The sequence below is a fragment of the Enterobacter sp. EC_64 genome, from assembly GCF_019584165.1.
GTDB lineage: Bacteria > Pseudomonadota > Gammaproteobacteria > Enterobacterales > Enterobacteriaceae > Enterobacter > Enterobacter roggenkampii.
Genome location: NZ_VDAS01000013.1, coordinates 56,462 through 112,833, shown reverse-complemented (window position 1 = coordinate 112,833; position 56,372 = coordinate 56,462). Strand labels below are relative to the sequence as shown.

General features: G+C 56.1%; 56 protein-coding genes and 3 tRNA genes (2 of these 59 running past the window's edge). 36 read left to right on the top strand and 23 right to left on the bottom strand.

Features of this window, described 5'->3' with window-relative positions; translation table 11 throughout:
* Positions 1–710 carry the start of an aspartate ammonia-lyase gene (gene aspA, locus FHC52_RS12775; protein WP_003855923.1) on the bottom strand. The gene continues 727 nt to the left of window position 1, outside the view, so the window shows 710 of its 1,437 coding nt (coding positions 1–710); its start codon is at positions 708–710; its stop codon lies off the left edge, out of view.
* 334 nt (positions 711–1,044) lie between these two features.
* Between aspA and FHC52_RS12770 the strand changes: the two genes are divergently transcribed.
* The gene (locus FHC52_RS12770) at positions 1,045–1,509 is read left to right on the top strand and encodes an FxsA family protein (protein WP_023616652.1); all 465 of its coding nucleotides are present in this window, start codon (positions 1,045–1,047) and stop codon (positions 1,507–1,509) included.
* Positions 1,510–1,545: 36 nt separating this feature from the next.
* On the opposite strand, the gene yjeH is transcribed toward FHC52_RS12770, so the two are convergent.
* On the bottom strand, positions 1,546–2,766 hold the full coding sequence (gene yjeH, locus FHC52_RS12765) for an L-methionine/branched-chain amino acid transporter (protein WP_025911862.1): 1,221 nt from the start codon (positions 2,764–2,766) through the stop codon (positions 1,546–1,548).
* A 179-nt stretch (positions 2,767–2,945) separates the two neighbouring features.
* Between yjeH and FHC52_RS12760 the strand changes: the two genes are divergently transcribed.
* Together FHC52_RS12760 and groL are read left to right on the top strand one after the other, a co-directional pair.
* The gene (locus tag FHC52_RS12760; protein ID WP_003855929.1) at positions 2,946–3,239 is read left to right on the top strand and encodes a co-chaperone GroES; all 294 of its coding nucleotides are present in this window, start codon (positions 2,946–2,948) and stop codon (positions 3,237–3,239) included.
* A 31-nt stretch (positions 3,240–3,270) separates the two neighbouring features.
* A complete protein-coding gene (gene groL / locus FHC52_RS12755) occupies positions 3,271–4,914 on the top strand; it encodes a chaperonin GroEL (RefSeq protein ID WP_008502946.1) in 1,644 nt (547 codons plus the stop codon).
* Between the two features lie 65 nt (positions 4,915–4,979).
* On the opposite strand, the gene iadA is transcribed toward groL, so the two are convergent.
* From iadA to FHC52_RS12740, 3 genes are read right to left on the bottom strand one after another with little or no spacing between them, the layout of a single operon-like run.
* Positions 4,980–6,143 carry a beta-aspartyl-peptidase gene (iadA, locus tag FHC52_RS12750; RefSeq protein WP_045354588.1) on the bottom strand — a complete coding sequence of 388 codons (1,164 nt, stop codon included), beginning with the start codon at positions 6,141–6,143 and terminating at the stop codon, positions 4,980–4,982.
* Positions 6,144–6,153: 10 nt separating this feature from the next.
* Positions 6,154–6,615 (bottom strand): YjiG family protein, encoded by a 462-nt coding sequence (locus FHC52_RS12745; protein ID WP_023293466.1) that lies wholly within the window; start codon positions 6,613–6,615, stop codon positions 6,154–6,156.
* Entirely contained in the window at positions 6,596–7,261 is a 666-nt protein-coding gene (locus FHC52_RS12740; RefSeq protein ID WP_063418048.1) for a nucleoside recognition domain-containing protein, read from the bottom strand. The genes FHC52_RS12745 and FHC52_RS12740 overlap by 20 nt, the downstream gene beginning before the upstream one ends.
* 234 nt (positions 7,262–7,495) lie before the next feature.
* Between FHC52_RS12740 and FHC52_RS12735 the strand changes: the two genes are divergently transcribed.
* Entirely contained in the window at positions 7,496–7,849 is a 354-nt protein-coding gene (locus tag FHC52_RS12735) for a DUF4156 domain-containing protein (protein WP_008502942.1), read from the top strand.
* 65 nt (positions 7,850–7,914) lie between these two features.
* Here the strand turns inward: FHC52_RS12735 and epmB are convergent, their stop codons facing one another.
* Positions 7,915–8,943, bottom strand: coding sequence for an EF-P beta-lysylation protein EpmB (gene epmB / locus FHC52_RS12730; RefSeq protein ID WP_008502941.1), 1,029 nt, complete (start codon positions 8,941–8,943; stop codon positions 7,915–7,917).
* 40 nt (positions 8,944–8,983) lie between these two features.
* Between epmB and efp the strand changes: the two genes are divergently transcribed.
* From efp to ecnB, 3 genes are all read left to right on the top strand, one after another.
* Entirely contained in the window at positions 8,984–9,550 is a 567-nt protein-coding gene (gene efp, locus FHC52_RS12725; protein ID WP_008502940.1) for an elongation factor P, read from the top strand.
* 58 nt (positions 9,551–9,608) lie between these two features.
* Complete coding sequence (locus tag FHC52_RS12720; protein WP_024907352.1) at positions 9,609–9,740, top strand: entericidin A/B family lipoprotein; 132 nt, start codon at positions 9,609–9,611, stop codon at positions 9,738–9,740.
* A gap of 108 nt (positions 9,741–9,848) precedes the next feature.
* Entirely contained in the window at positions 9,849–9,995 is a 147-nt protein-coding gene (gene ecnB / locus FHC52_RS12715) for a lipoprotein toxin entericidin B (RefSeq protein WP_003025482.1), read from the top strand.
* A 37-nt stretch (positions 9,996–10,032) separates the two neighbouring features.
* On the opposite strand, the gene FHC52_RS12710 is transcribed toward ecnB, so the two are convergent.
* On the bottom strand, positions 10,033–10,632 hold the full coding sequence (locus tag FHC52_RS12710) for a LuxR C-terminal-related transcriptional regulator (protein WP_021240725.1): 600 nt from the start codon (positions 10,630–10,632) through the stop codon (positions 10,033–10,035).
* A gap of 261 nt (positions 10,633–10,893) precedes the next feature.
* Between FHC52_RS12710 and sugE the strand changes: the two genes are divergently transcribed.
* Positions 10,894–11,211, top strand: a complete 318-nt coding sequence (sugE, locus tag FHC52_RS12705) for a quaternary ammonium compound efflux SMR transporter SugE (protein WP_008502938.1) — start codon at positions 10,894–10,896, stop codon at positions 11,209–11,211.
* On the opposite strand, the gene FHC52_RS12700 is transcribed toward sugE, so the two are convergent.
* Positions 11,208–11,738 carry a lipocalin family protein gene (locus FHC52_RS12700; RefSeq protein ID WP_023326541.1) on the bottom strand — a complete coding sequence of 177 codons (531 nt, stop codon included), beginning with the start codon at positions 11,736–11,738 and terminating at the stop codon, positions 11,208–11,210. The genes sugE and FHC52_RS12700 overlap by 4 nt on opposite strands.
* A gap of 130 nt (positions 11,739–11,868) precedes the next feature.
* Positions 11,869–13,014, bottom strand: a complete 1,146-nt coding sequence (gene blaMIR / locus FHC52_RS12695) for an MIR family cephalosporin-hydrolyzing class C beta-lactamase (RefSeq protein WP_220420103.1) — start codon at positions 13,012–13,014, stop codon at positions 11,869–11,871.
* Positions 13,015–13,146: 132 nt separating this feature from the next.
* Here blaMIR and ampR point away from each other — a divergent pair, with 132 nt between their 5' ends.
* Entirely contained in the window at positions 13,147–14,022 is an 876-nt protein-coding gene (gene ampR / locus FHC52_RS12690; RefSeq protein WP_023293463.1) for a LysR family transcriptional regulator AmpR, read from the top strand.
* Between the two features lie 29 nt (positions 14,023–14,051).
* On the opposite strand, the gene frdD is transcribed toward ampR, so the two are convergent.
* Genes frdD through frdA form a run of 4 tightly spaced genes read right to left on the bottom strand, consistent with a single transcriptional unit; the run spans position 14,052 to position 17,345 of the window.
* A complete protein-coding gene (gene frdD, locus FHC52_RS12685) occupies positions 14,052–14,411 on the bottom strand; it encodes a fumarate reductase subunit FrdD (protein WP_008502934.1) in 360 nt (119 codons plus the stop codon).
* 10 nt (positions 14,412–14,421) lie between these two features.
* Entirely contained in the window at positions 14,422–14,817 is a 396-nt protein-coding gene (gene frdC / locus FHC52_RS12680) for a fumarate reductase subunit FrdC (RefSeq protein WP_008502933.1), read from the bottom strand.
* A gap of 10 nt (positions 14,818–14,827) precedes the next feature.
* The gene (locus tag FHC52_RS12675; RefSeq protein WP_003855955.1) at positions 14,828–15,562 is read right to left on the bottom strand and encodes a succinate dehydrogenase/fumarate reductase iron-sulfur subunit; all 735 of its coding nucleotides are present in this window, start codon (positions 15,560–15,562) and stop codon (positions 14,828–14,830) included.
* Positions 15,555–17,345, bottom strand: a complete 1,791-nt coding sequence (gene frdA, locus FHC52_RS12670; protein WP_008502932.1) for a fumarate reductase (quinol) flavoprotein subunit — start codon at positions 17,343–17,345, stop codon at positions 15,555–15,557. The genes FHC52_RS12675 and frdA overlap by 8 nt, the downstream gene beginning before the upstream one ends.
* A 310-nt stretch (positions 17,346–17,655) precedes the next feature.
* Here frdA and epmA point away from each other — a divergent pair, with 310 nt between their 5' ends.
* Positions 17,656–18,633 carry an elongation factor P--(R)-beta-lysine ligase gene (gene epmA / locus FHC52_RS12665; protein ID WP_220420102.1) on the top strand — a complete coding sequence of 326 codons (978 nt, stop codon included), beginning with the start codon at positions 17,656–17,658 and terminating at the stop codon, positions 18,631–18,633.
* 178 nt (positions 18,634–18,811) lie between these two features.
* On the top strand, positions 18,812–20,311 hold the full coding sequence (gene yjeM, locus FHC52_RS12660) for a glutamate/gamma-aminobutyrate family transporter YjeM (RefSeq protein WP_220420101.1): 1,500 nt from the start codon (positions 18,812–18,814) through the stop codon (positions 20,309–20,311).
* Positions 20,312–20,348: 37 nt separating this feature from the next.
* On the opposite strand, the gene mscM is transcribed toward yjeM, so the two are convergent.
* The 3 genes from mscM to rsgA form a co-directional block, all read right to left on the bottom strand.
* Positions 20,349–23,672, bottom strand: a complete 3,324-nt coding sequence (mscM, locus tag FHC52_RS12655) for a miniconductance mechanosensitive channel MscM (RefSeq protein WP_008502929.1) — start codon at positions 23,670–23,672, stop codon at positions 20,349–20,351.
* A gap of 19 nt (positions 23,673–23,691) precedes the next feature.
* A complete protein-coding gene (asd, locus tag FHC52_RS12650) occupies positions 23,692–24,660 on the bottom strand; it encodes an archaetidylserine decarboxylase (protein ID WP_220420100.1) in 969 nt (322 codons plus the stop codon).
* 97 nt (positions 24,661–24,757) lie between these two features.
* Positions 24,758–25,810 (bottom strand): small ribosomal subunit biogenesis GTPase RsgA, encoded by a 1,053-nt coding sequence (rsgA, locus tag FHC52_RS12645; RefSeq protein ID WP_008502927.1) that lies wholly within the window; start codon positions 25,808–25,810, stop codon positions 24,758–24,760.
* A gap of 107 nt (positions 25,811–25,917) precedes the next feature.
* Between rsgA and orn the strand changes: the two genes are divergently transcribed.
* The 4 genes from orn (at position 25,918) to FHC52_RS12625 (ending at position 26,959) form a co-directional block, all read left to right on the top strand.
* Entirely contained in the window at positions 25,918–26,463 is a 546-nt protein-coding gene (orn, locus tag FHC52_RS12640; protein WP_032664548.1) for an oligoribonuclease, read from the top strand.
* 196 nt (positions 26,464–26,659) lie between these two features.
* Positions 26,660–26,735 (top strand) — tRNA-Gly (locus FHC52_RS12635).
* Positions 26,736–26,771: 36 nt separating this feature from the next.
* A tRNA-Gly gene (locus FHC52_RS12630) sits at positions 26,772–26,847 on the top strand.
* Between the two features lie 36 nt (positions 26,848–26,883).
* Positions 26,884–26,959 (top strand) — tRNA-Gly (locus FHC52_RS12625).
* 270 nt (positions 26,960–27,229) lie between these two features.
* On the opposite strand, the gene queG is transcribed toward FHC52_RS12625, so the two are convergent.
* On the bottom strand, positions 27,230–28,369 hold the full coding sequence (queG, locus tag FHC52_RS12620; protein ID WP_023345299.1) for a tRNA epoxyqueuosine(34) reductase QueG: 1,140 nt from the start codon (positions 28,367–28,369) through the stop codon (positions 27,230–27,232).
* Here queG and nnr point away from each other — a divergent pair.
* The 14 genes from nnr (at position 28,368) to rlmB (ending at position 44,142) form a co-directional block, all read left to right on the top strand.
* Positions 28,368–29,891, top strand: a complete 1,524-nt coding sequence (nnr, locus tag FHC52_RS12615; protein ID WP_220420099.1) for a bifunctional ADP-dependent NAD(P)H-hydrate dehydratase/NAD(P)H-hydrate epimerase — start codon at positions 28,368–28,370, stop codon at positions 29,889–29,891. The two genes, queG and nnr, sit on opposite strands and share 2 nt — an antisense overlap.
* Positions 29,884–30,345, top strand: coding sequence for a tRNA (adenosine(37)-N6)-threonylcarbamoyltransferase complex ATPase subunit type 1 TsaE (tsaE, locus tag FHC52_RS12610; RefSeq protein WP_008502923.1), 462 nt, complete (start codon positions 29,884–29,886; stop codon positions 30,343–30,345). Before nnr ends, tsaE begins: the two co-directional genes overlap by 8 nt.
* 16 nt (positions 30,346–30,361) lie before the next feature.
* Complete coding sequence (amiB, locus tag FHC52_RS12605) at positions 30,362–31,702, top strand: N-acetylmuramoyl-L-alanine amidase AmiB (protein WP_047748216.1); 1,341 nt, start codon at positions 30,362–30,364, stop codon at positions 31,700–31,702.
* Positions 31,703–31,711: 9 nt separating this feature from the next.
* Positions 31,712–33,556 carry a DNA mismatch repair endonuclease MutL gene (mutL, locus tag FHC52_RS12600; protein ID WP_220420098.1) on the top strand — a complete coding sequence of 615 codons (1,845 nt, stop codon included), beginning with the start codon at positions 31,712–31,714 and terminating at the stop codon, positions 33,554–33,556.
* A complete protein-coding gene (gene miaA, locus FHC52_RS12595) occupies positions 33,549–34,499 on the top strand; it encodes a tRNA (adenosine(37)-N6)-dimethylallyltransferase MiaA (RefSeq protein ID WP_008502920.1) in 951 nt (316 codons plus the stop codon). The genes mutL and miaA overlap by 8 nt, the downstream gene beginning before the upstream one ends.
* Before the next feature lie 85 nt (positions 34,500–34,584).
* Positions 34,585–34,896, top strand: coding sequence for an RNA chaperone Hfq (hfq, locus tag FHC52_RS12590; RefSeq protein ID WP_220420097.1), 312 nt, complete (start codon positions 34,585–34,587; stop codon positions 34,894–34,896).
* Positions 34,897–34,970: 74 nt separating this feature from the next.
* Positions 34,971–36,251: a ribosome rescue GTPase HflX gene (gene hflX / locus FHC52_RS12585; RefSeq protein WP_008502918.1), complete on the top strand. Its 1,281-nt coding sequence runs from the start codon at positions 34,971–34,973 to the stop codon at positions 36,249–36,251.
* Between the two features lie 56 nt (positions 36,252–36,307).
* Positions 36,308–37,567 carry an FtsH protease activity modulator HflK gene (hflK, locus tag FHC52_RS12580; RefSeq protein WP_045907965.1) on the top strand — a complete coding sequence of 420 codons (1,260 nt, stop codon included), beginning with the start codon at positions 36,308–36,310 and terminating at the stop codon, positions 37,565–37,567.
* A gap of 2 nt (positions 37,568–37,569) precedes the next feature.
* On the top strand, positions 37,570–38,574 hold the full coding sequence (gene hflC, locus FHC52_RS12575) for a protease modulator HflC (protein WP_008502916.1): 1,005 nt from the start codon (positions 37,570–37,572) through the stop codon (positions 38,572–38,574).
* A gap of 71 nt (positions 38,575–38,645) precedes the next feature.
* Entirely contained in the window at positions 38,646–38,843 is a 198-nt protein-coding gene (locus tag FHC52_RS12570) for a DUF2065 domain-containing protein (protein WP_003855996.1), read from the top strand.
* Between the two features lie 104 nt (positions 38,844–38,947).
* The gene (locus FHC52_RS12565) at positions 38,948–40,246 is read left to right on the top strand and encodes an adenylosuccinate synthase (RefSeq protein ID WP_006178975.1); all 1,299 of its coding nucleotides are present in this window, start codon (positions 38,948–38,950) and stop codon (positions 40,244–40,246) included.
* A 192-nt stretch (positions 40,247–40,438) separates the two neighbouring features.
* On the top strand, positions 40,439–40,864 hold the full coding sequence (nsrR, locus tag FHC52_RS12560; RefSeq protein WP_023293453.1) for a nitric oxide-sensing transcriptional repressor NsrR: 426 nt from the start codon (positions 40,439–40,441) through the stop codon (positions 40,862–40,864).
* A 38-nt stretch (positions 40,865–40,902) separates the two neighbouring features.
* Positions 40,903–43,344 (top strand): ribonuclease R, encoded by a 2,442-nt coding sequence (gene rnr, locus FHC52_RS12555; RefSeq protein WP_220420096.1) that lies wholly within the window; start codon positions 40,903–40,905, stop codon positions 43,342–43,344.
* 66 nt (positions 43,345–43,410) lie between these two features.
* Positions 43,411–44,142 carry a 23S rRNA (guanosine(2251)-2'-O)-methyltransferase RlmB gene (gene rlmB / locus FHC52_RS12550; protein ID WP_021240712.1) on the top strand — a complete coding sequence of 244 codons (732 nt, stop codon included), beginning with the start codon at positions 43,411–43,413 and terminating at the stop codon, positions 44,140–44,142.
* Positions 44,143–44,233: 91 nt separating this feature from the next.
* On the opposite strand, the gene FHC52_RS12545 is transcribed toward rlmB, so the two are convergent.
* Entirely contained in the window at positions 44,234–45,508 is a 1,275-nt protein-coding gene (locus FHC52_RS12545; RefSeq protein WP_220420095.1) for an MFS transporter, read from the bottom strand.
* Positions 45,509–45,702: 194 nt separating this feature from the next.
* Between FHC52_RS12545 and FHC52_RS12540 the strand changes: the two genes are divergently transcribed.
* The gene (locus FHC52_RS12540) at positions 45,703–47,325 is read left to right on the top strand and encodes an isovaleryl-CoA dehydrogenase (RefSeq protein WP_126287534.1); all 1,623 of its coding nucleotides are present in this window, start codon (positions 45,703–45,705) and stop codon (positions 47,323–47,325) included.
* On the opposite strand, the gene FHC52_RS12535 is transcribed toward FHC52_RS12540, so the two are convergent.
* The 3 genes from FHC52_RS12535 to bsmA all read right to left on the bottom strand — a co-directional run bounded on the left by FHC52_RS12535 (position 47,322) and on the right by bsmA (position 50,179).
* Positions 47,322–49,253, bottom strand: a complete 1,932-nt coding sequence (locus tag FHC52_RS12535) for a methyl-accepting chemotaxis protein (protein WP_126287535.1) — start codon at positions 49,251–49,253, stop codon at positions 47,322–47,324. The two genes, FHC52_RS12540 and FHC52_RS12535, sit on opposite strands and share 4 nt — an antisense overlap.
* Positions 49,254–49,425: 172 nt before the next feature.
* Complete coding sequence (yjfN, locus tag FHC52_RS12530; protein WP_021240708.1) at positions 49,426–49,713, bottom strand: DUF1471 family protease activator YjfN; 288 nt, start codon at positions 49,711–49,713, stop codon at positions 49,426–49,428.
* Positions 49,714–49,849: 136 nt separating this feature from the next.
* A complete protein-coding gene (gene bsmA, locus FHC52_RS12525; RefSeq protein WP_023616161.1) occupies positions 49,850–50,179 on the bottom strand; it encodes a biofilm peroxide resistance protein BsmA in 330 nt (109 codons plus the stop codon).
* A 137-nt stretch (positions 50,180–50,316) separates the two neighbouring features.
* Here bsmA and yjfP point away from each other — a divergent pair, with 137 nt between their 5' ends.
* Complete coding sequence (gene yjfP / locus FHC52_RS12520) at positions 50,317–51,039, top strand: esterase (protein WP_032655253.1); 723 nt, start codon at positions 50,317–50,319, stop codon at positions 51,037–51,039.
* On the opposite strand, the gene ulaR is transcribed toward yjfP, so the two are convergent.
* Both ulaR and ulaG read right to left on the bottom strand, forming a co-directional pair.
* The gene (gene ulaR, locus FHC52_RS12515; protein ID WP_008502904.1) at positions 51,036–51,791 is read right to left on the bottom strand and encodes an HTH-type transcriptional regulator UlaR; all 756 of its coding nucleotides are present in this window, start codon (positions 51,789–51,791) and stop codon (positions 51,036–51,038) included. The two genes, yjfP and ulaR, sit on opposite strands and share 4 nt — an antisense overlap.
* A gap of 109 nt (positions 51,792–51,900) precedes the next feature.
* Entirely contained in the window at positions 51,901–52,965 is a 1,065-nt protein-coding gene (gene ulaG, locus FHC52_RS12510) for an L-ascorbate 6-phosphate lactonase (RefSeq protein ID WP_006810379.1), read from the bottom strand.
* 359 nt (positions 52,966–53,324) lie between these two features.
* On the opposite strand from ulaG, the gene ulaA reads away from it, so the two are divergent.
* The 5 genes in view from ulaA to FHC52_RS12485 are tightly spaced (at most 12 nt apart) and all read left to right on the top strand, a layout consistent with a single transcriptional unit that may run on beyond the window.
* A complete protein-coding gene (gene ulaA, locus FHC52_RS12505) occupies positions 53,325–54,725 on the top strand; it encodes a PTS ascorbate transporter subunit IIC (protein ID WP_021240705.1) in 1,401 nt (466 codons plus the stop codon).
* 12 nt (positions 54,726–54,737) lie between these two features.
* Positions 54,738–55,043: a PTS ascorbate transporter subunit IIB gene (gene ulaB, locus FHC52_RS12500; protein ID WP_003856022.1), complete on the top strand. Its 306-nt coding sequence runs from the start codon at positions 54,738–54,740 to the stop codon at positions 55,041–55,043.
* A gap of 9 nt (positions 55,044–55,052) precedes the next feature.
* A complete protein-coding gene (gene ulaC, locus FHC52_RS12495) occupies positions 55,053–55,520 on the top strand; it encodes a PTS ascorbate transporter subunit IIA (RefSeq protein WP_003856024.1) in 468 nt (155 codons plus the stop codon).
* A gap of 12 nt (positions 55,521–55,532) precedes the next feature.
* Positions 55,533–56,183: a 3-keto-L-gulonate-6-phosphate decarboxylase UlaD gene (gene ulaD / locus FHC52_RS12490; protein ID WP_023345304.1), complete on the top strand. Its 651-nt coding sequence runs from the start codon at positions 55,533–55,535 to the stop codon at positions 56,181–56,183.
* A 9-nt stretch (positions 56,184–56,192) separates the two neighbouring features.
* Positions 56,193–56,372: the 5' end (the start) of an L-ribulose-5-phosphate 3-epimerase gene (locus tag FHC52_RS12485; RefSeq protein WP_032655247.1), read on the top strand. It continues 681 nt past the right edge of the window; the window shows 180 of its 861 coding nt (coding positions 1–180); its start codon is at positions 56,193–56,195; the stop codon falls past the right edge of the window.

The window sequence follows — 56,372 nt, the reverse complement described above, 5'->3', positions numbered from 1 at the left end:
GTACCGATGGCGGTAGCGCCCAGGTTCACTTCCAGCAGCAGCTCGGAGGTGCGCAGCAGATTTTTAGTCTCTTCGTTCAGCAGGACGTTAAACGCGTGGAATTCCTGGCCGAGGGTCATCGGCACCGCATCCTGCAGCTGGGTACGACCCATTTTCAGAATGTCCTGGAACTCAACCGCTTTACGCTGGAAGCCATCACCCAGCTGGTTGATCGCATCCACCAGTTTCACCACGGAGGCATACACCGCGATACGGAAGCCGGTAGGGTAGGCGTCGTTGGTGGACTGGCATTTGTTGACGTGGTCGTTCGGGTTCAGGTACTGGTACTCACCTTTCTGGTGACCCATCAGCTCCAGGCCAATGTTTGCCAGTACTTCGTTGGTATTCATGTTGACGGAGGTGCCCGCGCCGCCCTGATAGACGTCAACCGGGAACTGATCCATGCATTTGCCGTTGTTCAGCACTTCATCGCAGGCTGCGATAATCGCATTTGCCGCGCTTTTAGGAATGGTTTGCAGCTCTTTGTTGGCCAGGGCTGCGGCTTTCTTCACCATCACCATGCCACGAACAAACTCAGGGATGTCGCTGATTTTGCTGTTGCTGATGTAGAAGTTTTCAATCGCTCTCAGAGTGTGGACACCGTAGTAGGCATCCGCTGGAACTTCCCTGGTACCCAACAAGTCTTCTTCGATACGAATGTTGTTTAACATGTGAACCTTCTTTTCAAGCTGCCGATGGATTGTACTAAACACACAGTATTTATGTGGTTTTGAATATTTTCTGACCGACGATTATTCCCTCAATCAGCCAGATGCTCGAGATCATATGCTGATGATAGCGAATTGCCGTAAGCTGGATCACTTATTATCGAGCCGATTCCATGATAATTATTAATCTGTGAAATGGGTCACCGCTTTAATATTTCCAAAAAAAATATCCGTGCAAACTGATTGAATTTTCGCTAACCGTCACCATCTCATACAAACGCGCGTCGCGAACACATTCAGACAGGGGCCGATGGCCTCTGCCACACAGGAGATGCCAGTGCGCTGGATACCGTTTATTGCTTTCTTTCTCTATGTTTACATTGAGATTTCCATTTTCATCCAGGTTGCCCATGTGCTGGGCGTCCTGCTGACGCTGATTCTGGTGATTTTCACCTCCGTCATCGGCATGTCGCTGGTGCGTAATCAGGGTTTCAAAAATTTCCTGATAATGCAGCAAAAGATGGCCGCAGGCGAAAGCCCGGCGGAAGAGATGATCAAAAGCGTGTCGTTGATTATTGCGGGGCTGCTGCTGATTCTGCCCGGGTTCTTTACCGACTTCCTCGGCCTTCTGCTGCTTCTGCCGCCGGTGCAAAAGCACCTGACCATGAAGCTGCTGCCGCATCTGCGCTTTAGCCGTATGCCGGGCGGTGGGTTCAGCACCGGGCCAGGCGACACGTTTGAAGGGGAATATCAGCGTAAGGATGAACAGCACGACCGTCTGGATCACAAAGACGATCGGTGATTTTGTTGCCCGGTGGCGCTTCGCTTACCGGGCCTACTAAAGCGCCAGCCACAACACCGCCAGCATGACGATGGCATACACGCTCTTCCATCCCACCATTGCCAGCAACAGCAGGCACAGTAGCCCCCCGACAAGCGCCAGTGCTTTATAACGGCCTTTCAGCAAACGGCATCCCGCCAGCATACACAGCAGGTAGATCATGATGAAAATGCCGTTGGCGTAGACGAGCAGCGTATCCAGATTGACCTTCAGGGCGTAAATGCACAGCGTACTCACCACGCAGCAGCCCAGTACGGCATTCAGGGCATTCAGCGGCAGCTGGCGTTTAGACAGCCGTGCGAGGCGGTTATCAGGTCTGTAAAGCGCCTGAGACCACACCAGACGGGCAAAGCTCTGGATATAAATGTTAAGGCTAGCAAAACAGGCCAGATAGCCGATAACGCAGGCGATCCACAGCGCCTTCACACCAAACAGTTCAACCACAATACCCGGCAGCGATGCCGCGGCGGCGAGATCGGCTCCGAAAGCCTTGAAGTGCAACACCAGCACGGTACACGCCCAGTACACCGTGCCTGCCAGCAGCAGGCCGATCATCAGTGCGCGGGGGAAATCACGTTCAGGCTGCTTAAATTCCGACGCCAGATGGGCAAAGGCTTCCAGACCGACAAAACACCAGAACATGACGGAGAGCGCGGCAAAAAGCTGTGAGTGGTCGACGTCTGTCACGGCCGGGAAGGGAATCTCTTTTACGGTGATATCGCCCGCCCACCAGATAGCGGCAACGAGCGCGACAATCAGCACCGCAACCAGTGTCTGCAGGTTGGCGCTGGAGCGGGCTCCGCGTGAACCCACCCACCAGACGATAGCCAGCGTACCCAGTTCGGCCAACAGCAACTGCTCGTCATGCCAGCCAAACAGCGCCTGGCCAAAGCCGGTTGCAATGTGCAGCGCCGCAGGAAGCCCAACCGGAATAACGGAGAGAAACAGCCAGCCGGTCACACGCTCCAGTCGCGGGCCAAATGCCAGCCCGACAAAATGCGCCACGCCGCCCGCGCTGGGGAAATGCCGCCCCAGGATGGCAAACACAATGGCAATCGGGAAAACCAATACAATCAGAACGGGCCACGCCCACAGACTGTTATTTCCGGCTACCAGTGCCGCCAGTGCAGGTACGGCGAACACGCCCGTCCCTAATAAGGAGGTTGAGAGCAGGCCGACGCCCTGCGCCAGCCCCAACTCCTGCTTGAGTCCACTCATTGACATCGTCCTGCCAATTCCAAAAGAGAGGCGATGGTAACACTTTCGCAAAATTTTTTTTCAACTCCCCCTTGAAGGGGTAAAAAGCTATCCCCATCTCTCAGGGCACTAGTCGGAAAACCGCATGCGGGCCGGCGTCATCCATAACTGATAATGACTTTCTCAAAGGAGAGCTATCAATGAGTATTCGTCCGTTACATGATCGTGTGATCGTCAAACGTAAAGAAGTTGAAACCAAGTCTGCTGGCGGCATCGTTCTGACCGGTTCTGCCGCAGCCAAATCAACGCGTGGCGAAATCATCGCTGTCGGTAAGGGCCGCATCCTGGAAAACGGAACTGTGCAGCCACTGGACGTTAAAGTTGGTGACATCGTAATTTTCAACGATGGCTACGGCGTGAAATCCGAGAAGATCGACAATGAAGAAGTGTTGATCATGTCCGAGAGCGACATTCTGGCAATTGTTGAAGCGTAATTTACGCACGAGAATTTGAGGAAATAAGAACATGGCAGCTAAAGACGTAAAATTCGGTAACGACGCTCGTGTAAAAATGCTCCGCGGCGTAAACGTACTGGCAGATGCAGTTAAAGTGACCCTGGGCCCGAAAGGCCGTAACGTAGTGCTGGATAAATCCTTCGGCGCGCCAACCATCACCAAAGACGGTGTTTCCGTAGCACGTGAAATCGAGCTGGAAGACAAGTTCGAAAACATGGGTGCGCAGATGGTGAAAGAAGTGGCCTCTAAAGCGAACGACGCTGCAGGCGACGGTACCACCACCGCGACCGTGCTGGCGCAGGCCATCATCACCGAAGGTCTGAAAGCCGTTGCGGCGGGCATGAACCCAATGGATCTGAAACGTGGTATCGACAAAGCTGTCGCCTCCGCTGTGGAAGAACTGAAAGCGCTGTCCGTACCGTGCTCTGACTCTAAAGCCATTGCTCAGGTTGGTACCATCTCCGCTAACTCCGACGAAACCGTAGGTAAACTGATCGCGGAAGCGATGGACAAAGTCGGTAAAGAAGGCGTAATCACCGTTGAAGACGGTACCGGTCTGGAAGACGAACTGGACGTGGTTGAAGGTATGCAGTTCGACCGCGGTTACCTGTCCCCATACTTCATCAACAAGCCAGAGACTGGCGCTGTTGAGCTGGAAAGCCCGTTCATCCTGCTGGCTGACAAAAAAATCTCCAACATCCGCGAAATGCTGCCAGTGCTGGAAGCCGTTGCGAAAGCAGGCAAACCGCTGGTTATCATCGCTGAAGATGTTGAAGGCGAAGCGCTGGCGACCCTGGTGGTTAACACCATGCGCGGCATCGTGAAAGTGGCTGCGGTTAAAGCACCTGGCTTCGGCGATCGTCGTAAAGCGATGCTGCAGGATATCGCTACCCTGACCGGCGGTACCGTCATCTCTGAAGAGATCGGTATGGAGCTGGAAAAAGCGACCCTGGAAGACCTGGGCCAGGCGAAACGCGTTGTGATCAACAAAGACACCACCACCATCATCGATGGCGTGGGTGAAGAAGCCGCTATTCAGGGCCGCGTTGGTCAGATCCGTAAGCAGATCGAAGAAGCGACTTCCGATTACGACCGTGAAAAACTGCAGGAGCGCGTAGCGAAACTGGCAGGCGGCGTTGCGGTAATCAAAGTCGGTGCTGCGACCGAAGTTGAAATGAAAGAGAAAAAAGCGCGCGTTGACGATGCCCTGCACGCGACCCGTGCTGCGGTAGAAGAAGGCGTGGTTGCGGGTGGTGGCGTTGCGCTGGTGCGCGTTGCCGCTAAACTGGCTGGCCTGACCGCTCAGAACGAAGACCAGAACGTGGGTATCAAAGTTGCGCTGCGCGCAATGGAAGCGCCTCTGCGTCAGATCGTGTCTAACGCCGGTGAAGAGCCATCTGTGGTGGCGAACAAGGTGAAAGCGGGCGAAGGTAACTACGGTTACAACGCGGCAACTGAAGAATACGGCAACATGATCGACTTCGGTATCCTGGACCCAACTAAAGTGACCCGTTCTGCTCTGCAGTACGCGGCCTCTGTTGCTGGTCTGATGATCACCACCGAATGCATGGTGACCGACCTGCCTAAAGGCGATGCGCCTGACTTAGGTGCTGCTGGCATGGGCGGCATGGGTGGAATGGGCGGCATGATGTAATCATGTTGTTCTGAACCTCTCAGAACGAACCCCGGGCAGAAATGCCCGGGGTTTTTTATTGGATGCTATTCGAAAGTCCCTTTGACGCACACGGCACCTTCACGCACCATCTGGCGGCCTTTGGCCCAGACCTCGCGAATCTTCAGATCGTCCGTCAGTACCAGGAAATCCGCGTCGCATCCGGGCGCTATCCGTCCCTTATGCTCCAGCCCGAGAAACGCCGCCACGTTTCGCGTAAAGGGAAGAAGCGCCTCTTCCAGCGGCAGCTGATGCCGGCTGACCAGCTGCTGCAGCGTTTCAAGCAGAGACTCGAACCCCGCCACGCCCATCCCCACCAGATTGCCGCTCTCATCAAATTTCGGCTGGCTGCCGTTGCCGTCCGAACTGAGCGTAAGCCGGTTAAACGGCACCTGCGCCTCGCGGGCCATCACGATGGCGCTGGCGGCGTCAATCGGTTCACTGATGCTGGTCGTGATGTCGATAAAGCCGCCTTCGCGGGCATAGCTCAGCGCGGCAAGGAACAGCGCCTGGGCGCGGTTTACGTGCGTTGGCAGCAGTTTCACGCGGGGAACGTCGGCGTTATTCAGGATGCTAAACAGCGGCTCCAGCAGCTTTGGGCTGTTGCCGAGGTGAAACACGGAAATGCCCGCTTTGGCACCCAACAGCCCGCCTACGCGTGACTGGGCAGCCATACTGGCGAGCTGGTCCTCTGCTGGCGCGGAAGAACGATGGTCAGAGATCGCGCATTTCACGCCAATGATTTTATCAATCAGCGCCACGTCTTTTTCGACACTGCCGGTGATGGTCGGCGAAGGCAGCCCGTACGCCCCCGTCAGCATCCATGCGCTGATCCCTTCATGCTCAAGCGCCCGCGTTTTTGCCAGCAGCGATTCAGGATGCCGGGTCACGCCGTCGGTGCCCAGCAGGCCAACAACCGAGGTGATGCCTGCGGCAACGAGTGCAGACAGGCGAACTTCTGGCGTGCGGGTGTGAGGGCCCGCCTCACCGCCGCCACCGATCAAATGCACATGCTGGTCAATAAACCCCGGGCAAACCACCGCCCCAGCCAGATCGCTTTCCGGGCAGTCTGGCCTCGTTGTTCCGTGGTTCGCTTTTTCGATCGCCACGATTTTTCCCGCAGCGATCAGCAGATCGCAACGTCCCTTATCCTCCGGGGCGTAGAGATGTGCGTTGCGGAAAAGGTGAGGGTTCAGCACTGAAAAATCCATTTTTATCTCCTCAGAAGAGTAGCTGCATCACCCACATTGAGAGCAGGGCATTAATGACACAAAGAGTAATAATATGCGGATAATATTTCGGGTTTACGCCGGCGGTACCCAGGCAGCGGCCGGTGTTTTGCACCGGATTGCCCATCAGATAGATGGCGGGCAGCAGGATGGTGGCATCGTGGCCGTTGAGCGTGCCGGCGGCGACCAGGCTGGCGCAGACGCCCACGCCGCCGCCCATACTCATCACCGAGGCCAAAAGAACCGTTGCCGCCGCACCCGGAAGGCCCCACAGCGCCATAATTGGCTCGCATATCTTGCCGACAATATCCAGCAGGCCGGTGACCTTGAGCGCCTGAATGATGACAAACGCCATAACGACGTTTGGCAAGAGGCTGGTGGTGGCGATGGTAAAGCCGCGCCGGGCGCCATCAATAAACATATCCATGATATTTTTACGCGGCTGGGCGATCATGTTCTTCCTCCTGAAGACGACGATTTTCCATGTGGGCGATCCACAGGCGCAGGACGTTCGCGCCAACGAATTTAAACACCAGAATAACGGCCAGCGGTGTAATCACCGGGATGGTAATGAAGGTGAAGAGCGCGGCACCGGAAGAAAAATAGTTGGTAATGATGGCGCTACCGCTGGTCTGAAAGGTGGCGAAAATAGCGCGCTCCTGGTCCGTAATCGCGCCTTCATCGGTTAACTCTTTGGTCATCCCTGCCGCCGCATCGGTGTTTTGCAGGTTGGCAATCAGCGCCAGGGAGCAAACGCCCGGCACACCCAGCAGCGGACGTAAAATGGGGGTCATAAGCTGCTGTGCGGCACGCAGCCCGCCCAGACCTTCGGTGACGGCGATGATACCAAGCGATAAAATGACCGAGGGAGCCAGCTCAAGGGCAAAGAGGAAACCGTCTTTCGCCCCCGTTCCGCCCGTTCCGCGAAACGTCAGGGCGCCGTTGACCGGGCCAAAGCTGCCGTTTAAGACGGTAAAATCCAGCACGCGCCACCATTCGGTGCTTTTGGCGAAAAAGCCCGAGAAAAAAACGATGGTAAGTACAAACGCCACATAACCCACCCATGTCACTTTTTCCTCTCCTGAGGATGATGCACTCATAAAACCTCCTTTTTTAGTCGCGTACAAAAGTTGTACGTTGCATCACTAAAAACGATCGGGGGCTAAAACACGATATCCCAAAGGTTATTATCAGAATTCATTTAAGATGTCGGAGGAGTGCCTCGCGGAATCTGGCTCGCAGAAATGCGCGGGGGTTTTTCTTTTAGTCATCTTTTAGGTATAAGATTTACACACGGACAATTACTGTCCAGCTTATTGAAAACGAGGAATAACATGCGCGTAAAAGTCTGTGCAGGGATTGTAGGGGCAGCACTGCTGCTGGCGGGTTGTAGCTCCAGCAATGAGCTGTCGGCAGCGGGCCAGGGCGTTCGCTTTGTGGAAGATAAGCCTGGCAGTGAATGCCAACTGTTAGGCACGGCAACCGGTGAACAAAGTAACTGGATGTCGGGTCAGCACGGTGAGGAAGGCGGTTCTATGCGCGGAGCGGCGAATGCCCTGCGTAATCAGGCTGCGGCAATGGGCGGCAACGTGATTTACGGCGTAAGTAGCCCAACGCAGAGTATGCTGTCCAGCTTCGTGCCGACCGCCAGCCAGATGACGGGCCAGGTCTATAAGTGCCCGAACTGATGTAATGTGCTAATGGCGCTACGCCCGGCCCTGTAGGGCAGGTAAGCGTAGCGCCACCTGCCTTTTTAGTGCTGCCGCAGCTGCAAATCGAGCGGCGTCTTGCTCGGCTCTCCGCCAATCTCGCGTGCCAGCTTCGGCACCATATAGCCTGAAACCAGCGTTAACAGTTCGCGCATAATCTGCCGGGCTTCTTCATCCGTCACCATGAAATGCGCCGCGCCCTGAACGCGATCCAGCACGTGCAGGTAATACGGCATCACGCCCGCATCAAACAGGGCATTGCTCAGATCGGCCAGCACGCGGGCGCTATCATTCACGCCGCGCAGCAGCACGCTCTGGTTCAGCAGCGTCACGCCCGCTTTACGCAGTCGCGCCATCGCCGCGCGAAACGCATCGTCAATTTCGTTCGCGTGATTAATATGATTCACCAGCAGCACCTGCAGGCGAGATTGCTCCAGGCGTGCCACAAGGCCGTCGGTGATACGTGCCGGAATAACAATCGGTAAGCGGCTATGAATGCGCAGGCGCTTAATGTGCGGGATGGCTTCAAGCTGAGTCAGCAGCCAGTCCAGCTCATGATCTTTCGCCATCAACGGGTCACCGCCGGAAAAAATAATCTCATCCAGCTCCGGATGGGCGGCGATATAGTCCAGCGCGACCTGCCAGTTGCGTTTATTGCCCTGGTTTTCGGCATAGGGGAAGTGCCGACGGAAGCAATAACGACAATTTACCGCACACCCGCCTTTTACCAGCAGCAGGGCGCGGTTGAGATATTTGTGCAGTAAACCCGGCACCACGCTATTCTGCTCTTCCAGCGGATCGGTGCTGTATCCCGGCGCAGTAATGAATTCATCCTGCGAAGTAAGCGTTTGTTTTAATAGCGGATCGTCGGGGTTGCCTTTCTCCATCCGCGCCACAAACGCACGGGGAACGCGCAGGGCGAAAAGGCGCTTTGCCTCGCGGCCTGCAAGCAACTCTGGGTGCTGATCGAGGTCTAAAAGACGCAGCAATTCATCAGGACTGGTGATTACATCGGCAAGTTGCGATAACCAATCTTCTCTGGACGGGGTGTTTAGGGTTACAATATGCGCCATTTTGTGGCTTAGCTACCAGTTAACAAATTTAGAGGGCCTTATGGCAACGTACTATAGCAACGATTTTCGTGCTGGTCTTAAAATCATGATGGACGGCGAACCGTACGCGGTTGAAGCCAGCGAATTCGTTAAACCAGGTAAAGGCCAGGCATTCGCACGCGTTAAGCTGCGCCGTCTGCTGACCGGTACCCGTGTTGAGAAAACCTTCAAGTCTACTGACTCTGCTGAAGGCGCTGATGTTGTTGATATGAACCTGACCTATCTGTACAACGATGGCGAGTTCTGGCATTTCATGAACAACTCCACTTTCGAACAGCTGTCTGCTGATGAGAAAGCGGTAGGTGACAGCGCTAAATGGCTGCTGGATCAGGCTGAGTGCATCGTGACCCTGTGGAACGGCCAGCCTATCGCAGTGACCCCACCAAACTTCGTAGAACTGGAAATCGTTGAAACCGATCCAGGTCTGAAGGGTGATACCGCAGGTACCGGCGGTAAGCCAGCCAAACTGTCTACCGGCGCAGTGGTGAAAGTGCCACTGTTCGTACAGACTGGCGAAGTGATCAAAGTGGATACCCGCTCCGGCGAATACGTATCCCGCGTGAAGTAATTTACGTATGATTGAAGGCGCAGCGCCCGCTGCGCCCGATTTTTTGCAGGCAGGGATGATGAAACGTACCGTTAAAATTCTGCTTCTGTTAGCGCTCTCCAGTGCATTGCTTTCTGGCTGTAACACCACGCGTGGAATGGGACAAGATATCCAGGATCTGGGTCATATCATTTCTCACGCCGCCAGCTAAGTTCGTCTAATTTTCCTAAAAATGCTTCCTCTTCCGTCAACCGGCGGGATTTTGTCTATTCTTAAGTTGCTATACACAAAACAACTTTGGCTATAAAAGGAAGATATTATGGTTAAGAAGACAATTGCAGCGATCTTTTCAGTCCTGGTACTTTCTTCAGTGTTAACGGCCTGTAATACCACGCGTGGCGTCGGTCAGGATATTTCTGAAGGTGGTAGCGCAATCTCTGGTGCGGCAACAAAAGCTCAGCAGTAATGAATAAACGGTACGGGACCAGCCGGGTTTCGTACCGTCAGCTTTCTGATTCCTGCAGGGATAAGAACGGAGAAAAACGCGTATCCATATGTAATTTCATGCGGATATTGCGTTTATAGGTATAAACCGTTTTTCCGTTGATGCTCAGGTGAGCGGCAATTTTTTGATTGCTCGCGCCGTCCATCCATAACGTCAGCACCTTCTCTTCCTGTCGGGTCAGCAAGGGAGCCGCCGCCGTTGGCCTGTCAGCGCTGGCGCGCGAAATTAACGCGTCGTTGATAACCGTTGCCACCTCTTCGAGACTGGCGTTTTTTAACAGCGACGACCAGACCGGAAACTTCCCAAGCCAGTCGGTCATCCCGCTGTCCTCTCCCGACTGCAGCAAAATAAACGGTAATCGTTCACTGGCGTTAAGCAGGGAAGAGAGCTGCTGAAAATGGTGAATATCCTGCCTGAAGCCGTACAGGTCAGCGATAACCAGCGTTGGTTTCCATTGCAGAATGTGTTCTCTGGCAAGAAACAGATTATTCAGCCCGGTCACAACGTAGTGTCCCGGGAACAAACCGGAATGATTGAGCCATGCTTCAAACCCCGCGCGGGTGAAGTGACAACGGTCAATCAAAAGAATTTTGAACATATTTTATTCGCAGTCGGCTAGTGGTTTGGCTTCCTGCCATCAGAAAGCACATCATCATAGAGAAGTCGGATGAGTGCTAAAAGCCGGAACTCCGCGCCATACTGCGGCTATTTCTTGCCTTAACGTGTTCAGCAAAAAAGGATTGAAAAAAAATAGCACGCTAACCACAATAGGTGGCGTAATCTCTGCCTTACGGGACGACCCGTAAGCGTTTCTTTCACCGGGGACGGCCCCAACTTGCATTAAGTTAAGGAGCCTGACATGTCCTGGATCATTCTTTTTATTGCTGGCCTGCTCGAAGTGGTATGGGCGATTGGTCTCAAGTACACCCACGGATTTACCCGCCTGACGCCCAGCGTCATTACCGTTACCGCCATGATAGTCAGTATTGTTCTGCTATCCTGGGCGATGCGCTCTTTGCCTGTGGGAACGGCTTATGCCGTCTGGACGGGTATTGGCGCAGTGGGGGCCGCCATCACCGGCATTCTGCTACTCGGCGAGTCAGCGAGTCTGGCGCGTATCGCCAGCCTCGCTCTGATTGTGGCCGGGATCGTTGGGCTTAAGCTCAGCACCCACTAATGGGGCTGATTTACCCAGATAAGTTTTGATACATCAAACCCTTGCCGGGTCGCGACGTCCAGCATCTGCTGCTTCATTTCGGGTGAAATAGTTGGCGTGCGGGAGAGTATCCACAGGTAGTCGCGATCCGGCCCACAGACCAGCGCATGGCGATACGCTTTGTCGAGCGCTATCACGTTATAACCGCCATAAAACGGACCAAAGAAAGAGACCTTAAGCGCGGCCCGTCGCGGGTCGCCAGTGAAGTACGCTTTTCCCACCGACTGCTGCCACATCTCCCGATCGGGATTATAGCCCCGGTTGATCACCTGAATACCGCCATCATCCATCGGACTGTAATTCGCAGTGACCTTCTCTAAACCCTGCTCAAACCGATGGTCGAGGCGCGCGATTTCATACCATGTTCCAAGGAAGCGTTGTGCATCAAAAGGCGTGACGACGGTGACGCCAGGAGGCGGGGTAGGGGAACTGCAGGCAACCACTAAAAACGCGGCTGTCACCGCGGCGATAACAGGCAGAATGCGCATAGGAGTTTCCTTACTGTTTTTTGTTAAGTGTAGATGACAGCAGGAAAAATGCGGAAGATTGTGCGGCGAATTTCGCCGCACACCGTGGTTTTGAAGGCCGGGTAAGGCGAAGCCGCCACCCGGCAATGTTTTACTGCAGCGCGTCGAGGATACGGTATGCCGCCTCAACGCGTGCCGGGTTCGGATAGCTTTTATTCGCCAGCATCACAATGCCGAGCTGCTTTTCAGGAATAAATGCCACGTAGCTGCCAAACCCGCCCGTCGAGCCTGTTTTATGGACCCAGGAGGCCTTGACCGGTGGCGCGGGTGGATTCACTTCTGCCACGGGCAATGGTGCCAGCGCCACCTTGTTATCACTGCCTCCGACGACGGTTTTGGCATCGACCGGCCAGTTGAGCATCTCCCAGCCCAACCCCTGATACATGGCCCCCACGCGCCAGTAGCGAGACTGTGCCAGAGCAATGCCTTGCTTGAGTGAGGGAGCCTGAAGAGAATCCGGCTTCATGTTGGCTATCACCCAGCTCGCCATATCCTTCACGTTAGTTTTTACGCCATAGGCTTCCGCGTCCAGCATCCCTGGCGAAACGTGGACCGCTTTACCCTCACGGTATCCCCAGGCGTAATGCGCCTCTTCCGCTTTCGGGACGTTAATCCAGGTATGGTCCAGCTTGAGGGGTTTAAAGACCCGCGTCGTCATGGCCTGCTCATAGCTCATGCCGGAAGGTTTAACCGCCAGCGCACCAAAAAGACCGATGCTGGCGTTAGCGTAAAGACGCGTGGTGCCCGGCTTCCACTGCGGCTGCCAGTTTTGATAAAAGCGCAGCAGAGAAGCGGTATCCGTGACCTCATCCGGCACCTGTAACGGCAGACCGCCTGCGGTGTAGGTTGCCAGATCCAGCATGCGAATGCCCTGCCACTGCTTGCCCGTGAGCTCAGGCCAGTATTTTGCTACCGGATCGTCCAGCGCTACTTCACCCCGGGCAATGGCATCGCCGCCCAGTACGCCGGTGAAGGTTTTACTTATAGAGCCCAGCTCAAACAGGGTTTGCGGGGTGACGGGTTTGTTCGCCGCAACATCGGCTTTACCGAAGGTAAAGTAGTGTGGCTGACCCTGATAAATTACCGCCACCGCCATACCCGGAATGGCCTGCGCGTTCATCAGCGGCGTAACGGTACGTTCCACCACCTCAGCCAGCTGTTTTTCGGACATCGGTGCGGCGAATGCAGAGTTGGCGACGCTGAGCAGCAGGGCACAGCTTAGGGATTTTGTCATCATCGGTTATCTTCCGTAATAGCAGTTCAAGGGAGTGTCCGGGCCCGTCAGACCGCTGTAGTCTGTTGGATTTGACTGTGGCTGACAAACGGTTAAATTTAGCATTAGCTGTTAATTTTTCTAACGGATGGGACCATGACCCGCAGCTATCTTCCGCTTAATTCCCTGCGGGCGTTTGAAGCCGCCGCCAGGCACCTCAGTTTTACGCATGCCGCTATCGAGCTGAATGTCACCCATTCCGCGATTAGCCAGCACGTAAAGGCGCTGGAACAGCACCTTAATTGCCAGCTGTTCGTCCGCGTTTCGCGTGGGCTGATGCTGACCACGGAAGGCGAGAATTTGCTGCCGGTGCTGAATGACTCGTTCGACCGAATTGCCGGAATGCTGGATCGCTTTGCCAGCCAGCGCGCCCAGGAGAAGCTGAAAATTGGCGTGGTGGGTACCTTTGCTACCGGGGTGTTATTCTCGCAGCTCGCTGACTTTCGTCGCTGCTATCCGCATATCGATCTTCAGCTGTCGACGCACAACAATCGCGTCGATCCGGCAGCCGAGGGGCTTGATTACGCCATTCGTTATGGCGGCGGGGCGTGGCACGGCACGGAAGCGACGTTTCTTTGCCCTGCACCGCTTGCGCCGCTTTGCACGCCTGACATCGCTGCCGCCTTGCACACCCCTGCCGATATCCTGAAGTTTACCCTCCTGCGTTCTTACCGGCGCGACGAGTGGACCGCCTGGATGCAGGCCGCGGGAGAAAACCCGCCTTCACCGACGCACCGGGTAATGGTATTTGATTCGTCCGTGACCATGCTGGAAGCCGCGCAGGCAGGTACGGGCATCGCGATTGCCCCTGTCGATATGTTCACCCATCTGCTGAACAGTGAGCGCATTGTGCAACCCTTTGCGACGCAGATTGACCTTGGTAGCTACTGGCTCACGAGGCTGCAGTCACGCGCAGAAACGCCCGCAATGCGCGAGTTTGCTCAATGGCTGGTGGGGAAGATGCAGAAATAAAAGGCCCGCCGGATGGCGGGCCAGAGGCGTCAGATAGTGATCACGGCAATCAGCGTCACCACGGTCAGGATGGTCGCCAGACCGTAGAATACCCATTTCCCGCTCGGTACATGGATTTTCAGGTCATGCATCGCATGGTGAATACGGTGCAGGCCACACCACAGCGGCAGGACGATCATCAGGAAGATGAACACGCGACCAATAAAGCTGCTCGCGAATGCCAGTACGCGTTCGTAGCTCAGCGCATCGCCCGGGAACAGCCCCAGCGGCAGCATAATGCCCACCAGCAAAATGATGACGGGGGCAATGATGGCACTCCACATGCCGCCTGCGCCAAAGAGGCCCCAGAAGACCGGCTCGTCAGAACGTTTTGGATTTGGATTGATCACAGTAGTCTCCTTACCAGAACAGTGCGACAAACAGAATGACCACAGTGACCAGAATCGTCACCGCCCAGAGCCCCTTAATCACCGGTTCTGGCCCCATTTTCTCGCCTTTTACGATGATGTTCGCCGCTTTTGGCGCCAGTTCAAACCAGGTTTTGGTATGCAGCAGCGCGGCTGCAAGCACGATCAGGTTCAGAATGACAATGATCGGGTTTTGCAGGAAACCGACAAAGCTGGCCCAGGTTTCCGGGCCATGCTTGAGGGCAAAAACGCCGTACATCAGCTCAAGGCTGAACCAGACCGCCGGTACCGCTGTGCCTTCACGCAGCATGTAGAAGCGATAAAACGGCAGGTTTTTCCACCAGGTGGACGGCACAGGCCGCACATAGGCTTTGCGTTTAGTCGTCATCATGCACTCCTTAGCGTGGTTTCAGGGTAGCGATAAGAAAGTCTTTCGAGCTTTCCACTTTACCCTGCTGAATGGCGGCGGCCGGGTCGACGTGCTTCGGACAGACTTCGGAGCAATAACCCACAAAGGTACAGGTCCAGACGCCGTTCTGGCTGTTAAGCTGCGCCATACGTTCTTTTTTACCGTGGTCGCGGCTGTCTTCGTTATAGCGGTGCGCCAGCGTAATGGCGGCCGGGCCGATGAACTCGGGGTTCAGGCCAAACTGCGGACAGGCGGCGTAGCAAAGACCGCAGTTAATGCAGCCGGAGAACTGATGGTATTTCGCCATCTGAGCCGGGGTCTGGGTGTTTGGCCCCTGATCCGGCGTGCGCGGGTTGCCAATGATGTAGGGCTTAATGGCTTCCAGGCTTTCGATAAAGTGGGTCATATCGACTACCAGATCGCGCTCGATAGGGAAGTTGCCCAGGGCTTCGACCTTGATGCCTTTGGTGTAGTCACGCAGGAAGGTCTTACAGGCCAGCTTCGGCACCTTGTTGACCATCATGCCGCAGGAGCCGCAGATCGCCATGCGGCAGGACCAGCGGTAGCTCAGGTCTGGCGCCAGGTTGTCTTTGATATACCCGAGCGCGTCCAGCAGGGAGGTTTGCTCGTCGTAAGGAACTTCATAGAAAGCGCTGTGAGGTGCGGCATCCACTTCCGGGTTGTAGCGCACCACTTCAACTTTCAGTTTTTGCATCTCAGCCATTCGCCTTCTCCTTCTTCTCGGCGGCTTCTGCTTCTGCACCGTACACGCGTTTAGCCGGCGGCAGCGTGGTGATTTTCACGTCGCTGTAGTCCAGACGTGTGGTGCCATCCGCATCGCGCCAGGCGAGAGTGTGTTTCAGGAAGTTGACGTCGTCACGTTCGGTACAGCCTTCATCAAGACGCTGATGCGCCCCACGCGACTCTTTACGCGCCAGCGCAGAGTGCGCCATACATTCCGCCACGTTCAGGCCGTGGCCCAGCTCGATGGTGTAGAGCAGGTCGGTGTTGAAGACGCTGGAGGTGTCGGTGATGCGCACGCGCTTGAAGCGCTCCTGCAGTTCCGCCAGCTTATCGACGGTTTTTTGCATCAGCTCAGGGGTACGGTAGATACCGCAACCTTCTTCCATCGACAGGCCCATCTCGTCGCGGATCTTAGACCAGTTCTCGTTACCTTCCTGGTTCACCAGGTCTTTCAGGCGTTTTTCAACGTCTGCGACCTGCGCATCCAGCGCGGCACCGTTAGCTTCGCCTGCGGTTGCCGCTCGTTCCATCGCGCGCTCGCCCGCCATGCGGCCAAAGACCACCAGCTCGGCCAGCGAGTTTGAGCCGAGGCGGTTAGCACCGTGCAGGCCCACGGAGGAACATTCACCGACGGCGAACAGACCCTTAATACGGGTTTCGCACTGCTGGTCGGTTTCGATCCCGCCCATGGTGTAGTGCGCCGTTGGGCGTACCGGAATTGGCTCTTTCACCGGATCGACGCCGACGTAGGCTTTCGCCAGCTCGCAGATGAACGGCAGACGTTCCAGCAGCTTTTTCTCGCCCAGGTGACGCAGGTCGAGGTGAACCACGTCGCCGCGCGGTGTGGAGATGGTGTTGCCTTTGCGCCACTCGTGCCAGAAAGCCTGAGAGACTTTGTCGCGCGGGCCGAGTTCCATGTACTTGTTCTTCGGCTCGCCGAGCGGGGTTTCCGGGCCCATGCCGTAATCCTGCAGGTAGCGGTAGCCGTTTTTGTTGACCAGGATACCGCCTTCACCGCGGCAGCCTTCCGTCATCAGAATGCCGGAGCCCGGCAGACCGGTTGGGTGATACTGCACGAACTCCATATCGCGCAGCGGCACGCCGTGGCTGAGCGCCATACCCATACCGTCGCCGGTGACGATGCCGCCGTTGGTGTTATAACGATAAACACGGCCTGCACCGCCCGTCGCCATCACCACCGCATTGGCGCGGATCTGGACGAGCGTGCCTTCCATCATGTTCATCGCCACCAGGCCGCGCGCGTGTCCATCATCCACCAGAATGTCGAGGACGAAATGCTCATCAAAGCGCTGGATTTGTGGGAACTGAAGGGAGGTCTGGAACAGGGTGTGCAGCATGTGGAAGCCGGTCTTATCGGCGGCGAACCAGGTACGTTCGATCTTCATGCCGCCGAAGCGACGAACGTTGACACTGCCGTCCGGACGACGACTCCACGGACATCCCCACTGTTCAAGCTGGGTCATCTCCGTTGGACAATGGTGCACAAAGTAGTCAACGACATCCTGTTCGCAAAGCCAGTCGCCCCCTGCAACCGTGTCGTGGAAATGGTATTCAAAGCTGTCATGATCCTGCGCAACGGCGGCGGATCCTCCTTCTGCGGCCACCGTGTGGCTGCGCATTGGATAGACTTTTGAAATCAATGCGATTTTAGCGTTGGGATTAGCTTGCGCTGCAGCAATCGCAGCACGTAATCCAGCCCCGCCAGCGCCTATTACGGCAAGATCGGCCTGAAAAGTTTGCACGACATTCCTCCAGATTTTTGTTATTTCGCAACGCGATAAACTAAAGGTAGTTCACCCGTCCAAAAGGACGATTGCGAAAGCGTTTCCACTGCTCCTTTATGGGTAAAACAGTATAACCGTGTAGATGTCAGGGAAATTTGACGTGTTCGATTTTTTTGCTGTTCTGTCCGGCGATTTATCATTGAGATTGATGAATTGCATCACGCAATTGTTCACCTAAATGAAATGCGCTTTTTTACTGCGCAAAATTTGTCTCTGTCCCTGCTAACGAGTAGACTTCGTGCCCTTGTCTGAAATCGGAGAACAACTCATGAGCGAAACGGCCACCTGGGAGCCGAGCGCATCCATCCCTAATCTGTTAAAACGCGCTGCAATTATGACGGAGATCCGCCGTTTCTTTGCCGACCGCGGCGTCCTGGAGGTGGAAACCCCGTGCATGAGTCAGGCAACGATAACGGATATTCATCTGGTCCCGTTTGAAACCCGTTTTGTTGGCCCCGGCCACTCTCAGGGCATGAATTTGTATCTGATGACCAGCCCGGAATACCACATGAAACGCCTGCTGGCGGCGGGATGTGGTCCGGTCTATCAGCTGTGCCGTAGCTTCCGCAACGAAGAGATGGGTCGTCACCACAACCCGGAATTCACCATGCTGGAGTGGTACCGCCCGCATTATGATATGTACCGCCTGATGAATGAGGTGGACGATCTGCTTCAGCAGGTTCTGGATTGCTCAGAAGCGGAAACGCTCTCTTATCAGCAGGCCTTCCAGCGCCATCTGGAAATCGATCCGCTGTCGGCGGACAAAACCCTGCTGCGCGAAGTGGCTGCAAAACTGGATCTGAGCAACGTGGCAGATACCGAAGAGGACCGCGACACGCTGCTGCAGCTGCTGTTCACCTTCGGCGTGGAACCGCAGATTGGCAAAGACCGTCCGACGTTTGTCTATCACTTCCCGGCAAGCCAGGCGTCACTGGCGCAGATCAGTACCGAAGACCACCGTGTGGCAGAGCGTTTTGAGGTCTATTACAAAGGCATTGAGCTGGCGAACGGCTTCCACGAACTGACGGACGCCCGCGAGCAGGCGCAGCGTTTTGAGCAGGATAACCGCAAGCGCGCCGCGCGCGGCCTGCCGCAGCAGCCTATTGATGTTAATCTGCTTGAAGCATTAAAAGCAGGTCTGCCGGATTGCTCCGGCGTGGCGCTGGGTGTTGACCGTCTGGTCATGCTGGCCCTGGGCGCAGAGCAGCTTGGCGATGTGATTGCCTTTACGGTCGATCGCGCTTAAAGAATTGCCGGGTGGCGCTGTCGCTTACCCGGCCTACTCGGTCATTTGGCCCTGCCACATTAAAAACTGCCACATTATCAATATACGGGTCTTTTTCTTAATTTGCCCCTTATAGCCACAATATTAGTCTGGTCATCTGCTACCATCCGCGCAGTTTAATTCCTTTTCGGATGGTTCTATGTCCCAGTCACTCAAAAAGATGACCCTTACCGGGCTCATCCTGATGATATTTACCTCAGTCTTTGGCTTTGCCAACAGCCCATCAGCGTTCTATCTGATGGGTTACAGCGCGACGCCGTTTTATATCGTTTCGGCTCTGTTCTTCTTTATCCCGTTTGCGCTGATGATGGCGGAGATGGGCTCGGCTTACCGGAAAGAAGAGGGCGGGATCTACTCATGGATGAACAACAGCGTCGGCCCGCGTTATGCCTTTATCGGCACGTTTATGTGGTTCTCCTCTTATGTCGTCTGGATGGTCAGCACGGCGGCCAAAGTCTGGGTGCCATTCTCCACGTTTCTTTTCGGTGCCGATAAAACGCAGGTCTGGTCGTTAGCCGGGCTGAGCTCCACGCAGGTCGTCGGGATTCTGGCGGTATGCTGGATGGTTGTCGTGACGCTGGTGGCGTCTAAAGGCATCAACAAAATTGCCCGTATCACTGCCGTTGGCGGTATTTCCGTGATGTGTCTGAACCTGGTGCTGCTCCTGGTGAGTATTGCCATTCTGTGCCTGAACGGTGGTCATTTTGCGCAGGAGGTGAATTTCGTTTCCTCGCCTAATCCAGGTTACCAGTCCGGGCTGGCCATGCTCTCCTTCGTGGTGTTTGCCATCTTCGCCTACGGCGGTATTGAAGCGGTGGGCGGGCTGGTCGACAAGGCCGAGAACCCGGAAAAGAACTTTGCCAAAGGGATTATTTTTGCCGCTATCGTGATTTCCATCGGCTATTCACTGGCGATTTTCCTCTGGGGCGTCAGCACCAACTGGCAGCAGGTATTGAGTAACAACACCACCAACCTCGGGAACATTACCTACGTGCTGATGAAAAGCCTGGGGATGACGCTGGGTAACGCCATGCACCTGACGCCGGAAGCATCGGCCACCATGGGGATCTGGTTTGCGCGCATTACCGGCCTGTCGATGTTCCTTGCCTATACCGGCGCATTCTTCACTCTGATCTACTCGCCGCTGAAAGCGATCATCCAGGGTACGCCAAAAGCGCTGTGGCCGGGACGCATGACCCAGCTCAATACCGCAGGCATGCCTGCCAACGCCATGTGGATGCAGTGCCTGCTGGTGTGCGTGTTTATTCTGCTGGTGTCATTTGGCGGTGATACCGCATCGGCGTTCTATAACAAGCTGACCCTGATGGCGAACGTGTCGATGACGCTGCCGTACCTGTTCCTGACCCTGGCGTTCCCGTTCTTTAAGGCGAAGCAGGAGCTTGAACGTCCGTTTGTGATTTTTAAAACCAGCGCGGCAACGCTGCTGGCGACCACGGTGGTGGTGCTGGTGGTGGCGTTTGCCAACATCTTTACCATTATTCAGCCGGTAATTGAGGCGAACGACTGGAACAGCGCGCTGTGGATGGTCGGCGGCCCAATCTTCTTCTCGCTGTTAGCGATGGGAATTTATGAGAATTACCGTCGACGCGCGACGGCGTACATCGCAGAAGTGGCGTAGCGGGAATATTCCCCTCCCGAAAGGGAGGGGAGACGCGTTATAAGCTGCCCGCCGGGCGCGTACGCGCCGCTGACGTCAGCGTTCTTCCCGTTTTACGCCCGTCCAGGCTTTCCAGACGCATCTGGAACGGTGGGAACGGCATATCAATACCGTGCTCGCGGAAGCCCGCCAGAATCAGCTGGTGGATCTCATGGCGCAGCGGCATACGGTGTCCCATTTCGGCGGCGTAGATACGCAGCTCGAAAATCTGGATCCCCTGCTGTAAATCCACAAGGAAGACTTCCGGCGCCGGGTTGTCGATGACCAGCGAGCAGCGCTCCGCGGCAGTGTAGAGGATCTGGGTGACCTCTTCACTGTTCGCGTCCGACGGTGCCGGTACCGTCAGCACCACACGGGTAACGGAGTCTGAGAGCGACCAGTTGATGAACTGCTCGGTAATAAACGCCTTGTTTGGCACGATGATCTCTTTCCGATCCCAGTCGCTGATCGTCGTCGCTCGGGTGTTGATCTTCGTGATGCTGCCGGTCAGATCGCGGATGGTGACGGTATCGCCAATGCGGATCGGCTTTTCGAACAGAATAATCAGGCCCGAGATGAAGTTGGCGAAGATCTCCTGTAAACCAAAACCTAACCCAACGCCGAGCGCTGCGACGAGCCACTGGAGCTTCGACCACTCAATGCCGATCATCGAGAAGCCAACCAGTCCACCAAACAGCATGATCAGATATTTGGTAATGGTCGTGATCGCATAGCCCGTACCCGGCGTCAAATCCAGATGCTGCAGCAGCGCCAGCTCCAGCAGCGCCGGGAAGTTACGCACCAGTTGGGTGGTGATGATCAGCACCAGAATGGCAATCAGCACCGCCCCTAAGGTAATCGGCTCCAGGCTTTCAACGCCCTGCACCGTAGAGGTCACGTCCCACAGCGAGATGTTCTCCAGGAAGCCAAATGCCGAGTGGATCTCCGACCACAGGAAGATCACCGACAGGAGGGCAATCAGCATCAGGATGGAGCGAACCAGACGCAGGGACTGGGTACTGATGGCATCCAGATCCAGTTCGACCTCATCCGCCTCCGTCGTACCTTCCGTACTGTTAACGTGGTTTGGCTCTTCCTCACCCCGCGCGCGCTGGGCGAGGATCTCCGCCCGGCGATGCTTGGCACGGTCAAACGCCAGACGGCGGCGCTGGATCAGCATCCAGCGGCGGATAACGTGATACACCACCAGCAGCAGGAACCAGATGGCCACCGAGGTTTCGAGACGTGCCAACAGCGCCTGCGACGTCGCCAGGTAACCCACCGCGGCTGCCAGCATCGCAATCAACGGTGCGCTGAGCAGCAGGTTCCAGAGCAGCCGGTTGAACATGTTGTCGCCGCTGCCGGTTTTATCCAGATAGAGCGGAATACCCGCGCGCTTCAGGCTGAGCGTGACGATAGCCAGCGCTCCGCATATCAGCATAAAGCAGAGGCGGCCCAGCGAGCCTGAAAACTCCCGGTCGTTGAGATTATCGAACATGATCAGCGCCATAATCAGCGGCACAATCAGCCCGATGCTCATCAGATAGTAACGCATGGCGCGCGCCACGCGATTACGCGGCCAGCCAAAGTGGGCGATGAACAGGCCATTGGGTCGCGCAAAGGTGGCGCAAATCATCACCACCCACAGCAGCGGCACCGTGGCGGTGACGCCATCGCCAATCGCTACCGCGAGCGGATAGGGCCAGGCTTCCCGCAGGCCATAGCCCAGCGTCATCCACAGCACCGGCAGCGGGGAGGCGACGAGAATCGACCAGAATACCGTGCGCAACGTCAGCCAGAAGTGATCCTGGGTAACCTTCCCCACCCGGGAACTGGAACGCTCGAGGAAGCGGGTGAAATGTCTGCGCGAGTAAATGCTGAAGCCCACCAGAATTAACGCCCCCAGCAGCGGGAAAATGGTCTCTTTGCTGGTGAGCATCATCACGCTGGCCTGTCCCAGCTGGCTGAAGGTATCCAGCGAAATCAGACGGCGCAGATCCTGGACAATCTCAATTGGCCACGAGAAGGTCATCGGACGCACGTCGGACGTCCAGAAGAGATAACGGTGCGTCGCCTCGTTCACCTCTTTCAACGCATCTTCCAGCTGGCTGTTGGACACTTTTAGCTTGGTCAGCTCAAGAATCAGCGTATCCCCGCCCTGGAGCAGAGAGTTCAGCAGTTCACGCTGGGTACGCAGCTGGGCTTCCAGAATGCGGCTTTGCTCGCTGGTCAGGGGCTGTCCGTCAGCCTGACGGATCTGGCGGATTTGCGGCTGCTTATTGAGAAGATCTTCAAAATGCAGTCGCTGAACGCGTAGCTGGGCCATTTCGGTATCCAGCTGCTGCGGCTTTGGCATCTCCGGCAGGCGCGCGACCTGGGCGCGTAGCGCTTCGCCCAGCAGGTTTGACGATCCGAGCCACTGGGACTGTTCGCGCAGGGTGTTGAGCGCCTGGCGAACCTGAAGGGTTTGATTAGTGGCCTGACGCTGCTGCGAGGCCACCAGATCCATACGCTGCGCCTGTTGATTCAGCGCGGCCGAAAGCTCACGGTTGACCTTAAACTGCTCGACGATGCCGGCAGGCAGGTTATCGCTATTTTCTGCCAGCAGCTCGGTACTTTCCAGCGCGCGCTCCGCTTCACGCTGGCGCTGGCTATTGAGCTGGTTGCGCAAGGCCTGAAGATAGGCGTCCAGCTGCTCGCTCTGCTTCTGAGCGAGTTCTGAGCGCATCCGCGACAGCTCCTGGCGGTTATTGGCGGAAAGCTGTGCCAGCTCGAGCTCATCGACAAGGGCCTTCAGGCGAGCTGATTCTGCCTGCAGGCCCAGATTTTGGGCCTGCGCCTGTGGCGTGTTGCCGTTTTGTGTCCCCACGCGGCGCTCAACTTCATTAAGCTGGCGGCGGGCGTCGGTTTGCTGCTGCGGAAGCTGGCTGAGGGAGTCGGCAATTTCGCGCGCTCGCTCCTGCTCCTGCTGAGCAAGGCGGCTCTTTTCCAGAAGCTGGCTGCTGACCTGCAGGATCTCCTGGTTCAGCGCGTCGGAGGTCATCCCTGCCGGCACATCGCGCGGTTCGTCGCGCAAGTTATTGAGCTGCGCGCGCAGCGTCTGCGAGAGTTTGGGGAAGTTGTCGATAACCTGCTGATACTGCTGAGCGCGCTCAAGCGAGCCTTTCCGCTCCTCAAGCGCGTTCAGTGCGGACTGGAGCGACTCGACGGTCTCCGGCTGAGCGGGTTTGGCCGCTTTTGCCTGCTCCAGTTCCTGGGTTATCTGTTTGGCGTCGGGGGCTGTCGCTGCGTACGCCCCCATGCTGAGGCACCAGGCCATCAGTAGAACGATAATCGGGCGCACGTCAGCGATCCTTCTGTTGTTAGCCTTCGTCTTTTTTGTCGTCAACCAGCGGGCTGGCGTCGTGCTCGGCGTGAATCTCTTCCTGTGACAGCGGGGCAGGCTCTGCATCCGGCGTCACGAAGGTTTCGGTAGAGACCGCCAGCGGCTGGCCCAGCTTTGTCACCGACAGGCTTTCAAGCTGTTCAGCCAGCTTCACTTTGCCCGGCGCAAACAGGTTGATCACGGTGGAGCCCAGCTTAAAGCGGCCCATCTCCTGACCTTTGAGCAGGGCCACGGAACCTTCCGCTTCACCGGCAGGCCAGGTCCAGCGTTTGATCACGCCTTCGCGCGGCGGGGTGATGGTGCCTGCCCAGACGGTTTCGATGCTGCCGACGATGGTCGCACCGACCAGAATCTGGGCCATAGGGCCAAATTCAGTATCGAACAGGCAGATGACGCGCTCGTTACGGGCAAACAGGTTTGGCACGTTCTGCGCGGTCAGGTGGTTCACGGAGAACAGATCGCCCGGGACGTAAATCATTTCACGCAGGATGCCGTTACACGGCATGTGCACGCGGTGGTAGTCGCGCGGTGACAGATAGGTGGTGGCAAAGGTACCGTTGCGGAACAGATCCGCCATCAGGTAGCTACCCGCCAGCAGCGCTTCCAGGCTGTAGTTATGGCCCTTCGCCTGCAGAATTTTGTCGTCTTCGATGTTACCCAACTGGCTGATCACGCCGTCTGCCGGCATCACCAGGACGTTAGGGTCGGTGTTCACCGGGCGCACGTCGTCACGCAGCGGGCGCACGAAGAATTCGTTGAAGGTGCGGTAGCTGGCGGTATCCGGCTTCTGCGCCTCTTTCATGTCGACCTTGTAATATTTTACGAAAAGGTCGATGACCAGTTTGGTCAGCCAGCCTGCGCGTTTGCTCGCGCCCCAGCCCGCCAGGCGAGTGAGCCACAGTTTTGGCAGAATGTATTGAAGCGAAAGTTTAAATGCGTTTAACAAGGTAGCCTCCAGGCCATTGTTTTGTCGTTCCTGATCCGGCGGTAAGCCACCGGAACCTGAAAAAAGGGGACGATTTTAGCGATGCTTAGCTTAGTTGTCAGTTATCAGAATCAGAAAAGTTTTTACGCGTTTTTACCTGATCCATGCTCTCAAGAATGCGGTGATAATTCTCGAAGCGGGTCTCCGCGATTTCGCCTTTCTCAACCGCTTCACGGATAGCGCAGCCTGGATCGTTATCGTGTTTACAGTCGCGGTACTTGCAAGCGCCTAAATAATCATGGAATTCGACAAATCCGTTAAAGATTTGTTCCGGCTCCAGGTGCCATAAACCGAACTCTCGCACGCCCGGGGAGTCGATCACGTCGCCGCCGTGCGGGAAGTGATACAGGCGTGACGCGGTGGTGGTGTGCTGGCCGAGGCCCGAGACGTCAGACACATCGTTGGTGAGGATCTCTTGCTGAAGGCCAAGCAGGTTGTTCAGCAGGCTCGATTTACCCACGCCGGACTGGCCCGCAAAGATGCTGATGCGGTCGGTCAGTGCCTCTTCAAGCGGTTTCAGGCCATCTTTGGTGTAGCTGGAGACCATCAGGACGCGATAGCCAATTTTGCGATAGATATCCATCTGCTCATTGACGAAGGCCATCCCGTCGTCGTCCAGCAGATCGATTTTGTTCAGCACGATGATCGGTTCAACCTGCAGCGTTTCGCAGGCGACGAGGTATCGGTCGATAATATTGAGTGACAGTTCGGGCAAAATCGCCGATACGATAACAATCTGGTTAATGTTGGCGGCAATCGGTTTGACCCCGTCGTAGAAATCGGGACGGGTTAACACGGACGTACGCTCATGGACCGCTTCAACGATACCTTTTACCGTTACGCCTTCCGCCGCCTCTTTACCCGGTCGCCAGACGACGCGGTCGCCGGTCACCAGAGAACGAATGGTCCGGCGGATGTTGCAGCGGTGAATCGCACCATCGGCGGATTCCACGTCAGCGTGCATACCGAAACGGCTGATGACTACGCCTTCCGTTGGGTCGCCAAACAGGTTGTCGTCGTAATCGACCTTCTCCGCAGTGGTTTTAAGACGGCGCTGGTGATTGGCATTCACGCGGCGCTGCTGCCCTTTGGAGAGTTTATTTTTACTCAATCGCACTGGCTCCTGGTCGCCCGTAGGGGGCAAAACCTCTATGATACACTCTAATTAATACTAGTTAACCTGCTACTGCCGGTTATGCGAGAAGGGTGGAAAATAACATGAGCGCGGATGAAAACAACCTGATTTGGATCGATCTCGAAATGACCGGGCTGGATCCCGAGCGCGATCGCATCATTGAAATTGCGACCCTGGTGACGGACGCCAACCTGAATATCCTGGCGGAAGGGCCTACGATTGCGGTGCATCAGTCTGATGACCAGCTGGCGTTGATGGACGAGTGGAACGTGCGTACCCACACCGGCAGTGGCCTGGTGGAGCGCGTGAAGGCGAGCACCATGGGTGACCGTGAGGCGGAGTTGGCGACGCTTGAGTTCCTGAAACAGTGGGTTCCGGCGGGCAAATCACCTATTTGTGGGAATAGCATCGGCCAGGATCGTCGTTTCCTGTTTAAGTACATGCCGGAGCTGGAGTCTTACTTCCACTACCGCTATCTGGATGTCAGCACGCTGAAAGAGCTGGCGCGTCGCTGGAAGCCTGAAATTCTCAACGGCTTTAAAAAGCAGGGGACGCATCAGGCGATGGACGATATCCGAGAGTCCGTGGCGGAGCTTTCTTACTACCGCGAAAACTTTATTAAGCTGTGATTTTGAGATCCGGCGCCTTGCGTGGCCGGGTTTTTGTCGTTAAATTGTGCAGCTTGCCGATTAAATAAGCATTTGAACTGAATTTCGAAAAAATCGCTTTAAGGGGGGTTGCAGCTAAAAGGATTTCTCGTATAATGCGCCTCCCGTAACGACAGAGAATTACACGTTACGACAGCAACAAAAGCAGTGCAGATTTGCGGGAATAGCTCAGTTGGTAGAGCACGACCTTGCCAAGGTCGGGGTCGCGAGTTCGAGTCTCGTTTCCCGCTCCAAAATTTGAAAGTGCTTTCACAGCACAGACTGCCCAAGCGGGAATAGCTCAGTTGGTAGAGCACGACCTTGCCAAGGTCGGGGTCGCGAGTTCGAGTCTCGTTTCCCGCTCCAAAATTTGAAAGTGCTTCCACAGCACGGACCACCCAAGCGGGAATAGCTCAGTTGGTAGAGCACGACCTTGCCAAGGTCGGGGTCGCGAGTTCGAGTCTCGTTTCCCGCTCCAAATTCTTCTTCATCTCTAAAATATCCACAGCGAAAAGAATCGCTGGGGACGTTTTCTGTTTTCTCTGAAATACTCTTGTGAACAGAGTTATCCACAGAAACTGCGCTTAACCGAAACAGGGTTAAAACTTAGCAGGGTGAATAATATCTTTATAACATATTGTATTTACATCATAAAATTTGATTTCAAAATGTTATTGAGATCACTTGATCTCTTCTCCAGCCCAGATGGCGCTTGAGTTTGTAATTTTATTCACAGGCTGTGAATAGTTCAGGCATCCCGCGGAAGCCCTTTTTCAATCACCCTCACCAGACGCTGTTTCTTCGGTAGCTGCACCTCGACCACACAGGCATTACGTTTCTCAACTTGCTGCGCAATCGCCCATTCTATGTGTTCATCAAGAAGTGGGTGCTCACCTCTACGGCTTTCAAGCGCCCGAATATTCGCTTCATCCCACGGGGCATTCCCCAGCGCGACGGCCACATTTCGCAGCCAGCGCAGATGGCCGATACGGCGAATGGCCGAACCCTCCGTCACTTTCAGGAACCAGGCTTCGGTCCAGGCGAACAGTTCAGCGAGCGGCGGGGCATGGAGCGCCTTGCGCGGGCTGAAATCCTCTTCGTCCGTGAGCTGTGAATAGCGGTTCCACGGGCAGATGAGCTGGCAATCGTCGCAGCCGTAGATGCGGTTGCCGATAAGCGGTCGGAACTCCTCCGGAATGGCGCCTTCCAGTTCGATCGTGAGGTAGGAGATACAGCGGCGCGCATCAACGGTGTAAGGCTCAACGATGGCGCCGGTGGGGCAGATGGTCATACAGGCCACGCAGCGGCCACAGCCTTCCTCTACCGGGCCGTCTACCGGCAGCGGTAAATCAATCAGCAGTTCACCGAGGAAGAAGAACGATCCGGCGTCGCGGCTAAGAATAAGTGAGTGCTTACCTGTCCAGCCAAGCCCGGCTTTTTCGGCGATCGGACGCTCAAGAATAGGCGCGGAATCGACAAAGGGTCTAAAATTCAGCGAAACACAGTGCTGTTGAATAGTTTCCCCGAGTTTTTTTAAACGGTTACGCAGAAGCTTATGGTAATCACGACCGAGGGCGTACCGGCTAACGTAACCCAGCGAGGGGTCTTTGAGCGTGCGCGCAAAGGCCGCATTGGCGGGCAGGTAGTTCATGCGCACGCTGATGACGCGTAATGTGCCCGGCAAAAGCTCGTGTGGACGGGCGCGCATCATGCCATGACGTGCCATCCACTCCATTTCGCCGTGGTATTGTTTGTCCAGCCAGGCCTGCAGTTTGGGCTCGCTGGCGGAGAGGTCGGTATCGGTAATGCCTACCTTCTGGAAGCCAAGCTCAGCACCCCACTGTTTGATTTTTTGCGCTAATTCATTGAGATCGAGGGGCTGTGACATGACGGACCATACGGTGAAGAAAAACCCCGCAAGTATACCACATTCCATCTGGCATGCGGATGACCTCCGGCGCGCCGAAAAAGAGGCTGCAGACAGCCTCGGGATTACCCTGTATGAACTGATGCTCCGCGCGGGTGAGGCAGCGTTTGACGTTGCCCGTAGCGCCTGGCCGCAGGCCGCCCACTGGCTGATTCTGTGCGGGCACGGCAACAACGGCGGTGACGGCTACGTCGTCGCCCGTCTCGCGGTGGCTGCGGGTATCCGCGTGACCTTGCTGGCTCTCGAAAGTGATAAACCGCTGCCGGAAGAGGCCAGCGCGGCGCGGGAGGCATGGCTGAACGCCGGCGGTGTGATTCATGCGCCTGATATCGTCTGGCCAGAGGATGTTGATCTGATTGTTGACGGGCTGCTGGGCACCGGGCTGCGCAGCGCGCCGCGCGAAAACGTTGCCGCACTCATTGAACACGCTAACAGACATTCCGCGCCGGTAGTCGCCCTGGATATTCCCTCTGGACTGATAGCACAAACCGGCGCGACGCCGGGGGCGGTGATTCAGGCGGCACATACGGTAACCTTTATCGCCCTGAAGCCAGGATTACTGACCGGCAAAGCGCGGGATGTCGTCGGCGTGCTGCACCACAGTGCGCTGGGACTGGAGAGCTGGCTCGCCGGGCAGGACATGCGCATCGCGCGTTTTGATGCATCGCAGCTTGCTGAATGGCTCCCGCCGCGCCGGCCGACGTCCCATAAGGGCGATCACGGCAGGCTGGTGATTGTGGGCGGTGACCACGGTACGGCGGGTGCGATTCGCATGACTGGTGAAGCGGCTCTGCGCAGCGGCGCCGGATTAGTGCGAGTGCTCACTCGCATTGAGAATATTGCGCCGATCGTCACGGCCCGACCGGAGCTGATGGTCCATGAGCTTACGCTCCAGACGCTGGAGGAAAGCCTCGAATGGGCGGACGTGGTGGTGATCGGTCCCGGGCTTGGGCAGCAGGCGTGGGGTAAACAGGCTCTGCAAAAGGTCGAGAATTTTCGCAAACCGATGCTGTGGGATGCCGACGCGCTTAACCTTCTGGCAATAAACCCGGATAAGCGTCACAATCGCATTCTGACGCCACACCCCGGCGAAGCCGCGCGGCTGCTTAACTGCAGCGTGGCAGAAATTGAAAGCGATCGCTTACTTTCTGCTCAGCGTCTGGTAAAACGTTACGGAGGTGTTGCCGTTTTAAAAGGGGCGGGAACCGTTGTCGCCTGTGACGAGACGCAGGGCATTATTGATGCCGGAAATGCGGGCATGGCGAGCGGCGGCATGGGCGATGTGCTTTCCGGCATCATCGGCGCATTGCTTGGACAGAAACTTCCCCTTTATGATGCAGCCTGTGCGGGCTGCGTGGCCCACGGCGTTGCGGCAGATAAACTGGCTGCGCGTTACGGTACGCGCGGTATGCTGGCCACCGATCTCTTTTGCACGCTGCGGCGTGTAGTTAACCCGGATGTGATTGACGTAGAAAATGACTAATCGAGCGATTCCTTTACCTGATGAACAAGCCACTTTAGATCTCGGCAAGCGCGTGGCGCAGGCCTGTCAGGGGGCAACCGTCATTTATCTGTATGGTGATTTAGGGGCGGGTAAAACCACCTTCAGCCGGGGTTTTTTGCAGGCGTTAGGGCATAACGGGAATGTGAAAAGCCCAACCTACACGCTGGTAGAACCGTACACCCTTGAAAATCTCATGGTGTACCACTTCGATTTATACCGCCTTGCGGATCCTGAGGAGCTGGAATTTATGGGGATCCGTGATTATTTTGCCAACGACGCCATTTGCCTGGTGGAGTGGCCGCAACAAGGTGCGGGTGTGCTGCCTGACCCGGATGTCGAAATTCACTTAGATTACCAGGCTCAAGGGCGTGAGGCACGCATCAGTGCTGTTTCCTCATCAGGCAGTTCCTTACTGGCGCGTCTGGCCGGTTAAGCGTAGGGATGACGGGATGATAAATCGCGTTAAAGGTTGGTTGTTGGCTGCCACCGTGCTGCTGTGCGCGCAGGCCGGGGCGGCAAATCTTTCAGATATTCAGGTATCGAACGGCGAAAGCCAGGCCCGGATCACGTTCAGCTTTATGGGCGATCCTGAGTATGCGTTTTCACAGCCAGACAGCCACAGCGTGGCGCTGGATATCAAGCAGACAGGCGTGATCCAGGGACTCCCGCTGCAGTTCAGCGGCAACAACCTGGTGAAAAGTATCCGTTCGGGTACGCCGCAGGATAGCCAGTCGTTACGCCTGGTGGTCGATCTGACCGAAAAGGGCAAAACGAAGGCGGTGAAGCAGCAAAACGGGGCGAACTATACGGTGGTCTTTACCATCAATGCCGATGTCCCGCCACCGCCTCCACCGCCGCCTGTCGTTGCCAAACGTGTGGAACAACCGGTGTATACGCCGCGTCCTGCTGAACCCGCGCGTAATCCGTTTAAATCGCAGAACGATCGCATCACTGCGGCAACCAGCAGCAATACGGTGACCCGTCCGGCGGTGAGTACGCGCCGTGCTGCGACCAGCGGTGACAAAGTGATTATCGCCATTGATGCAGGTCATGGTGGACAGGACCCGGGTGCGATTGGCCCGGGTGGGACGCAAGAGAAAAATGTCACCATCGCCATTGCCCGTAAGTTGCGTGCACTGCTCAACGACGACCCTACGTTCAAAGGCGTGTTGACCCGCGACGGGGATTACTTCATTTCGGTAATGGGGCGTTCGGACGTCGCGCGCAAGCAGAATGCGAATTTCCTGGTTTCCATCCACGCGGATGCTGCGCCTAACCGTAACGCGACCGGTGCCTCGGTATGGGTACTCTCGAACCGTCGCGCCAACAGCGAAATGGCCAACTGGCTGGAAGAGCATGAGAAGCAGTCTGAACTGCTAGGCGGCGCGGGCGATGTGCTGGCAAACAGCCAGTCAGACCCGTATCTCAGCCAGGCGGTGCTGGATTTACAGTTCGGTCATTCTCAGCGCGTCGGGTATGATGTGGCCACTAACGTATTGAACCAGCTGCAAAGCATTGGTGTGCTGCATAAGCGTCGTCCTGAACATGCCAGCCTCGGCGTTCTGCGCTCGCCAGATATCCCGTCCATCCTTGTAGAGACGGGCTTTATCAGTAACAACGGTGAAGAGCGTCTGCTGGGAAGCGACAGCTATCAGCAGCAAATTGCCGAAGCGATTTATAACGGTCTGCGTAAATACTTTGATGCCCATCCGCTGCAGTCTGCGCCACAGAGCGGCGCTGCCCAGACGGCCAGCGCAGCGCTACCGGGTGAGATGACCGCGACCAACTAAGGAGAATTCATGCCGATTCAGGTTCTGCCGCCGCAGCTTGCGAACCAAATCGCCGCCGGTGAGGTGGTGGAACGCCCTGCGTCGGTCGTGAAGGAGCTGGTGGAAAACAGCCTCGATGCGGGCGCGACCCGCATCGATATTGATATCGAGCGCGGCGGCGCGAAGCTTATCCGCATTCGCGACAACGGCTGCGGCATTAAAAAAGAGGAGCTGGCGCTGGCGCTGGCCCGTCACGCCACCAGTAAAATAGCTTCTCTGGATGACCTGGAAGCGATTATTAGCCTCGGCTTTCGCGGTGAAGCGCTGGCCAGTATCAGCTCGGTTTCGCGCTTAACGCTGACCTCCCGTACCGCCGAACAGCAGGAAGCCTGGCAGGCTTACGCCGAAGGGCGCGATATGGATGTGACGGTCAAACCCGCGGCGCACCCTGTCGGCACGACGCTTGAAGTATTAGATCTCTTCTACAACACCCCCGCCCGACGCAAGTTCATGCGTACCGAGAAGACCGAATTCGGACACATCGACGAGATCATCCGCCGCATCGCGCTGGCGCGTTTCGATGTCACCATCAACCTCAGCCACAACGGCAAGGTGATGCGCCAGTATCGCGCGGTGGCGGAAGGTGGACAGAAAGAGCGACGGCTGGGCGCCATTTGCGGGACCCCGTTTCTGGAACAGGCGCTGGCCATTGAGTGGCAGCACGGCGATCTGGCGCTGCGCGGCTGGGTAGCCGATCCGAACGCGAGCAGCGCTGCGTTTGCGGAGATCCAGTATTGCTACGTCAACGGCCGCATGATGCGCGACCGTCTCATCAATCACGCCATTCGCCAGGCCTGCGAAGACAAGCTCGGGGCCGATCAGCAGCCTGCTTTCGTGCTTTATCTGGACATCGACCCGCATCAGGTGGATGTGAACGTCCATCCTGCCAAGCATGAAGTGCGGTTCCACCAGTCGCGACTGGTGCATGATTTTATCTATCAGGGCGTGCTGAGCGTGCTGCAGCAGCAGGTTGAAACGCCGTTGCCGCTGGAACACGCAGAACCTGCGCCACGCCCAATTCCTGAAAACCGTGTCGCTGCGGGCCGCAACCATTTTGCGGAGCCCGCCGTTGCGCGTGAACCGGAAGCGCCGCGCTTTTCCTCCGCAGGGGGCGCACCGCGTCCAACGGGTGCCAACTACCCGAATGCCCAGCCTGGCTATCAAAAGCAGCAGGGCGCGTTGTACCGCAAACTGCTGGAGACGCCAGCCGTAGAGCGTAAAGAACCCATTCCGGCACCTCAGCCTTCTCTGGACGGCCATAGCCAGAGTTTTGGCCGGGTGCTGACGATTATCGCGCCGGATATGGCACTGCTGGAACGTGACGGCAAATTGATGCTTCTGGCACTGCCGGTTGCCGAACGCTGGCTTAAACAGGTGCAGCTCACGCCGGGCGAAAATGCCGCCTGTGCGCAGCCGCTGTTAATTCCGGTTCGCCTGAAAATATCCCCTGATGAAACAAGGATATTGCAGCGTGCCGAAGCACAGCTGGCGCAAATGGGTATTGAAATTGTGCTCGAACCACAGCATGTGACAATTCGTGCAGTGTCTTTACCCTTACGCCAACAAAATTTACAAAACTTGATTCCTGAACTGATAGGCTACCTGGCGCAGCAAACATCGTTTGATGCCGCTAACACCGCGCAGTGGATCGCCCGCCATCTGGCCAGCGAACACGCGCCGTGGAGCATGGCACAGGCCATCAGCGTGCTGGCGGAGGTTGAACGCCTCTGTCCGCATCTGGTGAAAGCGCCGCCGGGTGGGTTATTACAACCTGTTGATTTAAAAACGGCGATGAACGCCCTGAAACATGATTGACGTAAGTAAGGCGAGCCTGCCTAAGGCAATTTTTTTAATGGGCCCAACGGCCTCCGGCAAAACGGCGCTCGCCATTGAGTTGCGTAAAGTTTTGCCTGTAGAGTTGATTAGCGTCGACTCCGCCCTCATCTACCGAGGGATGGACATCGGCACGGCGAAGCCTGACGCAGAAGAACTGCGCGCGGCACCGCACCGTTTGCTGGATATCCTCGACCCGGCTCAGGCTTACTCCGCAGCGGATTTTCGCCGGGATGCCTTAGCCGAGATGGCCGAGATAACGGCGGCGGGGCGTATACCGCTGTTGGTTGGCGGAACCATGCTCTACTTCAAGGCGCTGCTGGAGGGGTTATCACCTCTGCCATCTGCGGACCCGGAAGTAAGAGCGAAAATTGAGCAGCAGGCGGCAGAGCAGGGGTGGGACGTTTTGCATCAGCAACTGGCGGAGATTGACCCGGTTGCCGCAGCGCGGATCCATCCAAATGATCCGCAAAGGCTTTCCCGGGCACTGGAAGTTTTTTTCATTTCGGGTAAAACTTTAACGGAACTGACGCAAACGTCAGGAGACGCTCTGCCGTATCAGGTGCATCAGTTCGCCATCGCCCCGGCGAGCCGTGAACTGCTCCATCAGCGAATTGAGCAGCGTTTTCATCAGATGTTAGCTTCAGATTTTGAAGCAGAAGTGCGGGCGCTATTTGCCCGTGGAGATTTGCATACGGACATGCCTTCCATTCGTTGTGTGGGATACCGCCAGATGTGGTCGTACCTTGAAGGTGAGATTTCATACGATGAAATGGTTTATCGAGGTGTTTGCGCCACGAGACAGTTAGCGAAGCGCCAGATCACCTGGTTGCGCGGTTGGGAAGGGGTTCACTGGTTAGACAGTGAAAAACCACAACAGGCGTTAAGCGACGTGATTGAGGTTGTTGGTGATATCGCTCACTGAATGTGTACAATTGAGGCGTATCGTGCGCAATTTTTCAGAATCGCAAGGTTCTAAGTACAAAACAAGCATATAAGGAAAAGATAGAATGGCTAAGGGGCAATCTTTACAAGATCCGTTCCTGAACGCATTGCGTCGGGAACGTGTTCCAGTTTCTATTTATTTGGTGAATGGTATTAAGCTGCAAGGTCAGATTGAGTCTTTCGATCAGTTCGTGATTCTGTTGAAAAACACGGTCAGTCAGATGGTCTATAAGCACGCTATTTCTACTGTTGTTCCGTCCCGTCCGGTATCTCATCACAGCAATAACGCTGGCGGCGGCACAGGTAGTAACTACCATCATGGCAGCAACGCGCAGGGTTCTTCAACGCCAGCGCAGGACAGAGACGAGACCGAATAAGGTTTCGCACTGTTATCCACACGGGGAGCCAGGGATCCTGCGTTCCCCGCTGATCTTTTTAGAGAGGTTTACGCTTGTTTGACCGTTATGATGCCGGTGAGCAGGCGGTGCTGGTACACATCTATTTTTCGCAAGACAAAGATATGGAAGACCTCCAGGAGTTTGAATCTCTGGTCTCTTCCGCCGGTGTCGAAGCAATGCAGGTGATTACCGGTAGCCGTAAAGCGCCGCACCCAAAGTATTTTGTTGGTGAAGGTAAAGCAGTCGAAATTGCGGATGCCGTAAAAGCAACCGGCGCGTCAGTCGTGTTGTTTGATCATGCGCTGTCTCCAGCCCAGGAGCGCAACCTGGAAGCTCTCTGCGAATGCCGTGTTATCGATCGCACGGGATTGATTTTAGACATTTTTGCTCAGCGTGCACGTACCCACGAAGGGAAACTGCAGGTTGAGCTGGCGCAGCTGCGTCATCTGGCAACGCGTCTGGTGCGTGGCTGGACCCACCTTGAAAGACAAAAAGGCGGGATTGGTTTGCGCGGCCCGGGTGAAACCCAGCTCGAAACCGACCGTCGTTTGCTGCGTGGCCGAATTACCCAGATCCTCTCGCGTCTGGAAAGGGTCGAGAAACAGCGTGAGCAGGGGCGTCGGGCACGCACCAAAGCCGACATCCCGACGGTGTCGCTGGTGGGGTATACCAACGCCGGTAAATCCACCCTGTTTAACCAGATAACCGAGGCCCAGGTTTATGCCGCAGACCAGCTGTTTGCGACCCTGGACCCGACGCTGCGCCGTATTGACGTTGCCGACGTCGGTGAAACGGTGCTGGCGGATACCGTAGGGTTTATCCGTCACCTGCCGCATGACCTGGTGGCAGCGTTCAAGGCCACTCTGCAGGAGACGCGACAGGCGACCCTGCTGCTGCACGTGATTGATGCGGCAGACGTGCGCGTTCAGGAGAACATCGACGCGGTGAACGTGGTGCTCGAAGAGATCGACGCCCACGAAATCCCAACGCTGTTGGTGATGAACAAGATCGATATGCTGGACGATTTCGAACCGCGTATCGACAGAGATGAAGAGAACAAACCGATTCGGGTCTGGCTTTCTGCCCAGACCGGTCTTGGTGTGCCACTGCTTTTCCAGGCTTTGACAGAACGTCTTTCCGGTGAGGTAGCTCAGCACACGCTGCGACTGCCGCCACAGGAAGGCAGGCTGCGCAGCCGGTTTTATCAGCTTCAGGCGATAGAAAAAGAGTGGATGGAGGATGACGGCAGCGTGGGGATGCAGGTGCGTATGCCGATCGTTGACTGGCGTCGCCTCTGTAAACAAGAACCTGCGCTGGTCGACTATATCGTCTGATCAGAAAGGGGATGCCTGAATAATTCGCCCTTGCATAACAAATATGGAGCATATACATGGCGTGGAATCAGCCCGGTAATAACGGACAGGACCGCGACCCGTGGGGAAGCAGCAATAATCAAGGCGGCAACTCTGGGGGAAATGGCAACAAAGGTGGTCGCGAGCAGGGGCCGCCGGATCTGGATGATATCTTCCGCAAGCTGAGCAAGAAGCTTGGTGGTCTTGGCGGAGGTAAAGGTTCTGGCTCAGGTGGAAATTCCACCCAGGGGCCGCGCCCGCAAATGGGTGGCCGCGTAGTCGGTATTGTTGCCGCTGCAGTGGTAATCATCTGGGCTGCTACCGGGTTCTACACCATTAAAGAAGCGGAACGCGGTGTCGTTACGCGTTTTGGCAAGTTCAGCCATCTGGTTGAGCCGGGCCTGAACTGGAAACCGACCTTCATTGACGACGTGACCGCGGTCAACGTGGAATCGGTCCGTGAACTGGCGGCGTCTGGTGTGATGCTGACGTCTGATGAAAACGTGGTGCGCGTTGAGATGAACGTGCAGTACCGCGTGACCGATCCTGAGCGTTATCTGTTTAGCGTGACCAGCGCCGATGACAGTCTGCGCCAGGCGACCGACAGCGCCCTGCGCGGGGTGATCGGTAAATACACCATGGACCGTATCCTGACCGAAGGTCGTACCGTTATCCGTAGCGATACCCAGCGTGAGCTGGAAGAGACCATTCGTCCATACAACATGGGGATTACCCTGCTGGACGTCAACTTCCAGGCTGCACGTCCGCCGGAAGAGGTAAAAGCGGCCTTTGACGATGCGATTGCTGCACGTGAAAACGAACAGCAGTACATCCGTGAAGCAGAAGCCTACACCAACGAAGTTCAGCCACGTGCTAACGGTCAGGCGCAGCGTATTCTGGAAGAAGCGCGTGCGTATAAGACGCAGACCATCCTGGAAGCACAGGGTGAGGTCGCTCGCTTCGCGAAGATCCTGCCGGAATATAAAGCGGCGCCGGAAATTACCCGTGAGCGTCTCTATATTGAGACCATGGAAAAAGTGCTGAGCCACACCCGCAAAGTGTTGGTTAACGACAGTAAAGGCGGAAACCTGATGGTGCTGCCGCTGGATCAGATGCTGAAAGGCGGTTCTGCTCCGGCAGCAAAAGACAACAGCGGTGCGAACAACCTGCTGCGTCTGCCGCCATCCTCAACGGGCAGCGCCAGCACGAACACAACGCCTTCTTCGAACGATGGTGACATTATGGACCAACGCCGTGCTAACGCGCAGCGTAACGACTACCAGCGTCAGGGGGAATAAGGATGCGTAAGTCAGTTATTGCGATCATCGTCATCGTACTGGTCGTGCTTTATACCTCGATCTTTGTGGTGAAAGAGGGCGAGCGTGGGATCAAGTTCCAGTTCAGCAGCGTCGTGCGTGATGGCGACAAACGCCCGGTGATCTACGAACCGGGTCTGCACTTCAAGGTGCCGTTCATTCAGTCAGTGAAAACGCTTGATGCGCGTATCCAGACCATGGATAACCAGGCCGACCGTTTCGTGACTAAAGAGAAGAAAGACCTGATCGTTGATTCCTATATCAAATGGCGCATCAGTGATTTCAGCCGTTACTTCCTGGCAACGGGCGGCGGTGACGTTTCTCAGGCAGAAGTGCTGCTGAAACGTAAGTTCTCTGACCGTCTGCGTTCTGAGATTGGTCGTCTGGATGTGAAAGACATCGTGACCGACTCCCGTGGCCGTCTGACCCTGGAAGTTCGCGATGCGCTGAACTCCGGCACAGCGGGCACTGAAGATGAAGTTTCAACGCCGGCAGCAGATGATGCGATTGCCAAAGCGGCTGAGCGCGTTCAGGCTGAAACCAACGGTAAAGTGCCGGTGATCAACCCGAACAGTATGGCTGCACTGGGTATTGAAGTGGTAGACGTGCGTATCAAGCAGATCAACCTGCCGGTGGAAGTGTCCGAGGCGATTTACAACCGTATGCGCGCCGAGCGTGAAGCGGTCGCCCGTCGTCACCGTTCACAGGGCCAGGAAGAGGCGGAGAAGCTGCGTGCTGCTGCGGACTACGAAGTGGCCAAAACGCTGGCGGAATCTGAGCGTCAGGGCCGTATCCTGCGCGGTGAAGGTGATGCCGAGGCGGCGAAGCTGTTTGCCGATGCCTTCAGTCAGGATCCTGACTTCTATGCCTTTATCCGTAGCCTGCGTGCTTACGAGAATAGCTTCCAGAGCAACCAGGATGTGATGGTGCTCAGCCCGGACAGCGATTTCTTCCGTTATATGAAGACGCCGACTAACGCAACGCGATAAACTCAGACTCGTTTGAGTATTCAAACCACCGCTCCCCACGGAGCGGTGGTTTTCTTTTATAAGGAACAAAAATGAATTCAACTATCTGGCTCGCGCTGGCCCTGGTCCTGGTGCTGGAAGGTCTGGGACCGATGCTCTATCCACGCGCCTGGCGTCGAATGATCGCCACCATGAGCCAACTGCCGGATAATATTTTACGTCGTTTTGGCGGCGGTCTTGTGGTTGCGGGCATCGTGATCTACTACATGTTGAGGAAAACGATTGGCTGATCAAAAAGTGGTCGGATTTGGGATATTCTGAGGTCAAAAAGTGCTGTATATCTGAAAAAGCGATGGTAGAATCCATTTTTAAGCAAACGGTGATTTTGAAAAAAATGGGTAACAACGTCGTCGTACTGGGCACCCAATGGGGTGACGAAGGTAAAGGGAAGATTGTTGATCTTCTGACTGAACGGGCTAAATATGTTGTGCGCTACCAGGGCGGTCACAACGCAGGCCATACTCTCGTAATCAACGGTGAAAAAACCGTCCTCCATCTTATTCCATCAGGCATTCTTCGCGAAAACGTCACCAGCATCATCGGTAACGGCGTTGTGCTGTCTCCAGCGGCGCTGATGAAAGAGATGAAAGGTCTGGAAGACCGTGGTATCCCGGTTCGCGAGCGTCTGCTGCTCTCCGAAGCCTGCCCGCTGATCCTGGACTATCACGTGGCGCTGGACGTTGCGCGTGAAAAAGCCCGCGGCGCGAAAGCGATCGGCACCACCGGTCGTGGTATCGGCCCGGCTTACGAAGATAAAGTTGCACGTCGCGGTCTGCGCGTGGGCGACCTCTTCGACAAAGCAACCTTCGCTGAAAAACTGAAAGAAGTGATGGAATATCACAACTTCCAGCTGGTGAACTTCTACAAAGCTGACGCTGTTGACTACCAGAAAGTGCTGGATGACGTCATGGCGATTGCAGACATTCTGACCGGTATGGTTGTTGATGTGTCCGATCTGCTGGACCAGGCGCGCAAGCGTGGCGATTTCGTCATGTTCGAAGGTGCGCAGGGTACGCTGCTGGACATCGACCACGGTACCTATCCGTACGTAACCTCTTCCAATACCACCGCGGGTGGCGTGGCGACCGGCTCTGGCCTGGGTCCACGTTATGTGGATTACGTTCTGGGCATCATCAAAGCGTACTCCACTCGCGTGGGTGCAGGTCCATTCCCGACCGAACTGTTTGATGAAACCGGCGAGTTCCTGTGCAAGCAGGGTAACGAGTTTGGCGCGACCACCGGTCGTCGTCGTCGTACCGGCTGGCTGGATGCGGTTGCCGTGCGTCGTGCAGTGCAGATCAACTCCCTGTCTGGCTTCTGCCTGACCAAGCTGGACGTACTGGACGGCCTGAAAGAAGTGAAAATCTGCGTAGGCTACCGTATGCCTGATGGCCGCGAAGTGACCACCACGCCGCTGGCTGCTGACGACTGGGAAGGCATTGAGCCAATCTACGAAACCATGCCGGGCTGGTCTGAGACCACTTTCGGTGTGAAAGAGCGTAGCGGCCTGCCGCAGGCGGCGCTGGATTACATCAAGCGTATTGAAGAACTGACCGAAGTGCCGATCGATATTATTTCTACCGGTCCGGATCGTACTGAAACGATGATCCTGCGCGACCCGTTCGACGCATAATCTTCGCGACTGCTGGCCTGCGGGGAGACCCGTAGGCCGGATAAGCGTAGCGCCATCCGGCGACCGCTCCTGGATCTCCGCTTTTTCGCCCCGTCTGTCAAATAAATTAGCCGCTAACTATCTGGCTGGTTTATCATCATTAATGAATATCTCTGCGGTTTGTCCGCGATTTCCCTTTTTCCTGAGGTTGATGTGCAGTTAACAAGTTTCACCGATTACGGCTTACGCGCGCTGATCTACATGGCGTCGTTACCCGATGGGAAAATGACCAGTATCTCTGAAGTCACTGAGGTCTACGGCGTATCCCGTAATCATATGGTCAAAATAATCAATCAACTTAGTCGTGCCGGATACGTTGCTGCCGTCCGCGGGAAGAATGGTGGGATCCGTCTCGGTAAACCGGCACAGAGTATTCGTGTTGGCGATGTGGTACGTGAACTGGAGCCGCTGTCTCTGGTGAACTGCAGCAGCGAGTTCTGCCACATCACGCCCGCTTGCCGCCTGAAAAAGGCGCTTTCTAAGGCCGTGCAAAGTTTTCTCAAGGAGCTGGATAACTACACGCTGGCCGATTTGGTTGAAGAGAATCAACCGCTTTATAAATTATTGCTGGTGGAATGAAGAAAATTTCCACCGGAGCTGACAACGGAGGAACCGACATGTCACACGATCCTTTCAAGGAACGCGAAGCCGAAAAATACGCGAATCCTATCCCCAGCCGCGAGTTCATCATTGAACACTTAACAAAACGCGAAAAACCCGCCAATCGTGAAGAACTTGCTGTTGAATTAAACATTGAAGGTGAAGAGCAAATTGAAGCCCTTCGCCGCCGCCTGCGCGCGATGGAGCGTGACGGGCAGCTGGTCTTTACCCGCCGCCAGTGCTACGCGCTGCCAGAACGCCTCGATCTGCTGAAAGGGACCGTCATTGGTCACCGCGATGGCTTCGGCTTCCTGCGCGTGGAAGGCCGTAAAGACGATCTGTATCTCTCATCTGAACAGATGAAAATGTGCATCCACGGCGACCAAATTCTGGCGCAGCCGCTGGGCGCTGACCGTAAAGGTCGCCGAGAAGCGCGCGTCGTGCGCGTCCTGGTGCCAAAAACCAGCCAGATTGTTGGCCGCTACTTTACCGACGCGGGCGTGGGCTTCGTGGTGCCGGACGACAGCCGTCTGAGCTTCGACATTCTGATCCCACCTGAAGAGGTGATGGGTGCCCGCATGGGCTTTGTGGTGGTGGTGGAACTTACCCAGCGCCCAACCCGTCGCACCAAAGCGGTAGGTAAAATCGTCGAAGTGCTGGGCGATAATATGGGCACCGGCATGGCCGTTGATATGGCGCTGCGCACCCACGAAATTCCATACATCTGGCCGAAAGCGGTTGAAGAGCAGATCGAAAGCCTGCGTGAAGAAGTGCCGGAAGAATCCAAAGTGGGCCGCGTGGATCTCCGCTCCCTGCCGCTGGTTACGATCGACGGTGAAGACGCCCGTGACTTCGATGACGCCGTCTACTGCGAGAAAAAACGCGGCGGCGGCTGGCGTCTGTGGGTAGCGATTGCAGACGTAAGCTACTACGTTCGTCCGCATACCCCGCTGGATAACGAAGCGCGCAGCCGTGGCACCTCGGTCTACTTCCCGTCGCAGGTTGTACCGATGCTGCCGGAAGTGCTGTCTAACGGCCTGTGTTCCCTGAACCCGCAGGTTGACCGCCTCTGTATGGTTTGCGAGATGACCATCTCCACCAAAGGGCGCTTAACCGGCTACAAGTTCTACGAAGCGGTGATGAGCTCGCATGCGCGTCTGACCTACACCAAGGTCTGGCATATGCTGCAGGGTGACCAGGATCTGCGCGAACAGTACGCGCCGCTGGTCAAACACATCGAAGAGCTGCATAACCTCTACAAAACGCTGGATCAGGCGCGCGAAGAGCGCGGCGGGATCTCCTTTGAGAGCGAAGAGGCGAAATTTATCTTCAACGCCGAGCGCCGCATTGAGCGCATCGAGCAGACTCAGCGTAACGATGCGCACAAGCTGATTGAAGAGTGTATGATCCTGGCGAACATCTCGGCGGCACGCTTCGTTGAGAAAGCCAAAGAGCCTGCGCTGTTCCGTATTCACGATAAACCGTCGACGGAAGCCATCACCGCGTTCCGCTCCGTGCTGGCCGAGCTCGGTCTGGAGCTGCCGGGCGGCAATAAGCCAGAGCCGCGCGATTACGCCGAGCTGCTGGAATCCATTAGCGATCGTCCTGATGCAGAAATGCTACAGACAATGCTGCTGCGCTCGATGAAGCAGGCGATTTACGATCCGGAAAACCGCGGTCACTTCGGCCTGGCGCTGCAGTCTTACGCCCACTTTACGTCGCCGATCCGTCGTTACCCTGACCTTTCGCTGCACCGTGCGATCAAGTATCTGCTGGCGCAGGAGCAGGGCCATAAAGGGAACACCACCGAAACCGGTGGCTACCACTATTCGATGGAAGAGATGCTGCAGCTGGGTCAGCACTGCTCCATGACCGAACGCCGTGCCGATGAAGCTACCCGCGACGTGGCGGACTGGCTGAAATGTGACTTTATGCTGGACCAGGTCGGTAACGTCTTCAAAGGCGTGATTGCCAGCGTGACCGGCTTTGGCTTCTTCGTTCGTCTGGACGAGCTGTTTATCGACGGTCTGGTGCACGTCTCCAGCCTGGATAACGATTACTACCGCTTCGACCAGGTCGGCCAGCGTCTGATCGGCGAATCTGGCGGCCAGACCTACCGCCTGGGCGACCGTGTGGAAGTGAAGGTTGAGGCCGTGAATATGGACGACCGTAAAATCGACTTCAGTCTGATCTCCAGCGAGCGCGCGCCGCGTAACGTCGGTAAAACCGAACGTGAAAGGGCGAAAAAAGGCGGAAACGGCAAAACGAGCGGCAAGCGCCGTCAGGCCGGTAAGAAGGTGAACTTCGAGCCGGACAGCGCGTTCCGCGGCGAGAAGAAGCAGAAGCCGAAGGCGGCAAAGAAAGAAGCCCGTGCCGCGAAGAAACCTTCCGCGAAGACACAGAAAATAGCGGCCGCCACCAAAGCGAAGCGCGCGGCTAAGAAAAAGCAGGCGGAGTAAATTCTCCCCTCACCCTGACCCTCTCCCCAACCGGGAGAGGGGAAATACTTATTACGAGAACCATCAATGAGTGAAATGATTTACGGCATCCACGCGGTGCAGGCCCTTCTCGAGCGCGCACCGGAGCGTTTTCAGGAAGTGTTTATTCTGAAAGGGCGTGAAGACAAACGTCTGATGCCGCTGATCCACGCCCTGGAAGCGCAGGGCGTGGTGATCCAGCTGGCTAACCGCCAGTTCCTGGATGAGAAAAGTGAAGGCGCGGTTCACCAGGGGATCATTGCCCGCGTGAAGCCGGGCCGTCAGTATCAGGAAAACGATCTGCCGGATCTGATCGCTGAGCTCGAGAATCCGTTCTTCCTGATCCTCGATGGCGTTACCGATCCGCACAACCTCGGCGCGTGTCTGCGCAGCGCGGATGCGGCGGGCGTGCATGCGGTGATCGTGCCGAAAGATCGCTCCGCGCAGCTGAACGCGACGGCGAAGAAAGTGGCCTGCGGCGCGGCGGAAAACGTTCCGCTGATCCGCGTGACCAACCTGGCGCGCACCATGCGTCTGCTGCAGGAAGAGAACATCTGGATCGTCGGTACTGCCGGTGAAGCGGATCATACCCTGTATCAGAGCAAAATGACCGGCCGTCTGGCGCTGGTGATGGGGGCGGAAGGTGAAGGTATGCGTCGCCTGACGCGCGAGCACTGCGACGAGCTGATCAGCATCCCGATGGCGGGCAGCGTGTCCTCCCTAAACGTGTCTGTTGCGACGGGCATCTGCCTGTTTGAAGCGGTGCGTCAGCGCGGGTAGCCTGTTATGCCGGGTGGCGGCTTCGCCTTACCCGGCCTACAAAGGCACGGTACCGTAGGCCCGGTAAGCGTAGCGCCACCGGGCATTAACCTCATTCCTCCAGTGGCCGCAGATGGTCATCCTTCCTCAGCGTCATCAGCGCGAAAATACTCACTACTGCCGTCGCCATCACGTAGTACGCCGGAATATCCAGATTGCCCGTCTGCTTGATCAGCCCGGTTATGATTAACCCTGCGCATCCCGAGAAAATCGCGTTCGATAAAGAGTAGGCCAGCCCCAGCCCCGTATAGCGCACGCGGGTCGGGAACATCTCAGAGAGCATCGCCGGGCCCGGCCCCGCCAGCATGCCCACCAGACCGCCCGCAATCAGTACCACAACAGCCTTCACCGCCAGCGTGCTGGACTCCGCCTGCAGAAGTTTCAGCAGCGGCAGGGCGAGGATCAGCAGCAGCGCGGTGGCGATAATCATCACCGTGCGACGCCCGATCCGGTCGCTCAGGATCCCCGACGGAATGATCGTCAGCGCAAACCCAACGTTCGAAATCACTGCGATCAACAGCGCCTGATTAAACCCGGTGTGCAGCGCCGATTGCAGATAGGTCGGCATAATCACCAGGTAGGTGTACCCCGCCGCAGACCAGACCATCACGCGGCCAATCCCCATCACGATGGCCCGGAGCGTGGCGGCAATGTCCGCCTGAGCGACGGCCGGTTTGTCCTGCTGCTGCACAAAGCTGGGTGTCTCCTCCATGCTGACGCGAAGCCACAGCGCAACAGCGCCCATGGGCAGCGCCAGGAAGAAAGGAATGCGCCAGCCCCAGTCGTGCAGGGCTTCAGGCGTGAGAAGGGCGGAGAGCAGCGCCACGATGCCGGCGCCCGCTAACAGCCCCAGCGCCACGGTAAAGGACTGCCAGGCACCATAGAGCCCGCGCTTGCCTCGCGGGGCGAACTCCGTCATCAGCGAGACCGCACCGCCGTACTCGCCGCCCGCGAACAGTCCCTGCAGGATGCGAAGCAGTGTAATAATGAGCGGGGCGGCAATCCCGATGCTGGCGTAGACCGGCACAATGCCGATGGCGGCGGTAGCGAGCGTCATCAGCACCAGCACAATGATTAGCGTCGGCTTACGGCCAATCCGGTCGCCGATGCGGCCAAACACCACCGCCCCCAGCGGGCGGAAGAAGAAGGCGATGGCAAATGAGGCGTAGGTGAGGATCAGGCTGGTAAGCCCCGCTTCCCCTTCAAGCTGAAAGAAGTTCTTCGCAATGACGGTCGCCAGAAAACCGTAGACCGCAAACTCATACCACTCGATAAAGTTACCAATGGAGCCGGCAATTAATGCTCGCTTGTGCGCATCCGGTTGCATAACTTTCCTCACTGAAAGGGGGAGAGAATAAATTATTCAACAAAAGCGAAGTCATGAAATAGTTTATTCTTATGTTCTGTGAGCTATTTCACGAATGATATCAGCGGGATCGTGAACGTGTGACTCCCCTCCCATGCAGCGTGTGCGCGGTCTGTCCATACTTATCGTCATTGCCACTGAAGGAGGGAGACAGTATGCACTGGCAGACCCATACCGTTTTCAATCAACCTGCACCACTCTCTAACAGCAACCTTTTTCTCTCGGACTGCGCGCTGCGTGACGCAGTCTCGCGAGAGGGTGCCGAGTGGGATATCGAACTGCTCGCCAGCATCGGGCAGCAGTTAGGTACCGCAGAGTCGCTGGAGCTGGGCAGGCTGGCGAACGTGAATCCGCCGGAGTTGCTTCGCTATGACGCCACCGGAGAGCGACTGGATGACGTTCGCTTTCACCCGGCATGGCACCTGCTGATGCAGGGGCTGTGTGCCAATCGGGTACATAACCTGGCATGGGAAGAGGAGGCGCGTAAGGGGGCGTTTGTCGCCCGGGCCGCACGCTTTGTGCTTCATGCTCAGGTTGAGGCAGGCACGCTTTGTCCCGTCACCATGACGTTTGCCGCGACACCGCTCCTGCAGCAGGCGCTCCCTAAACTATTTCACGACTGGCTGACGCCGCTGCTCAGCGATCGCTACGATCCTCATCTGGCGCCTGGCGCGCAAAAACGCGGCCTGCTGATCGGTATGGGGATGACGGAAAAACAGGGCGGCTCGGACGTGCTGAGCAACACCACCAAAGCGGAAAAATGCAGCGACGGCAGCTACCGGCTGGTGGGCCATAAATGGTTTTTCTCCGTCCCGCAAAGCGATGCGCATCTGGTGCTGGCACAGGCGAAGGGCGGGTTGTCCTGCTTTTTTGTGCCGCGCTTTTTACCTGACGGACAGCGCAACGCCGTCCGGCTGGAGCGCCTTAAGGACAAGCTCGGGAACCGCTCCAACGCCAGCAGCGAGGTAGAGTTTCTTGATGCCTCCGGCTGGCTGCTGGGGGAAGAGGGCGAAGGGGTACGGCAGATCCTCAAAATGGGCGGCCTGACGCGCTTTGACTGCGCGCTGGGCAGCCACGGACTGATGCGTCGTGCGCTGTCCGCGGCGCTGTATCACGCGCATCAGCGTCAGACCTTCGGCAAAAATCTTATCGATCAGCCGCTCATGCGTGAGGTGTTAAGCCGGATGGCGCTGGTGCTGGAGGGGCAAACGGCGCTGCTGTTTCGCCTGGCCCGGGCGTGGGATAAACGCGCGGATCCCCAGGAAGCGGCATGGGCGCGGCTGTTTACCCCGGCCGCGAAATTTAGCGTGTGCAAAGCGGGCATCCCGTTTGTGGCGGAAGCGATGGAGGTGCTGGGCGGAGTCGGGTACTGCGAGGAGAGCGAACTTCCCCGCCTGTATCGCGAGATGCCGGTGAACAGCATCTGGGAAGGGGCCGGCAATATCATGTGCCTGGACGTGCTGCGCGTGCTGGCGAAGCAGCCGGGTATTCACGATCTGCTTGCCGATGAGTTTGCACAGGTAAAAGGGCAGGACAGACACTTCGACCGCAGCTGGCGACAGCTTCAGCAAAAACTGCGTAAACCGCAGGAGGCGCAGGGGCGGGAAATTGCGCAGCAGCTTTTCCTGCTGGGTGCCGGAAGCGAAATGCTGCGGCACGCATCGCCCCCGGTGGCGCAGGCGTGGTGCCGCATGATGCTGGATACCCGTGGCGGTACGCTGATGAGCGAGCAGGTGCAAAATGACCTGCTGCTGCGTGCGACGGGCAGAGTCGGTTAGTCTTTTAGCTGGAACAGACTCACCAGTTGAGCCAGATGTGACCCTTTCTCGCGCAGCGTTTGAGCGGTTTGTTCGCTGCGTGAGATACGATCCGCATTAATATGCGACGCTTCGCCAATGTGGGTCATGGCGAGATTCACCTGGCCAATCCCTGCGGACTGCTCGCGTGAGGCATGGTTAATCTCGGTGACCAGCTGGCTGATGTTATCGATATGAATGATGATGTCATCCATCGCCAGGCGCGTCTGTTCAGACAGCGCATGGCCTTCGCTCACTTTCCTGAGCGTATCGCCAATCAGCTGTTCAATCTCCTTCACCGCGTTGGCGCTGCGTCCTGCCAGTGCGCGAACTTCCTGCGCAACCACCGCAAACCCTTTCCCATGCTCGCCTGCGCGGGCCGCTTCCACTGCCGCATTCAGCGCCAGGATATTGGTCTGGAAAGCGATAGACTCAATCACGCGCGTGATGTCTTCGATGCGTTTTGACGCCTCGCGAATGTCGTCCATGGTCGACACGGCGTGGGTGACCGTCTCACCGCCCTGATGGACCGCGAGGGAGGTTTCACCCACCAGCTGCTGCGTTTGCTCCATGTTGGCGGCATTTTGCTGTACGGTGGCGGCCAGCTGCTCCATGCTGGCGGAGGTCTCTTCCACGCTGCTGGCCTGCTTGTTGATCTGCTCAGAAATCTCGCCGGTATCGGAAGCCAGCGCGTTAGTGCCCAAATGGATCTCGCCTGCGGCCTCGCGAACCTGAAGAACAATTTTTTGCAGGCCGCCGCCGATGCCGTTAATGGCGTCGATCAGCTGGCCGACTTCGTCCTGACGCGTCACGGGCAGGCTGGAACGGAGATCCCCTGCAGCATATTGCCGGGCAAGATGGATCACATTGCTCAGCGGTCGGGTCAGCACACGGCGAATAAGGACCACGAACAGACCAGCAAACAGGATAGATAAGACCACGCCGGCCAGCAGGAAGCGATCGCGCATGGCGTTAACGCTTGAGAGCAGCACCGATTTATCCACTTCGCCCACGATAGTCCAGTTCCAGCCTGGCAGCGGGGTATACGCCATTTTAAGCGTGCGGCCGTCGTCGCTTACGCGTTCCAGGGTGCCGGGCTTGTCACCCAGAAGCTGCTGCTGCGTCGCGTCGTCCCACTTCGGCAACTGCCCCTCTTCACCGGCATGGAACAGGTATTGCCCGCGCGTTTTGCCGTTGCTGCGATCCAGCACGAAGAAGTGACCGCTCTCGCCCAGGCGGCGGGTGAGGATTTTCTCGCGCATGACGTTCCAGGAGTGCGTAATGTCCACGCCAACGAAGACGATCGCAATGACCTGTCCTTCGGCGTTTTTAACCGGCTGATACTGGGTGATATAGCGTTTGCCAAACAGCAGCGCCAGTCCGCGGTAGACTTCCCCTCTGTTGACGGCGGCAAAGGCCGGGCTGGCGGTATCCAGCACGGTACCCATCGCCCGCTCGCCATTCTCTTTGCGCAGGGAGGTGGCTACGCGAACAAAGTCATTACCGCTGCGTACAAACAGCGTCGAAATGGCTCCCGTACGGTTCAGGAACTCGTCAGACAGGGTGTTGTTTTGATGCAGTTCGGTGTCACCGCCTTTCAGAAGCGGGACGCTGAGTCCGTTAATCGTCTGAGCCTGGGAAGTATCAATATTCAGTGGCTGCGGTAAAAAGGTGGTAAACAGCCGGGTATAACTCTCAACCTCTTCACTCAGGCTGGTGTTAAACATCTGCACCATGTCGACCATGCCGGTGGACTGATTGTGCAGGTCTTCTACCGCAAGGGCTTCAAGCTGCTGGCTGGCTTTTTGACTGAGCAGAAAAGTGAAAAGCAGAAACAGCGTGGCGACACTGACGCCCGTCAGCAGCGACAGCTTCGCCCCCAGGCCTGCACGGCGAAAAACGTTGATCATAAATTGCTCATCATTGAATAGGTATGGTTCTTCAACGGCAGAGCGGAGATTACGTTTACTGAATTAATGTAACAAAATGTTATTTTGTTGTTATTGATTGGTTTTTCATAAGATAAAAAATTTGCAAAAGCGAAAAGCCACTAAAAATAAGTGGCTTTTATCAGGAGGGAGTTTACACGTAGAGAATGGCCTGTACCCGCCAGTGGTCGATATGGTTATCTTCCTGCATCTGGATGATGCGATACCAGGAAGCACCCTGCTCATCGGCCTTTAATGCCACGACGCGTTCAACGTCTTGCGGGCTCCCCGAGATATTATTCACGGAGATCTGGCCAATTTCATTCAGGCCAGTTACACAGTCAGCACTGGCGAATTCTGCTGACTGCGCGGTGGTGCTCACCAGGCCTGCGGAGAGCAACAGAGAGGTCAAAGCAAGAGTTCGTTTCATCGTCAGCTCCATTTCACATATTTCCGGTATCCGCCGGGCAATCCTTCGCGAATAAACTCCCATCCCTTGTCGCTGGCATGGAGTTTATTGTGGACAGGAAAATGTCTATGGACGCAAAGCAGTGTAAATGTCGTTCAAAGGTAAACCATTATTTTCGGTACAAAATGGCCTGTGAATACCACTGCCCCGTTATGATGGTTTCGTCGATCATGATAATGACGTAATAATCTGCTTTGGCGGCGACGGCTTGTGCCTTTATTGCCTCTTCTGCGTCATCCGGCGAACCGCGAACCAGCGCGGAGACGGTGCCCATTCGCTGTAATCCTTCCGTCTGATTACGACGAATCTCCTGCGGATGATCGGCAACCGGGGGAGCGGGTTGCGGTGTTCCCTGCAGTGCGCTACAGCCGCTAAGCAGAAACACCAGCAATAAAGCAGCAAACCTGTGCATAACCATATCTCGTTTCCTGATAGCCATAGTGTAGTTGTCTGTGAATTTAGTTTTGGGGGAATGTTCCCGAAGTGTTAGCTGGGACGTAATTTTCGAATGAAAATAGCCTGAAACCGTAATCCAGTTCTCAACATTATGAATCATCCATTCATGCAGGGTCGACAATGATTGAAATTGAAATACGCCATCTCGGCGACCATGAAATTTTACACGCTATGCCAGCGGGTAAACGTGATAAACCGCTGCCTGTTGTGGTTTTTTATCATGGATTTACCTCATCGAAGCTGGTTTACAGTTACTTTGCGGTCGCGCTGGCGCAGGCAGGTTTTCGCGTGGTGATGCCGGATGCGCCTGACCACGGCGCACGATTTATGGGTAATGAGCAGGCGCGCCTTGGGCAGTTCTGGCACATACTGCACGGGAGTCTGACCGAGTTTGCCGGATTGCGCGATGCGCTTTATGAGGCAGGGCTGGTGGCCGAGAATCGTCTGGCCGTGGCCGGGGCGTCGATGGGCGGTATGACAGCCCTGGGGATCATGACGCACCATCCAGAAGTGAGGTCGGTCGCCTGTCTGATGGGCTCGGGTTATTTTACCTCGCTGGCGAAGACCCTTTTTCCCCCTCAGGATTTAGCGGAAATCACCGCGAGGCTGGAAGAGTGGGAAGTAACCCGGGCATTGCCGCGCCTCGCAGATCGCCCGCTTTTGCTGTGGCACGGTGATGCGGATGATGTAGTGCCACCTGACGGTACCTTCCGCCTGCAGCAGGCGTTAAAGAAGGAAGGGCTGGACGGTAATCTGACCTGTTTGTGGGAATCAGGCGTTCGCCACCGCATCACGCCAGCGGCGCTGGACGCCACGGTAGCGTTTTTCCGCCAGCATCTTTAAACGCGCAGCACTTTTACTCCCTGATCTTCCAGCTTCTGGAGGATCTCGGGGTTAGCCCCTTTGCCGGTGATCACCAGGTCGATCTGTTCTGCGCGGCTGAACAGCATGCCTGCGCGTTCACCGACTTTACTGCTGTCGACCAGCACCACGAGTTTGCCTACCACGTTGAGCATGTTTTGTTCCGCCATCGCGGTCAGCATATCGGTTTTATACAAACCTTCAGCGGTCAGGCCTTTGCCGCTGGTAAACATCCAGTGTCCGGCGTAGAGACTGTTTTCGCTGTCCTGTGGGCTAAGCGTAATCGACTGACTTTTATTGTACTGACCACCCATGATCACCACGCTCTCATGCTCCTGATCGATGAGATAGTTGGCGAGCGGTAAGTAGTTCGTGATGATTTGCACCGGCTTGCCGCACATCTCGCGGCCCAGCAAAAACGCCGTAGAGCCGCAGTTGATAACGACGCTCTCACCGGGATTCACCAGCTGCGACGCGGCTCTGGCGATCCGCACTTTTTCATCGTGATTCTGCGCCTGATGAATGTTCATCGGCGTCCAGCGGGGGCGCTGCTGGCTAATGGCTTCCGCACCGTTGCGAACTTTTTTCAGCTTGCCGCTTTCATCCAGCTTGTTAATGTCTCGCCGCGCGGTGGCAGGGGAAATCCCTAAACGTTCGATCACTTTCTCGACGGTGATAAACCCTGTTTGCGCCAGGAGTTCCAGTAAAATTTGATGCCGTTGCGCTTCCGTCATGAGCTATTCCGATAAGAATTGATTTGAAAAGATGATATTTGAAATAGCGTGAAATTACTAAAATAAATATGAAATCGCCAGACACAAGTCTGGCGATGTGGCCTCGGAATCAGAGGAAGGACTTAAACGGCAGGTCAGGCTCAATGGTGAAGCAATCATCGAAACCACGCGGGTAGTGGTACTCAAGATTGTCTTTGTCCAGCGGCCAGGTGAACTTGCCGCCTACCTGCCAGATAAATGGCTTGAAGCCGTACTTCAGGCGGTCTTTTTTCATCTCCCACAACACGCGGATTTCCTGCGGATCGGCCTGGAAGTTTGACCAGATATCGTGGTGGAACGGAATAACGACTTTGGTGTTCAGCGCTTCCGCCATGCGCAGCATGTCGGCGCTGGTCATTTTATCCGTAATACCGCGCGGGTTCTCGCCGTAGGAGCCCAGGGCCACGTCAATCTGATGCTCGTTACCGTGCTTAGCGTAGTAGTTGGAGTAGTGGGAGTCACCGCTGTGATACAGGGAGCCGCCCGGCGTTTTGAACAGGTAGTTCACCGCGCGCTCGTCCATGCCGTCTGGCAGTACACCTGCCGCTTTTTGATCGGCCGGCAGCGTAATCAGAGCGGTACGGTCAAAGGCATCAAGAGCATGGATTTCAATGTCTTTGATTTTCACCACGTCGCCCGGTTTCATCACGATGCAGCGCTCTTTCGGCACACCCCAGCCAATCCAGAGATCCACGCAGGTCTGCGGCCCGATAAACGGCACATCGTCCGCGCAGTTTTGCATCACCGCTGCCGCCACGTTTACATCAATATGGTCGTTGTGATCGTGGGTAGAGAGTACGGCATCGATCTGACGAATGGCAAAAGGATCAAGCACAAACGGTGTAGTACGCAGGTTCGGCTGGAGTTTTTCAACGCCGGCCATACGCTGCATCTGGTGGCCTTTTTTCATCAGCGGGTTACCGTGGCTCTGTTTGCCGGTGCCGCACCAGAAATCGACGCAGATATTGGCGCCACCTTCTGATTTCAGCCAGATCCCGGTGCAGCCCAGCCACCACATTGCAAACGTGCCAGGAGCAACCTGTTCCTGCTCGATTTCTTCGTTCAGCCAGCTACCCCACTCCGGAAAGGTGCTCAGAATCCATGATTCACGGGTGATGGTTTTCACTTTACTCATCGTTTTGACTCCTGGTTTTAATCAAAAGTAATCACATTGTGATTCGTTGTGATTAATGCTGGCACCATTTTACGCGCTTTGCAATAGCGAAAATGCGGAATTTTATCTGCTCAACGTCACAGACTCTCTGCTTTTTACTTGTTAGATTATCGCGTAATAAACATTAATTTCATGAATTATAAGGACTAATTTATTTCTTTTGTGCGGTAGTGAAAATCATTACTAACTGAAGGGAAATAAATTGCGTGATGCGTCACAAATAATCAAATTCAATCTTGTGGTGATTATTTGTGATTAATAGAGTGATGGCACCAACCGCACAGGGATTGCCCCTCGTGTTCTCATTTCTGGAGAGAGTTATGGAGATCCTCTACAACGTCTTTACCGTTTTCTTTAATCAGGTAATGACCAACGCCCCGCTGTTGCTGGGTATCGTGACGTGCCTGGGATATATCCTGCTGCGTAAAAGCGTCAGCGTGATTATTAAAGGCACCATCAAAACCATTATCGGTTTCATGCTGTTGCAGGCGGGGTCGGGCATACTGACCAGCACGTTTAAGCCAGTCGTTGCCAAAATGTCGGAAGTGTATGGCATTAATGGGGCTATCTCTGATACCTACGCCTCAATGATGGCGACCATCGATCGTATGGGCGATGCCTATAGCTGGGTAGGTTACGCCGTTCTGCTCGCGCTGGCGCTGAACATTATCTATGTTCTGCTGCGCCGCATTACCGGTATTCGCACCATCATGCTCACCGGGCACATTATGTTCCAGCAGGCGGGGCTGATTGCGGTTTCTCTCTATATCTTCGGTTACCCAATGTGGACCACGATTATCTGCACCGCGGTGCTGGTCTCGCTCTACTGGGGTATCACCTCCAACATGATGTACAAGCCAACCCAGATAGTGACCGACGGTTGCGGTTTTTCCATCGGTCACCAGCAACAGTTTGCTGCCTGGATTGCTTACAAAGTTGCGCCGTACCTGGGTAAAAAAGAAGAGAGTGTTGAAGACCTTAAGCTGCCTGGCTGGCTGAATATCTTCCATGACAACATCGTGTCGACCGCGATTGTGATGACCCTCTTCTTCGGCGCCATTCTGCTCTCCTTCGGTATTGATGTGGTGCAGGCGATGGCGGGGAAAACCCACTGGACGGTTTACATCCTGCAGACCGGTTTCTCTTTCGCCGTGGCTATTTTCATCATTACCCAGGGCGTGCGTATGTTCGTCGCCGAACTGTCTGAAGCTTTCAACGGTATCTCTCAGCGCCTGATTCCTGGCGCGGTACTGGCCATCGACTGTGCCGCTATCTATAGCTTCGCGCCAAACGCGGTGGTCTGGGGATTTATGTGGGGCACCATCGGCCAGCTGATTGCGGTGGGTATCCTGGTCGGCTGCGGCTCCTCAATCCTGATTATTCCGGGCTTTATCCCGATGTTCTTCTCCAACGCCACCATCGGCGTATTCGCTAACCACTTCGGCGGCTGGCGCGCGGCGCTCAAGATCTGCCTGGTAATGGGCATGGTTGAAATCTTTGGCTGCGTGTGGGCGGTCAAGCTCACCGGTATGAGCGCCTGGATGGGCATGGCGGACTGGTCAATTCTGGCACCGCCGATGATGCAGGGTTTTGCCTCCATCGGACTGATCTTTATGGCCATCATCATCCTGATTGCTCTGGCTTATATGTTCTTCGCTGGCCGTTCGCTGCGAGCTGAAGAAGATGCGGAAAAACAAACAGCAGAAGTGTCTGCTCATTAAGGAGTTTCGATTATGACCGTACGTATCCTGGCTGTGTGTGGTAATGGGCAAGGCAGCTCCATGATCATGAAGATGAAAGTGGACCAGTTTTTAACCCAGTCCAACATCGACCACACGGTGAACAGCTGCGCAGTGGGTGAATACAAAAGTGAGCTGAACGGCGCGGACATCATCATCGCCTCTACTCATATCGCCGGCGAAATTAGTGTGTCGGGTAATAAATATGTGGTGGGCGTACGCAACATGCTGTCGCCTGCGGATTTCGGACCAAAACTGCTGGAAGTGATCAAAGAACACTTCCCACAAGACGTGAAGTAAGGACGCCATATGAAACTACGTGATTCGTTGGCAGAGAATAACTCCATCCTTTTACAGGCCGAAGCCAGTACCTGGCAGGAAGCGGTGAAGCTGAGTGTGGATCTGCTGGTTAAGGCTGACGTTGTCGAGCCTCGTTACTACCAGGCGATTCTGGATGGCGTAGCGCAGCATGGCCCTTACTTTGTGATTGCGCCAGGCCTGGCGATGCCGCATGGCCGCCCGGAAGAGGGCGTCAAGAAAACCGGCTTCGCGCTGGTGACGCTGAAAACGCCGCTGGTGTTTAACCACGAAGATAACGACCCGGTCGACATCCTTATCACTATGGCGGCTGTCGATGCCAATACCCACCAGGAGGTGGGCATCATGCAGATCGTCAATCTGTTTGATGACGAAGCCAATTTTGACCGTTTACGCGCCTGCCGTACCGCGCAGGACGTGCTGGATTTAATTGATAACGCCACTGCGGCGGCCGTTTAAGAGGAATTGAATATGTCATTACCCATGTTGCAAGTTGCGCTGGATAACCAAACGCTGTCTCACGCTTACGAAACCACCCGCCTGATTGCGGAAGAAGTGGACATCATTGAAGTGGGCACCATTCTGTGCGTGGGCGAAGGCGTTCGTGCGGTTCGTGACCTGAAAGCGCTCTATCCGCATAAAATCGTGCTGGCGGATGCCAAAATCGCCGACGCAGGCAAAATCCTCTCCCGCATGTGCTTCGAAGCCAACGCCGACTGGGTCACCGTGATCTGCTGTGCGGATATCAACACCGCCAAAGGCGCGCTGGACGTGGCAAAAGAGTTTAACGGCGACGTGCAGATTGAGCTGACCGGCTTCTGGACCTGGGAGCAGGCCCAGGAGTGGCGCGACGCGGGCATTCAGCAGGTGGTATATCACCGCAGCCGTGATGCCCAGGCCGCAGGTGTAGCGTGGGGCGACGCGGATATCAGCGCCATCAAACGTCTGGCCGATATGGGCTTCAAAGTGACCGTCACTGGCGGTCTGGCGCTGGAAGATCTGCCGCTGTTCAAGGGCATTCCTATTCACGTTTTTATTGCCGGTCGCAGCATTCGTGATGCGGCGTCCCCGGTGGAAGCCGCGCGTCAGTTCAAACGCTCAATCGCTCAGCTTTGGGGCTAAGGAGCGGGTATGTTGTCAAAACAGGTCCCGCTTGGCATCTATGAAAAGGCACTCCCTGCGGGGGAGTGCTGGCTGGAGCGGTTACAGCTGGCGAAGCAGCTGGGCTTCGATTTTGTCGAAATGTCGGTGGATGAGACGGACGAGCGTCTTTCTCGCCTCGACTGGAGCCGCGACCAGCGCCTGGCACTG

Coding starts and splice junctions, on each gene's coding strand:
- ulaB (WP_003856022.1), top strand. CDS start 54,738: ATGACCGTACGTATCCTGGCTGTGTGTGGTAATGGGCAAGGCAGCTCC.
- FHC52_RS12675 (WP_003855955.1), bottom strand. CDS start 15,562: ATGGCTGAGATGCAAAAACTGAAAGTTGAAGTGGTGCGCTACAACCCG.
- yjeM (WP_220420101.1), top strand. CDS start 18,812: ATGTCCCAGTCACTCAAAAAGATGACCCTTACCGGGCTCATCCTGATG.
- amiB (WP_047748216.1), top strand. CDS start 30,362: ATGATAAATCGCGTTAAAGGTTGGTTGTTGGCTGCCACCGTGCTGCTG.
- groL (WP_008502946.1), top strand. CDS start 3,271: ATGGCAGCTAAAGACGTAAAATTCGGTAACGACGCTCGTGTAAAAATG.
- yjfN (WP_021240708.1), bottom strand. CDS start 49,713: ATGGAGCTGACGATGAAACGAACTCTTGCTTTGACCTCTCTGTTGCTC.
- FHC52_RS12740 (WP_063418048.1), bottom strand. CDS start 7,261: ATGAGTGCATCATCCTCAGGAGAGGAAAAAGTGACATGGGTGGGTTAT.
- FHC52_RS12565 (WP_006178975.1), top strand. CDS start 38,948: ATGGGTAACAACGTCGTCGTACTGGGCACCCAATGGGGTGACGAAGGT.
- ecnB (WP_003025482.1), top strand. CDS start 9,849: ATGGTTAAGAAGACAATTGCAGCGATCTTTTCAGTCCTGGTACTTTCT.
- epmA (WP_220420102.1), top strand. CDS start 17,656: ATGAGCGAAACGGCCACCTGGGAGCCGAGCGCATCCATCCCTAATCTG.
- ampR (WP_023293463.1), top strand. CDS start 13,147: ATGACCCGCAGCTATCTTCCGCTTAATTCCCTGCGGGCGTTTGAAGCC.
- epmB (WP_008502941.1), bottom strand. CDS start 8,943: ATGGCGCATATTGTAACCCTAAACACCCCGTCCAGAGAAGATTGGTTA.
- tsaE (WP_008502923.1), top strand. CDS start 29,884: ATGACTAATCGAGCGATTCCTTTACCTGATGAACAAGCCACTTTAGAT.
- miaA (WP_008502920.1), top strand. CDS start 33,549: ATGATTGACGTAAGTAAGGCGAGCCTGCCTAAGGCAATTTTTTTAATG.
- queG (WP_023345299.1), bottom strand. CDS start 28,369: ATGTCACAGCCCCTCGATCTCAATGAATTAGCGCAAAAAATCAAACAG.
- bsmA (WP_023616161.1), bottom strand. CDS start 50,179: ATGGCTATCAGGAAACGAGATATGGTTATGCACAGGTTTGCTGCTTTA.
- ulaC (WP_003856024.1), top strand. CDS start 55,053: ATGAAACTACGTGATTCGTTGGCAGAGAATAACTCCATCCTTTTACAG.
- yjfP (WP_032655253.1), top strand. CDS start 50,317: ATGATTGAAATTGAAATACGCCATCTCGGCGACCATGAAATTTTACAC.
- mutL (WP_220420098.1), top strand. CDS start 31,712: ATGCCGATTCAGGTTCTGCCGCCGCAGCTTGCGAACCAAATCGCCGCC.
- blaMIR (WP_220420103.1), bottom strand. CDS start 13,014: ATGATGACAAAATCCCTAAGCTGTGCCCTGCTGCTCAGCGTCGCCAAC.
- orn (WP_032664548.1), top strand. CDS start 25,918: ATGAGCGCGGATGAAAACAACCTGATTTGGATCGATCTCGAAATGACC.
- efp (WP_008502940.1), top strand. CDS start 8,984: ATGGCAACGTACTATAGCAACGATTTTCGTGCTGGTCTTAAAATCATG.
- FHC52_RS12720 (WP_024907352.1), top strand. CDS start 9,609: ATGAAACGTACCGTTAAAATTCTGCTTCTGTTAGCGCTCTCCAGTGCA.
- ulaA (WP_021240705.1), top strand. CDS start 53,325: ATGGAGATCCTCTACAACGTCTTTACCGTTTTCTTTAATCAGGTAATG.
- iadA (WP_045354588.1), bottom strand. CDS start 6,143: ATGGATTTTTCAGTGCTGAACCCTCACCTTTTCCGCAACGCACATCTC.
- ulaR (WP_008502904.1), bottom strand. CDS start 51,791: ATGACGGAAGCGCAACGGCATCAAATTTTACTGGAACTCCTGGCGCAA.
- hflC (WP_008502916.1), top strand. CDS start 37,570: ATGCGTAAGTCAGTTATTGCGATCATCGTCATCGTACTGGTCGTGCTT.
- ulaG (WP_006810379.1), bottom strand. CDS start 52,965: ATGAGTAAAGTGAAAACCATCACCCGTGAATCATGGATTCTGAGCACC.
- frdC (WP_008502933.1), bottom strand. CDS start 14,817: ATGACGACTAAACGCAAAGCCTATGTGCGGCCTGTGCCGTCCACCTGG.
- FHC52_RS12545 (WP_220420095.1), bottom strand. CDS start 45,508: ATGCAACCGGATGCGCACAAGCGAGCATTAATTGCCGGCTCCATTGGT.
- nnr (WP_220420099.1), top strand. CDS start 28,368: ATGACGGACCATACGGTGAAGAAAAACCCCGCAAGTATACCACATTCC.
- sugE (WP_008502938.1), top strand. CDS start 10,894: ATGTCCTGGATCATTCTTTTTATTGCTGGCCTGCTCGAAGTGGTATGG.
- FHC52_RS12760 (WP_003855929.1), top strand. CDS start 2,946: ATGAGTATTCGTCCGTTACATGATCGTGTGATCGTCAAACGTAAAGAA.
- FHC52_RS12540 (WP_126287534.1), top strand. CDS start 45,703: ATGCACTGGCAGACCCATACCGTTTTCAATCAACCTGCACCACTCTCT.
- hflK (WP_045907965.1), top strand. CDS start 36,308: ATGGCGTGGAATCAGCCCGGTAATAACGGACAGGACCGCGACCCGTGG.
- ulaD (WP_023345304.1), top strand. CDS start 55,533: ATGTCATTACCCATGTTGCAAGTTGCGCTGGATAACCAAACGCTGTCT.
- FHC52_RS12570 (WP_003855996.1), top strand. CDS start 38,646: ATGAATTCAACTATCTGGCTCGCGCTGGCCCTGGTCCTGGTGCTGGAA.
- FHC52_RS12700 (WP_023326541.1), bottom strand. CDS start 11,738: ATGCGCATTCTGCCTGTTATCGCCGCGGTGACAGCCGCGTTTTTAGTG.
- rlmB (WP_021240712.1), top strand. CDS start 43,411: ATGAGTGAAATGATTTACGGCATCCACGCGGTGCAGGCCCTTCTCGAG.
- FHC52_RS12745 (WP_023293466.1), bottom strand. CDS start 6,615: ATGATCGCCCAGCCGCGTAAAAATATCATGGATATGTTTATTGATGGC.
- yjeH (WP_025911862.1), bottom strand. CDS start 2,766: ATGAGTGGACTCAAGCAGGAGTTGGGGCTGGCGCAGGGCGTCGGCCTG.
- rnr (WP_220420096.1), top strand. CDS start 40,903: ATGTCACACGATCCTTTCAAGGAACGCGAAGCCGAAAAATACGCGAAT.
- FHC52_RS12735 (WP_008502942.1), top strand. CDS start 7,496: ATGCGCGTAAAAGTCTGTGCAGGGATTGTAGGGGCAGCACTGCTGCTG.
- FHC52_RS12535 (WP_126287535.1), bottom strand. CDS start 49,253: ATGATCAACGTTTTTCGCCGTGCAGGCCTGGGGGCGAAGCTGTCGCTG.
- hfq (WP_220420097.1), top strand. CDS start 34,585: ATGGCTAAGGGGCAATCTTTACAAGATCCGTTCCTGAACGCATTGCGT.
- FHC52_RS12710 (WP_021240725.1), bottom strand. CDS start 10,632: ATGTTCAAAATTCTTTTGATTGACCGTTGTCACTTCACCCGCGCGGGG.